Raw genomic sequence first — 57,671 nt, forward strand, 5'->3', positions numbered from 1 at the left:
CTTGCATACAAATTCATTTGCCGGTTGTAAGAACATGGAGCACGAAGTGCGGAATGTTCGTGTGCGAAATCGAGTAGGAGTCAGCCTACTCGATTTACCAAGGAGCATGATTACTTGAAGAAACTGAACTTTTACTACATTGAGCTAGAGTGATAAACCGCCTTCCCACAGAGAGGGCATTGTAGCAAAAAACGGATACCTGTCAAGGACAAGCTATCGTGCGCATAGGCGCATCCTTGACAGGTATCCGTTTTTTGCATTTTGGTGGTCAAGGGGGAAGGCGGAAATAGCTAGCCTTTACTTTCATGTTTTTTTGCTGTATATTATGCATTGTATTTTCAAGAGAATTCTTTTTTCAAAGTATCTTTTGAAGTGGTTGCTCTTTCTGGAGCGGCCAGGATTTCACTTGTTGAGTATTTTTGTAGATTATACAGATAGAACCAGGAGATTTGTGTTATCTATCTGCAAGTAAATGTATTTAACAATTATTATGACGGATAGCTTGGTTGTTTTGGCACAACCTATCTGTATAAAAGAGAATTATGTTGAGAATGTTGGCGGATAGCTGAGGCAATCTGTGCGGTTATATCTGCTGGAGTTCCGAGATATAGAGCGAAATTGACGGATAGATAAGCTGGTTTTTGGAATCATATCCGTTTGAGCGAGCTGATTAAAGAATTTACGACGGATATGAGAAGGATAATTTCCGAATCTATCTGTCAATATAACTAATACTAAGGGGAAATGATAATGACAGTAAAAACGTATAATGAAATTATTGGAGCAAATAAAGAAAAAGAGCTTCTTGAAGCGCTAAAGGCGAGAAACTTATACCTAAAAAAGATAATCACTGAAAAAGAAAAGACAATAGCCAAAGCGCCGGAAGGGCTATTACGGATCTCAAGAAGTGGAAATCGTATTCAGTATTATTATAGAACTGATCCGAAAGACTTTAATGGAGAGTACATTAAAGATGATAATTGCCAGTTAGCCTGTAAACTTGCCCAGAAAGACTATGATTCAAGAGTATTAAAGATTGCAGAGGCAGAAATAAAGCTAACAAAAAAATATGAAAAACTTCTAGAAAAAAATATGATATCCGACGTCTATGAATCATTACATGACGGCAGGAGAAGGTTGATTGTTCCGACAGAACTATCTAGTGAGCAATTCGTTGAGAGGTGGACCAGCGTGAGTTATGAGCCGATGTCAGTCAGCGAGGATATAAGCTTTTATTCAACTTGTGGAGTCAGGGTAAGATCCAAGTCAGAGCTGATTATTGCTAACATGCTTGAGCAAAAGGGCATCCCTTATCGTTATGAATATCCAATCACCCTAAAGGGACAGGAAACGGTTCGTCCTGATTTTATGTGCCTAAATGTGAGTACAAGACAAGAGTTTATATGGGAACATTTTGGAATGATGGATAACATAGCTTATGCCAACAAGAATGTAGCGAAGATTAATACCTATGAACAGAATGGATATTTTCAGGGAAAAAACATGATAATGACATTTGAAACTTCTCAACATGCCTTAAGTTCTAATATAATAAAGGCTATGATTGAAAATTACCTAGTTTAGTTAAAGCTCGCTGGGGGCAGGAGGACTTAATATAGATGGAGGATATGTTGGCACAGAATAAAAGCGGATGGACGCTGCTTGAATATTTAAAGGTCAGTGAGGAAGAAATAGAGAACTACGATCCGGTTACAGGTGCGTTTGCTGTTATATCTGTAAATGGTGAATTTCTTATTGGATATAATTCCTGGAGAGGGCAGTGGGAATTTCCTGCTGGAAGAATAGAGCAGGGAGAAACAGCCCGTGAGGCAGCGATTCGTGAGTTGTTTGAAGAGACGCATCAGACACAAAGGGATTTGGAATTTGCCGGGTTGTTTAAAGTCAGAGATTCAAAGGGAAATATCAAGTACCAGGCAATTTTTACAGGTGAATTGGCGGAGCTGCAAGCTTTTAATCCTACGGATGGGGACGAGATGGAAAAAATCCGTTTATGGGATTTAAAAGAAGATATTGGATATGTAGATGAATGTGATCTTAAGATGGCCGAGATGACTGCAGGCAATAGAGATAGAGCCATTTACCTTACTTCGATGACTCCGGAAATGTATCAAAGATATTTTAAAGAATATGAAAATGATCCGGATCTATGGCTTGATAAAACAAAGTACGTTCCGTACGAGTACAGTGAGGAAAAGGTTGATCAATATATTAAACGCCAACAGGATCTTAAGAGAAAAACACTTGCAATAATGTGCGGGGAAGAGATTGTCGGCGAAGTGATCATAAAGAATATCGAAGAAAATAAATGTGCTACCTTGGGAATTTGTTTAAAGAACGCGGCATATAAAGACCATGGTATAGGGACGCAGGCTGAGAAACTGGCTATTGATTATGTTTTTCACGAGTTGAATATACCGGTGTTATATGCGGATTCAATACAGCCTAATACGAGAAGTCAGCATGTTTTGGAGAAAGTTGGCTTTAAATATGTGAATGAGGATGCTGACTTTAAGTATTATCAGATAGATCGGGGGTTATAATCACCTGATATAAAAAGCTCAGCTGGTTACAAATTGTAACCAACTGAGCTTAAGTTATTTAGTGCCTATCGTCCGGTATGTAGTGATATTTTAATTTACCAACTGTTATGTCCATAGAACCGTCCTTGTTGTAGGTTCCGCTGCCGCCAATACCTGGGAATGTGATGCTTATGGTTCCGTCAGAGTCAATGTGATATGTTCCTGGCATACCGGCCTGATCAACGGTGCCATCTTTTTGGAAATGAAGGTCGTCGCTGGGATCGGGGTGTTCAGGGCAATAGTATGTGCCTTCAAGAAATGTAACGTTCTTTTCTACGTCAGAATTATCGTAATCCTTATCGCGCTCCATGTGATAGACACTATATCCAAATGTAAAATCGATAGTATCAGTGAATGGGTCATAATTTCCTTTACCGGTAAGCATGCCAATATTTACAGTGAAGTTACAGTCAAAATCGATGTAATATGTACCGCTGCCATCAGACGGAGTATCTACAGTACCATCTTCAAAAAATTCAAAAGCAAGAGATTCTTCATTTTTATTTGTGCAGACATATCTGCCGGTAAGCCAGGTTGCGTATTCATCACCATCTGTGACATATGAATCTCCAACAGCACCATCCCCAATAGGTGCATCGCCAACCGGTTCTTCTGCAATCTGCTCTACAATAACAGGTTCAGATGTTGCTTCCGCAGCTGCATTTGTTTCAGGTGATGCGGGAACAGTCGGAGGAGCCTGTTCATCAACAATAGATGCCTGCTCACTGCTGGCAGAGACGGTCTCTGCTTTTTCACCGCATCCTGCTAATGACATGGTCATAAGGACGGTCAAAGCAGCTGCAGTAATTGCTTTTCTTCTCATTAAATTTTCCTCCAACTGTTACTTTTTTCAACTTAATGAGGATTTTAGGCTCCTAAGCCGGGTTTTGTCAATGGTTTCCGGGTTTTATATATATAGATACCTCCCATTTTTGACATTTCTGCTCCGATTTTGTATATTTCAGAGGATACGCATTGTCTGAAAGACAGGCTTTGCTATTATGGCAAAAAAGAACAAATTAGTTGGGAGAGTTATTAAAGTAATGATGAAAAAAGTAGTTTACAGAAGCATTGGAGTTTTGCTTTCCATGGCAATGCTTTGTGGATGCGCAGCACAGGGAAAGAGTGGGGAGATAGGAAGTGACGCCGGCGCTTCAGTCAGCAGTACTTTGACAAGTAGCACTTCAGCCAGCAGCACAGAGGTAAGTGTTTCACTTCTTTCAGAGGATGTGACTGAAGAATCCGTTAATAAAGTTAAGGATGCATGGCAGAGATTATCTGAAATTGTCCCCCTTACAGACACTGAGTTCGCGATTGGTCCTGCTACAGAACATGTAAAAAAAGATGATCGTGTCAACTTTACTGAGAAGGAGATCAGTGATGACAATTTTAATGAAGTATTCACTGATAAGTGCACAGACTTACCATACTGGAAAACGGTGGGCCTGACAGAATATGCATTTGGCTATACACCTGTTAATACAGAGGATCAGGTAAAAGAATACCTTGATAAAAGAGAAGAGAAAACACTTCCTCTTTTCGCTTTATACTTTTTTGAGGAATTTTCAGAAGAAAGTGACCTGCAAATGTCCAGAGACTGCGCATATTACCTGACTAGATACGCTCTGGATAAATACTCATTTAACGACTTTTCCGTAAATGATCACAGAGGTGAATGGCTCGCAGATCTTGGATCCACAGGCGATTTCAGATTCGATGAGATAGATGAATTAGTAGAGGCTGCCACAGCCGTTAAAAGCCAAACAGGCGCCACTGTTAAGTGCGCCGGAAACATCTGGGATATAACAGAGGTTGAGTGGCTGAAAACTGTGGATGATGTTTACTGTCTTCTGTACGAGGCGGAGGAGGGAATCCAAAATCTGTGTAAAAGAATCGCAGCAGAATCAGACATTTATACTGAAGAAAGCTTTCGCAAAAGTGTCCAGATTACTCTGACAGACGAGGGCGAATTATCAACATATAGAGATGGAGTAATAAGACTACTTCAGCCAATTGCTTTCGTTCATGAGTATATCCATCATACGTTAAACTATTCCTTTAAGGAAGGCTGGATTGCTGAAGGGCTGGCAGTATACTACAGCAGGGACTATGAGGAGGCCTATGTGCGTGGTCATAACATGTTTGGTGACTCCTTCCAGAAATGGTATGAAGAAGGCATTATAGATGATGAATCCATGGCAAAAATGGAACAGGATGGAGCCGCAGAATATGAATTGACAATAGTAGATTACTATCAGAAATTGAGAGAAAAAGATAAGGATCAGAATAATCAGTATACCTGCTATGAATATGCAAATGGTCTTACCGATCTGACTTTCTTTGGAACGGAAACCCGTGAGAATCTGAAGTATATAAAAACAATAAGAGACGTATACGACATAGCCGGTAACATGGAAAAAATGGATGACCTTGGATTTGACCTTACCTACCAAGCAGCCATGGTTATCACAGAAGACCTTATCGCAAAGTATGGCCTTGATAGCCTTGTTGAATCCTCGGGTTCCTTTGAGGAAGATTTTGGAGTGACTTCAGACGAATACATCCGGAACTATATAGACAACAAAATGTATATGCACTTTTTAGAGGAGTAAAGTTTGAAGTATTCTGTTTTTTCAGGGTCAGATAAAGGAGGATTACAAAATGGCCAGATATCGGAAGGTTCATACAGAAAAGGAAGCAAAGGACAATGAAAAGGCGGTTTGACTTTATTGAAAGAAGAGAGTTCTGAACTCTCTTTTTTTCTGCATTTAGATATAGTATCATCAAGAGGATACAGTAAACATCAGCGTTTCTGGAGGGGACGATAGTGGATAAAAAGAAACAATCAAACGAAGAGAGAGCAGAGGCTACAACCGGTTATGATCCGGAATTTGAAGGCTTGGATAATCCACTCAAGGAAGCGCTGTGGATGAGCCTTGATGAGATCAGTTATCCCGGAAACTAAAACAGAGAATAACCGATTAGGAGAAAAAATGGAATTCATAGATGCACTCAAGCAGGGCAGCCTTGCGGATATACGTAAATGTCCCAAGGCAGACCTGCACAATCATTTTGTGCTGGGCGGGAACAGAAGTTTTTTGAAAGAGCATACCGGAAGAGATATTCAGCCAATTACGCAGCCACTCCATTCCATGGATGAAATGCATGCCTGGAATGCTCAGAATATAGGAGATTATTTCAACTCGCCTGAAGGCCGTAGAATGCTTATTAAGGCAACCTTTGCTCAGGCAAAAGAGGATGGAGTTACTATTCTGGAAATTGGCGAAGATGTCTGGGGTCTTGGAGAGTTCTTCCATGGAAATATAGAAGAGCTCGTGGAGGCGTTTGAAACTGCACACAAGGAAATTGCTCCTGAGATTGAGCTGCGGCTCCAGATAGGAATGTCAAGGCATTGCGACATAGCATATCTTGAGGAATGTTTATCACATTTTTGGGGATGCAAAGCGTTTTACTCAATTGACCTTTATGGGGATGAGCTTGCTCAGCCAATAGAGAATTTCAAATCTATCTATCGACGCGCAAAAGCCGAAGGACTTAGGTTAAAGGCCCATGTAGGTGAGTGGGGAACTGCAGATGATGTAAGACGTGCAGTAGAATGTCTGGAATTGGATGAGGTTCAGCATGGCATTGCAGCTGTAGAGGATCCCTCTGTGATTCGCTTCCTCGCAGACAATCACATCAGACTGAACATTACTCCTTCCAGTAACTATCTCCTGGGAAGGGTAAAAGATCTGAAGTCACACCCTATTGCGGAACTTTATCGAAACGGTGTAGACGTCACTATAGGTTCTGATGATGTCTTGATCTTCGATTCGGATGTTTCCAGGGAATATCTGCGTTTGTATCAGTCTGGCTGCCTGATGCCGGAGGAGTTGGACAATATACGCAAGAATGGACTTAAGATGAGGAATAAGCCATGGTCATATTGATAACAGGGGCATCTCACACCGGGAAAACGGCTCTTGCCCAGAAGATGCTTGAAAAATATAAATATCCATATGTGTCTATCGACCATATCAAAATGGGGCTGATCAGAAGTGGTAATACCAAGCTGACTACTGAAGATTCAGACGCTGTTCTCACAGATTATCTGTGGCCCATTGTTCGGGAGATGGTCAAGACAGCAATAGAGAACAGGCAGAATCTTATTGTGGAAGGCTGCTACGTACCTTTTGGCTGGAGACAGGATTTTAGTAAGGAATACCTTGAGGATATCCGTTTTATTTGTCTTGCCTTGACAGATGATTACATAGACGCCCATTTTTCTGATATTAAGGCGCATGCCTCAGATATTGAATCAAGGATTGATGATTCGTACTGCACGGCTATAACTCTCAAGGCTGATAACAGGCAGGTTATCAATGGTTTTAAAGCCGCAGGAGAAGAAGTGATACTCATTGAGTCGGATTATGAGCAAGCTATAAATAACTTATTGACGCGAAGAACTTGAGGAGATGAAAGAAAAGCTTCTTTGCGAACTGGATAAGCTACTTAAAGATTAGGAATAATAAATGTCAAAAAATGTAGAATTCTACAGATTTATTGATTTAGAATCGGAGGTAATGATAAAATACTAATATAAAAAAATGTAGAATTCTACAATTTAGGAGATTACATGATAAAGAGAGATAAATACCTAAACCAACTTATAAATGCACAAAAAAATGGTTTCCCTAAGATTATTACCGGCATAAGGCGATGTGGGAAATCATTTTTGCTAAAAGAAATATATAGAGAATACCTGATAAATAATGGTGTTCAGGAAAAGAACATCCTTGTTATGGAGTTGGACGATGATAGGAATAGCAAATATCGTGATCCCATAGAACTTGGTGAATATGTTCGGAATTATTGTAAGGGTGATGGTGACTATTTTGTCTTTATTGATGAGATCCAAAAGGTATATAAGATAATGAATCCGGTGCTTACAGAAGGAAAGCATGTCCTGGCTGGTGAAGATACCGAAGAAACAATATCTTTTGTAGACGTTGTCTTGGGATTATCAAGGGAAAAGAACATAGATTTGTATGTTACAGGATCTAATTCAAAAATGCTATCTTCCGATATTGTTACGGAATTTAGAGACAAAGCAACTAATATTGCGTTGGCACCGTTATCCTTTGAAGAATACTTTGAGTATGTAGGAGGATCAGCAACAGATGCGATTTATTCATATATACAGTATGGAGGAATGCCTCTTGCTGTTTTAAAGAGCGATGAAGAAAGAAAAGAATATCTTAAGAACCTTTTTCAGACTACATATTTCAGTGATATTGTGGAGCGAAATCATCTAAAAAAGAGCGAAGCATTGGATGAACTATGCAACATAATCAGTTCATCAACGGGTTCATTGCTAAACGCTGATAAGATTGCAAATACATTCGTGAGCATACGACATGAAAAAATAAACAGAACGACTGTGGAAAACTACATAACATACTTTAAGGATGCTTTTTTGCTCCGAGAAGCGTCACGATATGATCTTAAGGGTAGGAAAGAGGTTGGAGCATTAAGAAAGTATTATTTTTGCGACACGGGACTTCGAAATGCCAGGCTTAATTTTGCTTTTCCTGATGAGGGACAGATGCTGGAAAACATCGTTTATAATGAGCTTTGTTATAATGGCTATACTGTAAACGTTGGAGCTTTTGATTCTGTTGAAAAAGATAAAAATGGAAAGTCTGTTAGAAAAACTAATGAAGTAGATTTTTACGCCACAAAGGGAGTGAGATCATACTATATCCAAGTAACCGCGGACATATCAAATGCTGATACAAAGGCAAGAGAGGTAAGGCCATATATCATGCTGAATGATCAGGTTCAGAAGGTGTTGGTGATCAATAGGCCTGTTAACGAAACCAGAGATGAGCATGGATATACGGTTATAGGGATTGCAGACTTTTTGCTAAGATTTATAAAGTAATGTATATCCAGGTACTAAGGCCCACCTCATGGTGCTTGAGGATGGGATCACGCTGGTGATAAATGTCATGGACAAAGACGCGTTCCTTAGCAAGTTCAATAGAGAAAATGTCCATGAAAACGTATGGGAAGGGGAAACCTATCAAAAGCTTCTGGATAAAGATGGTATCCTTCCGGATATAGAGCGTCTTGAGGAGACCCAGACTTTATTTGAGGAAACACCCTCGGAAGAGGTATTTGTTAATATCTGCAACGAGTTCTGGTGGGTGATGAAAACCTTTGCTGAGTATACCCTGCGAAAAGAGCTTCCTGCTGCGATGTTTTATTTTAACGTAGCTGTCAGAGATCTTCTTAACAGGATGCTCCGCTGGCATATATATCTGCAGTCGGGAAAGGTAGTAGATATGGGCATTCTCGACTGCAACATGGAAAAATTATTAGATAAAGACCTTTTTGCACTATATAAGAAGACCTATCCAAACGCTGACTATGATCAGATCTGGGAAGCCTTTAATGCAGCACAATTGCTGTGGCAAAAGTCTGGAAGCGCAGTAGCAGAGCGCTGCGGATACTCATATCCTGAAGAGACGGAAAAGAACATGTTAAGATTCATAGATAATCTCAGAGGACAGCGGTATAGGTAATGATGTTTCCGTAGAAGTTGAATGATGGCATCTTGTTTCCTGTTCTGGTGGTATTTAATGTAAAAAAAATTGAAAAAAACTGAAGACTTTTTCAAAGGTATTTCGTTTTAATAAATGAGAGGCGAGAAAAAGGAGGTGGGGAAAACGGATTCGCGAGATAAGCTTATACAACTTATGAATGAATATAAGAATCTGGTTTTCTCAGTCTGCCTTAAGATGACCGGTGACTATTTTACCGCGGAGGATATCACCCAGGACACATTTATTTCAGCCTACGAGCATCTGTCGGAATTTACAGGCGGCTCCGAGAAAGCCTGGCTCTGCAGGATAGCAAGCAACAAATGTATTGACTATCTGAAGGCCGCCGAGAGACGAACGCTCCCTGTAGCGGGGGATGAACTTCCCGAAGATGGTGATAACACAGAAGGACCAATTGGTCTTTTTGCCACAAAAGATGTTCTCCGGCAGGTTGAGCATAAATGCAATGAGTTGCCCGAAGGCTACGGGGCCATTGCCGGAATGTATTTTCTTAAGGGCCTGACGGCAAAAGAGATAGCGGAAAAAGAGAAAATTCCACTAAAAACTGTTCAGACCAGAATATATAGGGCCCGGGAAATGCTCAGAAAAACTGTGAGAAAGGAGGATCTGCTGGCATGAGTAAGGACTATGAATATTTATCGGACGACGAACTTAATAAGCTGATGGAGCTGGCGGAGAGCGACATTTCGGTGTCTGCCCCGGAAAGTGTGGAAGCCGAAGTTCTTGATTACATCACGGAAAAAGAAAAACTCCTTCAAAAGAAATCCAATATCAGAGCGGTTCCTCCAAGAAAAGCAGTTTCGCGGAATACGGTTTCCTTCGCAGTGTATTGTTTAAAGGTGTTTGGATCCATAGCTGCAGCGATCATGATACTTGCGATAACACCATTTATCAGGCAAAACAACCTAGCCGGTGTACCAACAAGAGAGGACATAATCTCCGGAACGCAGGTTAAGAGCAGAGAAGAAGTGTTGTCGAGAATACCGGTAAAAACAAGAGAAGAAGTGATAAGCGATGAGAGTAACGGCGTTTTGCCAAGGCTCGAGTCCATTTTTGAAATGATAAGGGAGGCATATTATGAGACCAATTAAGAAAAGCAGATTCTTTACATTTATTTTTTCCTTCTGCCCCGGGGCAGCTGAGATGTACATGGGCTTTATGAAAAATGGAGTAACGCTTATGGCCATATTTTTCCTGCTGTGCGGATTTATGGCTGTAACAGGATTTGATTTCCTGATGGCGGTTATTGCTATTGTATGGTTTTACGCTTTTTTCCATGCCAGAAACATCGCAAAGATGGACGATATGACCTTTTCACAGTTCGAAGATGTGTACGTTTGGGAAGAGTTTGACAGGAAAGGTGCATTTAAGATCTCAAGCTCCAAGTTAAGGACGGTTGCCTCAATTACTCTGATACTGGTTGGAGGAGGAATTCTCTGGAATTATCTGTTGGACATTGTCGCCAGGTTCATTCCCGGTGACTATTGGGATTATATCTACCCCATCATCGATCGTCTGCCCAGCGCCATCATAGCTCTGGCACTTATAGTCGCAGGATTTGTTCTTATCCGCGGCAAAAAGAAAGAACTTACAGAGCAGCAGAATGCTGCTGATGTGGTGGCCAGTGCTGAGCTTTTTACACAGAAAGATAATACAAAGGAGGCCTGAGCCATGGAAAAATCTGAAAGAATCCACAGAGTTGGTTCCATAACCACAGGCCTTACCCTGATCGTGATGGGAGTGTGTTTTATTCTTCATTTGTTCCTTGGGCTCATCAGCTATGAAATGATCTTCAGATTTTGGCCTGTGATCATCATCGGCCTTGGAATAGAACTTCTTGTCTCCAATGTTATTACGGAAAAGCTTGTATACGATAAGGCAGCGATATTTCTGCTGATAGTTATGGTGTTTTTTTCAATGGGCATGGCAGTGGCGGACCTGGCCATGGTAAATATCAATGTGTGAAAATGGCAGAATGCGCATGAATAGTGAGTACAGCGTATCATGATGCGGCGAGATACTTGAAAATAGTGACATATTTGGCGGCGTATAATCGGAAATACTGATTGTACGCTGCTTTTTTTATAGTTATAATAGGGCGTAAGTGTATGAAAAAGGATAATACAGGGAGGTGAAGGACATGGAAGACTACAGTTTGCAGCACAAGAAGGCCTGGGAGTTTGATGCATATGATTTCTGGGTAAGAACTGCGGGGACGCCCAAGGAGCGGGCAGCGAAGGACAAGGAAAATCCCAAGAAGATGCTCAAGCAGTATGCAGGCTACTTTGATTCCTTTGAAGGTATAAGGGTTGCCAATATATGCGGATCCTGCGGTAAAAAGGCAGTTCCGTTGGCGCTACTTGGGGCAGAGGTGACGGTCTTTGATATCTCCGAAGCCAATAAGAAATATGCAGTTGAAACCGCTGAGGCAGCAGGCACCAAGATAGCCTATGAAGTTTGCGACATCATGGAAATCGACATGGGCAGGTACGAAGGCTATTTTGACGTGGTATTCATGGAAGGCGGAATCCTTCACTATTTCCACGATATAGATGCGTTTATGAAGGTGATGAGGTCACTACTTAAGCCCGGAGGCAAGATGATCTGCAGCGACTTCCACCCTTTTACCAAGATATCGGATATTTTGGGACTGCAGCAGCCCACCATGAGCTATTTTTCCACAGACATATTTGAAGGTGAGATGGCCCACGCAAGATTCTACGACGAGGAGATCCGTAAGCAGATTCCCTAGTGCCACTACAGGAAGTACACCATTAGTGAAATCATCAATTCAATAATTGAAAATGGGTTTACGTTGGAGAGATTTGATGAGCATCCTTCCTGGGAAAATGAGAAGCTTCCGGGGGAATTCACAGCTATAGCAAAAAAGTAGAAATAAAGATGGAGGGGTGAACAGATGTTAAAAAGACTGACGGATCGAATCTGGTACTATCCCATGGAGGAAGAGCGGGACAGGCCTAATCTTGGATATATCCGGGGCGATAATTGGAGTCTTGCGGTGGACGCAGGGCACTCTGAGGCCCACACAAGGGAGTTTTACAGAGCGCTGGAAGAGAACGGTCTTCCGCTTCCAACGCTCACCGTGATAACCCATTGGCACTGGGATCATACCTTTGGAATGCATGCGGTGAACGGCCTTTGCCTTGCAAATGAACGCACTGATCAGTATTTGATTGATTTCAGGAACAGGCTGGCGGAGAAAGGAACGGAGTTCTTTTTGGACATGCATGAGAGTATACGCCGAGAATATGCTGATAACAGGCCAGTGATCGTAACACCTGCGGATATGGTATTTAAGGATAGCATGACGCTGGATGCAGGTAATTGCCAGGTTAAGGTCTTCTGTGCAGATGCGCCCCATACCGATGATTCTACATTTATTGAGGTGCCCGGAGAGGGCGTCTTGTTCGTTGGAGATGCTACCTGCGGTACGTTTCCGGAGGGGAAAAAGGATCCCGCTCTTAGCAGGAGCCTGGCTGAGATCATCAGGAAGTCTGAGGCTCCTACCTGCCTTGAAGGACACTGGGTTCCGGTTCCGAAGGAAGACACAATACGAGACTTGTTAGAGGAGACATAAGAATTACATGAATATTGTTGATTTACCAAAAGAGAAATGGAAAGGAGTAGCGATTCCCCTTGTTACAAGGAGCGACAGCTATTACGATTTTGATATAAAGCAGCTTGATGGCGAGGGCTGCAAGATAGAACTTGTCAAAAAGAAGGCAGAGAAGGAGATACTTCATACACCTGAAGAGTATGATTTTCCGGATTCTTTGTACCAGGATCACTGGGAAAATGCAGAGGCCTTCGGAATTGTGGGGGATAACGATGAACTTCTTGCATGTATCGAGGTATGCCCCGAAGAATGGTCAAACAGACTTCTTGTCACTGAACTGTGGGTATCAGATGCCCTCAGGGGCCAGGGCTATGGCAAAAAGCTAATGGACAAGGCAAAAGAGGTGGCCAAGGCCCAGAACAGAAGAGCTATAATCCTTGAGACCCAGTCCTGCAACACCAATGCCATAGGCTTTTATCTTCATGAGGGATTTGAGCTTGTTGGTTTTGACACCTGCTGCTATACAAATGATGACATTGGCAGGCGCGAAGTCAGGATCAATCTGGGTTACTTTTTCAACAGAGATGGGAGAAGATGGCAGGAAGCAAAGTAAAGAAAGGGGGCATACAACCCTTTTAACAACCCTTTTAGAGTATATAATAATTCAATTACAGGCCGCAGGTTAAAGAATCTGAGGCCTGCTCTTTACAAAAACTACTAGCGTGTGTATAGTATTTTCATACTATTCTAGAGATTTCTGTCAAGAATTCTTTTGAAATAGCTGATCTGGTTCGCAGATAGCTATAAAAATACCCTGAATGAATTTTGGAATTGGCTATTTTTGGTATTTGCATATGAGACAAGCTTATTTGAACTGTTAATATGCATTGAAGGACCATTGGTTCTCGTTAGTTAGTCCTGTACGAGTGCGGAATATAGCATAGTACATACGAAACTTGATATGAAGAAGTGTTTCATATGCTTCTTGTCTCAATATTGAAGACGAGTGCTGTCATAGTTCGAGTGAAATGCATATTAAATAGGTTGGTTGCGGCAAAGTAATATGCAATGCTGCTTCTGGAAGAGCAAATAATGTGGAAATCAAGGAAACAAAGGCATACGAAAGACTAGCTTCAAGCCAAGTTAATATGCATATCGATATAGGAAGTGGTGACATACATACAGCAGTACATCCCAAAGGCATATCTTGACGGAATTATCTGATAATCAAATGAGTAGAAATGTGGAGGAGCAATATAATCTATGCAGGATTGTAAAGAAGTAGAAACAAGCCGAGAGACCTTATGCGCTGTTAATGCGCGCAAGGCTGAGCTTGAGAGCATGATCAAAGAGCTGGAGCGAAAAATTGCAGAGGCTCCTGAAGGAGGACTAAGAGTTTTAAAGCGTAATAAATCTTTCCAATATTATTGGAGGAAAAAGCCCCAAGACAAAAATGGTGTTTTTATTCCTAAACGTGAAATCGCAATTGCAACTAAACTTGCGCAAAGAGATTACAATCAACTGGTATTGCAGATTGCAAAGGAAGAACTTAGCATCATAAACTCCTATGAAAGCATGTTAATAAATGAATCCGTAGAAAAAGCGATAGAGCGCTTTAATGATGGAAGAAAAAGACTTATAGAGCCAATTAGCATTTCCGACAAAGAATTTGTTGATCTATGGCAAGACGAAGAATATGAACATTTTGGCTTTGATGATACAAACGAGTATTACTCTGTAAATGGCGTAAGGGTAAGGTCCAAATCAGAAGTGATAATAGCAAACCTTCTAGAGCATTATGATATACCGTATAAATATGAGTATCCGCTTACTATGGGAAAAAGTATGACCAGACCTGATTTCATGTGCCTTAATGTAAGAGCAAGAAAAGAATATGTATGGGAACATTTTGGAATGATGGATGATCCGGAGTACGCTAATAAAAATATTAAAAAGATATCTATATATGAACAGAATGGCTATCACGCAGGAAATAACATGATTCTGACATTTGAGTCTTCACAAGTGCCGTTAAACTCAAATATAATTAAGGATAAAATAGAGCAATACTTGTTATAATCAGCACTCGGGTAAAGTTGTGGTGATTTTGTTATCATAATTTACTAGTGGGAGAATGAAAAGTGGAATACACACATTTTGTTTCTGTAGCTGGCTTGGTACGTAACGATAAGGACGAAATCCTTCTACTGAAAAGTCCGAACAGAGGCTGGGAGTATCCCGGGGGAATGGTTGAACCCGGAGAAGCTTTGCAAGACGCACTTATAAGAGAAATCAAAGAAGAAACCGGTGTAGATGTTGAGATCACAGGCTTCATAGGAGTGTGTAAAAACATTCAGAAAGATGTGGTAAACATTGACTTTTCCTGCAAGTACACAGGCGGAGAGCTTGCTACGGGGGATGAGAGCCTTGACGTAAAATGGGTCAACAATGATGAAGCGCTAGAGTTGGTAACATATCCCCTTACAAAGAAAAGACTTGAAAATATGTTGGCAGCAGGCGATACAGTTAGTTGCTTTAGCTTTAAAAAGGAACCTTTTGAGCTAGTTACTGAAGGAAGGTATACGGTTGGGAGATAATAACATGCAGGAATTAATCAGCATTTCCATGCAATAGATTAAGAGAGAGAATAAAATGGATTTAAGAAATGTATATTTTGTTATTGGCACATCCTATGCAGGGAAGTCTACAATAGTAAAGAATCTTGCCAAAAAGCATAACGGATTGGCTCTTGAAGAGAATTACCACGACGAGAAGCTTCCTGAACTTGACAGTAAGGAATTCCCAAATCTTACCTATACCCGGGACCTTCAGGACTGGCATGAATTCATCCGCAGGACTCCGGATGAGTATGTGACATGGATAAATAATGTGAAGAAAGAGTGCGAGATTGTTGAACTTCAGATTCTTGAGGAACTGCTCAGTGATCAAAAGAACTGTGATAAGAAGATATTTGTGGATACAAACATCAGCATCGAGACCCTTCATAAGATCTCTGACGCAGACCATGTTCTGGTGATGTTGTCAGATCCACAGATCAGCATCCACCGCTTTTTTGACCGCCCTGATCCGGAGAAGCAGTTTCTCTATCAGCTTATGCTGGAGGAACCGGATCCACAGGCAGCACTGGATAACTATCGAGAAATACTTACCAGGATATGCTCTAAGGAGGAATATGAGATGCTGGAAAACTCCGGCTTCAAAGTAATCTATCGAGATGAAGACAGAACTCAGGAAGAAACTGTCAGGCTTGCTGAAGAATTATTAAAGATTACAGATTGACTAGAAGATAAAGGAATAAACAATGCCGAAGATAATATTTGTATCAGGGCCCTGTGGCTGCGGGAAGTCCACATTTGTGGATGCCTATGCCAGACACCTGGTGGATAAGGATAGAAAAACAGTATACGTAATCCATGGAGATGACTTCCATGGAGGATTCGTGGAGCCCGAGGATAAGGGAGATTTCTTTGTGAACGGAGAAGCTTCTGACTCAGTGTTGTGGGAAGATATCCTTAAATTCAACTGGGACTGTATCATTGCAACTGCGGGCAGAGCCCTGCAACAGGGAATGGATGTCCTTATTGATTATGTGATTGAAACTGAACTTCCCAGAGTACAGAACCTTGCCGCTCAGAACGGTACCGAGCTTTATTACATAGTTTTAACAGCAGATGAAGCTACGATTGAGAAAAGAATCCGTGGTCGCGGCGATATAGACATGATAGAAAGAGCTAAGTTCCTGAAAAAAGAGCTGGAGGCAATGCCCGAGAACAGTGGCCATCTGTATGATAATTCTAATAAGACCACAGAAGAGACAGTTAATGAGATCGTTCTTGAGGATTACATTGTTTGAGGAGAGTACAGGCTGCTGCAGATTAAAATCGGACAATTTGGTGGTCCGAAAAAGTGTATGAGATAACAAGGGGAAATAATGTTCAAAACATTCTATGAAAGGCTGCTTCAGCAGCTATCAATTGATTTCAATTGCTCACCGGAAGATTTAAGGACAAATAAGGTTACCATCACAGAGCCTGCATGGAATGAAGGCAGAAGGAGCTACAGTCCTGATATGCCATTCCTTGAAATGGCCACACTGGGGCAGAATACTGTCATTATGGCGGATAAGTGCCTCCATGAGTTTCTTAAGGGGCTGATCACAGATGAGGATAGTCATCATCTTTTCGAATTTGATAATCTCCTGAAACTGAATGAAGAGCTGAAACAATACGGTTACAAGATGAAGCACACACATCATATGTTTCTGCCCTGCTGTGAGAAATCGATAGAAGAGCGCTTCAAGGTGAAGTGGCTCTACGACAGCGAAATCAATCAGTTTTACGGAGATGATAGGTTTCCCAATGCCATAGCCTACCCCGAGCCCTGCCCGGTCCGCCCTGACAGGATTGTGGTCATGGCTCTCGACGGCGATAACATCATGGGAATGGCGGGCTGCTCAGAGGATGCACCCCACTGGCAGCAGATAGGCATCGATGTCATTCCTGAGTATCGCTCAAGAGGGATTGGTACTTATCTCGTTACCCTTTTAAGGAACAAGATCATTGAGATGGGGGATGTTCCTTTCTATGGCACGGCAGCAGCTAATATTCAGTCACAAAATATCGCCATAAAAAGTGGGTTCAGCCCTGCCTGGGTTGAAACAGAAGCCGCGGTTTTGAATCCGAGAAGTTGATCTGGATAGACTTAATTACTGCATTTTGTGCCATTCGTCCGATTTCAAGTGCCATTCGTCCGAAAATGAGCACCTATCTTGTTAAATATGATATAAGTAGTTAGATAAAGGGACATGCCTTGGATGTATGGTCTGCCTGATTGGGGAGATATGCCCGAAGATCATGAAGCTATTGAATTAGGCATAAAATGGAGAAAGGAAGGGCTGCCCGGATGAAGAAAAAGGTTGAAATAGCTGTAGCTGTGACAGTGGCAGTAATTGTTTTATCAGTTATGAATTATTTACTCGGAATCTTCAGATTTCCGATTGATATAAGAGAGTATGTAGCTAATAACAGCGAAAAGCTTACAGCTTTTGCTGAGGAATTGTACCAAAAGCAGGAAGAAGATATTGAAATTTATTACTGGGTCTGGGAGGTTCCGATTGAGGCTAAGAAAGAGATAAATCCGTTTAATAAGTTAGCAATTATATCAATATCAGTTGCTAAGTCCTCCGGAGATGGAAGACAAGACTTAGTCAGATTTATGCTGAAGGGGCAGCCTGAAAAGCAAGGCTATTGGACTCGGGGCATATATTATTCTCCTAATGATGTTTTGCTGGATATCCACAGAGTGGCACAGGAAGGGGATTATTACGAGATTGACAGCAGTGAATCCCATGAAAAATCAAGATATAGATCAGAGAAAATCTGTGATCACTGGTACTACTACGAAGAGGCGGTGTGGTAAGAATACATGAAATGCGCCGGATATAATGCCGTTTTCGGGGGATGACGACATTTTGTAGGACACAGTCTGATAAGCTTATTCAGAAATATAAACCAAGCTATATTTTCTTATGAGACAAGGGGATAAATTATGAAAAAGAGAAATCTGATGAATGGTAACCTGGCAATCATTCCTGCAATCGGAATGGCAATTGCTTTGACTGCATGTGGTTCAGAGGTGGCAACAGAGCCTGAGAGTGCAGGGGAAGCACAGCAGGTAGAGACTACCGAATCAGAAGTTGCAGGCGAAAAGAAAGACGAAACTATTGTAGAAAATACTGCAAATGCAGAGGGGTACATTACCGACAGTGTTATCACAACAGATCTTATTCAGATCACAATTCCGGATGAATTCAAGGATATGACCTATGCCAAGGTAGAGGATGACCGCATAAGTGTATATGACAAGGCCCTGGTGGATGCAGGCTGGCCCGGACTTGTATTTGAGGTTGGATTATCTTCCGATTGCAATATTTTTGCCGGCGGAATGTTCACCAAGGTAGGAGAAGTATTTGCTACCGATGGAACCATATATAATGTTGGAAGAGGCTATGCTTCCGAGGTTCAGTGGGATTACAATGAGCCTGAGGCTCCTGAGAGCTACACTAAACTTGAGGATGCCACCGAGAGTGTCTTCGAGAATATCACAGGCACAGGGGATAACCTTTTTGTCTACAAGGCCGGAACCAAGGGAGAAGATCTGTATTTTACAGTTCTTGATAAGTATGTGACAGCTATCAGTGAGGGCTGGGATGCAAATAAGTGTGAAGAAGAGGGTATCAGCCCTGAGATCGCAGCAATAGCCGCTAATAACGAGAAGCCCTTTGAGGTTCTTGGCTATGCCTATGCAGATATGAACTGCGACGGTATCGAGGATCTCTTTATCGGAGATATGTCCGGCAGTGAGATCGACGGAATGGTTTACGACGTATATTCAACGGTTGACAGAGTTGCAACTCACATCGTAACAGGAACTGCCAGAGACAGATATTATGCATACGGAGGGTATGCGCTTCTTAATGAGTTCTCCGGCGGAGCTATGGAAAACGGATCCGTAGTGTGGATTTTTGAGCCCAACTCCACAGATATGGTATGCCAGCTTGGCTACAAATATGACGCATATACAGACGAGAAGAATCCATGGTTCTCAACCTATGATAACGAGGAGTGGACTCCTATGTCCGAGGAGGACTACAAGGCAGAAATGGAGAGAATTGAGGGCCAGAAGACAGCTCTTAAGTTCACTCCTTTCACAACAGTTTCAGGAATTGATTTCTCCAAAGAGGATATGTCCAAGTATGCTACATTTACAGAGATTGTGGACAGTCTCTATCCCAATATGGCATATGCCAATGTAACGCTTGACGAAACCGATGTACTTCTCGTTGCCAATGGAAGCTACGACAACCTTGACGGCAATGAGGCTGCCATCGATTCATCAGTCTTCATGTATGACAAGGATGGAAATGTTGTGTTCCTTGGAACAGTACAGTCCGGCGGAACAGCCAATCCTCTTGCTGTTAAGGACGGCAAGCTTTTGACAGCAGGTCATCATTTTGTGACAAAAAATACAGTTAAGGACGGCAAACTCGTAGCTGAGGAAACCGCCTATGAAGAATTTGACACCAACGGAAATGCAACCTACTATGTTGAATCCGACGGGGAAAAGAATGAAGTGGAAGATGACAAGATTTTGCAGGGAATGTTCGCTGAGTATTCAGAGGCAGAAGTAGTTAACTTCCAGAAGGTCATGGAATAAAAGGAAGGAATAGCACTTGTTCGAAGATCCTAACTTACAAACTATAGCCGCGCTGAATATGGCGCTGGTACTGCAGCTGGCCGGTGTGGCCATTGCAGTTATGGCAGATCCCTATATCCAAAAAGCCAACAGATACAGAGTATATGCAATAGCCCTGATAGTTGGCTTTTTGCTATGGGAGCCGCAGTTTTCCATGGAATACGGAGATGTCCTATATAGGAATGCCCCGATTTTTTGGTATACCTTAATTTCTGCCCTGGGCTATATACTACGAACTGTGGTGCTATATCTTTTTGTCAGGCTCGTTGGTAATGAAAAAGGAACAAAACTGTTGCATGCTCTCATTGTGGTCAACGCAGCATTTTGTATGTCCTCATTTTTTTCACACCTGGTTTTTTTCTACGATCCAAACCTCCACTGGCACAGAGGACCGCTGGGATATATACCCTTCGGTGTAAGCTTTGTGATGGTGGTATGGATTGTTGTAAGCGCTCTTATGAAGTACCGTGGAATCAGGCGAAGAGAAGCTGTGGTTCCCATCATCATATCGGTCATGGTGGTCATTGCAGTAGTGCTGGACATGGAGGCTTATTTTAACGCAAGAGTTACGTTTTTGACAGTGGCAATGACTGAGAGCATTGTGTTCTTTTACATCTGGCTGCACCTGCAGTTTGTAAGGGAGCATGAGAATGCTCTCAAGGCAGAGCAGAGGATCAGGATAATGATGTCCCAGATCCAGCCCCACTTTTTGTTTAACACACTGTCAACAATCCAGGCTCTGACGGAAATTGACCCGGAGAGGGCATCCAAGGTCATCGAGGAATTTGCCCTGTACCTGAGGCAGAATATCAACTCTCTTAATGAGGAGGATATGATTTCTGTTACTAAGGAGCTGGAGCATACCAGAATCTATTCAGATATCGAGCAGGTGCGCTTTCCATCAATCAAGATTGAATATGAGATCGAGGACGATGACTTCCTTATACCGCCGCTGACCATACAGCCCATGGTGGAGAATGCCATAAGACACGGTGTCAGGGGCAAAAAACATGGATGGGTAGCCGTAAGTACCTGGCGCGAAGAGGATGCCCACGTGATCTCAATCAGGGATAACGGCAAGGGCTTTGACGTGGACAAGATGATCGAGGACACCCTAAAGGGTGATCATATTGGATTAAAAAATGTCCGTGACCGCATAATCGACATGGCGGGCGGTACATTCAAAATTGAGAGTGTAGAGGGAGAAGGTACCAGCGTTACGATCAAGATACCTATCTGACCTGATGATCTGATAATATTTTCAGAGGGAAGAGATGAGAGCAATATGTGTTGATGATGAGGGACTGATCCTTGCAAGGACGGTTTCTCTTGTGAAAAAAACCAATAAATTCGAAGAGGTAGAATCCTTCATGAATGCCCTTGAGGCACTGGAATATCTGGATGAGGAAAAGGCCGATCTGGCGCTTCTTGACATAGATATGCCGGAAATGGGAGGCCTGGAGCTTGCCGCCAATATTAAAAACAGATGTCCGGATATCAAGATTATTTTTCTGACCGGATATTCGGAATACGCGATTGATGCCTATGCAATGCACGCCACAGGGTATCTGCTCAAGCCCGTGAGCTATGAGAAACTTTTTTCAGAGATTGAGTATGCTCTGGGAACCGGAACTCCTGCTGTCACAGCCGGAGCTGGAAGTAGTAATGAAGTGAAGGCCAAGGTTGAGACCTTCGGCTTTTTCAATATTCTTGTTAACGGCAAACCCGTGGTATTTAAGAGATCCAAGGCCAAAGAACTGTTGGCCTGTCTTGTGGACCACAGAGGCCAGTTCATCGCAAGAAAGGACCTGTTCTACATCCTCTGGGAGGACGACGATTATGACAGGGCCAAGCAGAAGTATTTTGACACCATAATAAGAAGCATGAAGGACAGCCTTGAGGAATACGGGATCTCAGATATCTTCGAGGCAGAGCAGGGACTTATGCGCATTGTTCCCGAGAAAATCGACTGCGATCTGTATCGGTTCCTTGATAAAGATCAGGCTGCCATTGACAGTTTTCGCGGAGAGTACATGAACTCCTATACCTGGTCCAGCGAGACCGAAGGGTATCTTACTGAGTTACAGGAGGAATGCTAAATCAGCGTAGATTATAGTATGACAGTGACGACATTTTGTAGGACATCGTGTTGTAGACTTATATACAGATAATGAATCAGACACTTGTTTATGCAAAAGCGGGGTAATCCGAGTATGAAAAAGAGATTGTGGAGTATGTCATCAACAATGCTCGTGGCACTGGTAATGGAAGGAGTTTTTATGCTGCAGTTTGCAATTCTGCTACTGTCGGCACTAATTATTTTCAGATGAGAAGATAAGCGGTTTACTAATGTTATGAGGGGGGTAAAAGCCTTGCAGCTGCGGCTACAGGGCTTTTACCATGTAATGGAAGTTTTTAATGTTTTAATTGTAGTTATTTATGCTTTTTTAACAAGCTTAGCCCTCGAAGTTTGATATAATGAGGATAGGTATGCGATAAATCGTTTATGTGGGCGATTATGTATTTTACTATGGTGAATCATGGCTGCAGATAGATTATCAAAAATAAAGATTGGCAGTTTTGGTCAACACATATTGTTATCACTTATCGGAATCATAGTTAACGTCGTTCTGGCTTATGCCATGTACAGTATGGGATATCCTCTGTTTCTGGATACCATAGGAAGGGAAGCAGGATAATCACGACTGCTGAGAATCTTGGGGTATACCTTGAATGCACCACAACCATCAACGATCCCGTGGAGAAGGTCTATGTCGCTCTAACCGGGAATCGATGCGCCCTGACAGACATCCGGATAAGATAGAGGAATGAAGAATCATATATTTTTTTACAGATAAATAGTGTATACTTTAGAGGAGTAAACGTTAACACGAGAAATAACAGACGAAAAGGGGGAATCGTCAGTTGAGCAAGGTTATTTTTTCAGTGGTTTTTTCGTTTTGCATCTCTATCGCCAGACAGATAGACAGGGAGGGGGCCTTACATGTTCCGGGGGCAGGTGAGATCCTTTCTTTTGTTGTCATGGCTGCATTTTGTTATGTCGCGTTTGCCATAATAGGTAGACTTGCTGACAGAATCGGCAGCAAACTCTCAGCCAATATAAGTTTAATCGAGGATGAAGGCCGCTTGGAAGCGCTGGCTCCAAGGATCATACCGGTCTTTCTGTTTCTTGTCGTCGCCTATGGCTTAGTCCTGTGGGGCGTCTATCCGGGATTTTTCACATACGATGCCGGAACAGAGATCTCTCTTTTTACCAAAAACGCCAATACAACCTGGCATCCGCTTTTCCACACCTATACAATGTGCAGCCTCATTAATTTCGTGCATGACCTGACAGGGGATTACAACCTGGGGATTTTCTCCTATATTGCACTTCAGATGGTGCTTTTTGCCGGGGCTTTCACCTATATGTACTGCGAACTTATAAGATATCGCATCCCTAAGGCGGTGCGTATGATCTGCCTTGGATTTCTTGGCCTTTTCCCGCCTGTTGTAATGTATGTACTGTGTTCCGCAACGGACTCAGCATTTATTCTGTGCGTGATGATGTACACGCTGCAGGTTCTTGCGCTTCTATGCACTCCGGAAATATTCCGCAAAGAGCCGGTGCGGTTCCTGCTAATGGGTCTGTTTGCCACGCTCTTCATGTTATATCGCAAAAACGGCATCTATGACTTCGCCGTGTTTATCCCGTTTCTTATTTGTTTTGCCCAAAAAGAATACAGAAGAAAGCTTATTATGATTTCTCTTACATCGCTGGTGTTGTTTTTTGCCATTAATTCTGCTCTCATAAACGGACTTGATGCAGAAAAGAACGGGCAGCAGGAAGCCTTCGCTGTTCCGCTCCAGCAGCTGGGAAGGGTTTACAACTATTATCCTGAGGACTTCTCAGAGGAAGATCTTGAGTACCTGACATCCCTTCAGAGCCTCGACAGATGGCAGCTGTATTCCGATAAAGTGGCAGATGACCTGAAGGAACAGGTCGATGGCAAGGTCATTCTTGAAGATCCGGGGGCCTTTATGTCCGTTTATCTCAAAATGTTTATAAAGCACCCCAAGGCATATTTTGATGCATGGCTCTTGACCGGCTATGAGATGTGGTACCCCGGTGCTATCTTTGACTGCTTTGTGGGCTCGGGGCTCTATGAGCAGGTGAGTTATTTTGCCTGGGTCACTGACATGCCCGGCTGGCGTGATCTCGGAGGAAACTACATCGATATTGCCTACAGAGCAATTTCCGTTAAGATGTGGCCCCACAAGATTCCGATCCTTCATTACATCTGGACTCCGGGATTCTGGCTCTGGTTTTCTATTGCGGCATGCATCTACGTTTCACGAAAAGGTTCCCGTGGTTTTGCCAGGAGTTTTACCCTTATATTCATCATATATCTGTCTATGCTATTGGCGCCTGCTTCCTTCGTGCGCTATGTTGCGTACATTTTCTTCACCGCGCCGCTTATGGTATGTGGGATTCTGTTTCCGCAGTGCTTTGCCGCAGCAAGTGCAGACGAAGAAGCTGTGAGGAAAGCTGCGTAGAGATTATGTAGCTGCGGCGATGTGGGGCGCTGTGGTACGAACGGTTTATCTCGACAGTGCCACGAGGTAATGATAAAATCAGTGTGTTGCGATAATCGTTTCAAGCAGACAAGGAGGTAACATGGAACCAATTAATAGTATTGACGCAGAGGACGATCAGTTTGCATACAGATATGACACACAGCTTCTGATAGACAGAAGAGACAAGGACCTGGATGAGGATGAGATCTCGGATTACATCACCACTCATTTTGAGGGCAATTCTCTTATTGCCGCAGGTGATGAGGACCTTGTGAAGATCCATTTCCATACCAACGAGCCCTGGAAGGTGCTTGAGTACTGCAATACCGTGGGCGAGATCTACGACATCGTGGTAGAGGATATGATCAGACAGTCCGCAGGACTTCAGGGCTAAGGAGATCTGCCTTCAGCCAATAACTATTTTACGAGGAGAAACAGCATGACATTACTTGAACAGTATTTAGAGAAAAAGAAAGAACTTAATTTTATAGATCACGCAACTTCCCTTATGTACTGGGATCTTGAGACCACAGCTCCCGACGGAGCCAAGGAGAAGCTCTCCGATGCCCTTACATATTTTTCAACTGAGAGCTTCAAGAAATCCACCAGCGATGAGTACTATGAGCTTGTAACCAAGCTCTCTGAGCCCGAGGAGTTCGAGAAGCTTGACGACGTAATGAAGTTCGATATCAGAAAGAACAAGAAGACCCTTGATAAAATGAGACGTCTTCCTGCTGATGTATACGAGGAGTTTGTTAAGACTACTAATAAGTCAGCAATTGTATGGCCCAAGGCTAAGCAGACTAACGACTGGAGCATTTACAAAGAGCCCCTTGCCGCTACCATCGAGATGGTTAAGAAGGTTGAGGGCTACACAGATCCCGACAAGGATCCATACGATGCTCTTATCGATGACTACGAGGAAGGTATGACTCAGGAGACCATCGACAAGGTATTCGGTGAACTGAGACAGGAGCTGGTTCCCCTTGTAAACAAGGTTGTGTCAGCACCTCAGCCCGATTCCTCCAGATTTTCATTCAAGGTTCCCGCTCATGTACAGGCGGAAGTTTGCAAGTACATTGTTGAGTATATGGGAATGGATATGAACAGATTCTGCCAGGGCGAGACAGAGCATCCCTTCACCACCAACATGAACATTGATGATGTCAGAATCACCAATCACTACAAAGAGAACGCTTTTATAGAGGCTCTTTTCTCGGCCATTCACGAAGGCGGACATGCCCTTTTTGAGCAGAACGTTGACCACAAGTATGAGGGCACGGCAGGCAGCACCATTAACTACATGGGACTTCACGAGAGTCAGTCCAGATTCTATGAGAACATTCTCGGAAGAAACATCAACTTCTGGAAGCCGATCTGGCCCAAGATGTGTGAGATGATCCCTGAGCTTAAGGAAATCGGTATCGAGGAGTTCTACAGAGAGATCAACCACGTACAGAACAGCTTCATCCGTACCGAGGCAGACGAGCTTACTTATTGCCTCCACGTAATTCTCAGATATGAGATTGAAAGAGAGATATTCAAAGGAAACGTGACAGTAGAGGAGCTTCCCAAGGTATGGAACGACAAGATGCAGGAGCTTCTTCACATCACTCCGGGCACAGATGCAGAGGGTGTCCTTCAGGATATGCACTGGTCGGACGGAAGCTTCGGATACTTCCCTTCCTACCTTCTTGGCAGCATCTACGACGGAATGTTCCTTGAAGCTATAGAGAAGGACCTTGGCAGCATTGATGACATCCTGGCAGCAGGCGATATCAAGAAGATCACAGCATGGCTCAAGGAGAACATCCATCAGTACGGCGCCACAAGAATTTCTTCTGAAGTCCTTGAGAAGGTATGCGGTCAGGAGCTGTCAGCCAAGCCTCTTATCAAGTACTTCACAGACAAATACACAAGAATATACAATCTTTGATCAGGATATTTTGATAGGGCTACAAACTAATGCCGGGGCCAAATACTTTTTGACCCCGGTAAAAATATGAAGAGGGGTATGAAAAAATGGACGGATACAAGGGGTTAACTCCCGACAGATTAAATGACGACAGGAGATATGATTCTTTTTCAAACGGACAGGTTCTTCTGGGAAAAAAGAAAAATCATCTCCCTGCCATGGGCTGGAATTCCTGGAATGCCTTCGGAAGCGGCAACACAGAGGCCCTCACCAAGGCAATGGCGGACAAAATGGTAGAGCTTGGTCTTGATAAACTGGGCTATAAATACGTGGTCCTCGACGATGGCTGCTATAAGAACGAGAGAGTAGACGGGCTTCTTTCCAACGAAGAAGTTAAGTTCCCAAGCGGCTTCAAGGCGCTGTCCGATTACATTCACGATAGGGGCCTTAAGTTTGGAATGTACAATGATATCGGAAGTAATCTCTGCGCCGGGGCAGCAGTTGGAACCTGCGGCCATGAGAAGCAGGACGCAGCCAGCTATGTATCCTGGGGTGTTGACTTTCTGAAGGTGGATAACTGCTATTATCTTTTTGACAACGCTACTTTTTCCAACCCCTGCAATGCACGATACACCTATGCCCCGGCTATTCATGCCGTTACCCTTAAGGGACAGGGCAAGGAGGAGACCTTCACCTGCGGCGTCAACCTACAGGTCAGCGGAAACGGCGTAAGGACGGAGCTTATTGAGGATAGAAATTTCTTTAGCAATATCGGAACCTTCGACGGAACGGGACCTGAGACTTCTCCTGTCGGTGATGAGAGCGGCGAGATCTTTTTTGACACAGAGATCCCAAGTGACGGAGAGTATACGATTCTTGTGGACCATATAAACGGCGCGGAATCCGGCATCGGAAGCTGGCTTCAGATCGCAGCGCAGTACGAAGGGAAGACATTATATCTCTATGATGATTTCTTCGGACCTCACCCCGTTATTACCGATGAGAACAAGGATCCCAAGAATCCGCCGGATCATACGAAGCCCACTTCCACAGCAGTAACAGCAGTGCTCAAAAAAGGCAAGTGCAGGATCCGTCTTATGAATCACAGACGTCAGGAGAATACCCTTAACTCCTACGCAAGGCTCCTTGAGGGACTAAATGAGGCAGACCCTTCCCAGACAATCATCTACTCAGCCTGTGAGTGGGGCAAGACCCAGCCCGCAAACTGGGGCTACAAGGTCTGCGATTCCTGGAGGATACTTAACGACATCACCTTCAGAGTTGGAAGCGACGGAGATCCCGGTGTTGGCACCTGGACCGGAGACTATACCACCAGCGTAACTACCCAGTACAGCAAGGCTGTAATAATGGATGAGTTCGCCGGCCTGGATAAGGGCTGGAATGACCCGGATATGCTGATGATCGGAATGAACGGTCTTGATCTTACGCAGAACAGAACGCATATGACCATGTGGGCTATGATGAACTCACCTCTTATGCTTGGTCTTGACCTTAGAAGAGTTACGAAGGGGGATGACCTCTATGGCATAATCGCCAATAAGGATATCATTGCCCTTAATCAGGACAGTCTTGGAATTCAGGCCAAAAGAGTATATTCGACCCTTGCGGAAACTGACCCTTCCAAGGAATATATTCGTGATATTGACAGAGTGGATATTCTGGCCAAGCCCCTTTCCGAAGGCAGATTTGCCCTTAGCTTCATCAATGTCTCCGAAGAGGATAAGAATGAGGAATTCAAGGTGGATATGGCTCTTCTTAAGAAGTATCTGGGAGATAAGATATCGGAGGCTCCTTGCTATGAAGTTAAGGATCTCTGGACCGGAGAGATATCCGAAAACACTGATGGAGTATTCTCAGTTAACGGAATTAGAGCCTGTGACAATATTACAGTTGTAATTACTCCAAAAAGCGTGTAATATCAATAGACGTTCGAGTGCAGAGGAAATAGTTATGACCAGTAAGAAATTTACACAGTCTTTAATAGATGCATACTTTGAAAAGACAGGAAACGACCTCACGGATGAGGACGTTTCCCTTTTTGAGTACTACCTTCATGACGGCGCGATTCCAAGAAGACTTGCTGCCAGGGTAGTACATCTTTTTATGACAAGGATCCTTAATATTCCTGATGTTGACTGGGATAAGGCGCTGACTCTAAGAGACATATATGAGTGCAGATCCTGTGCCAATGCCATTGCGCAGGTATACCAGAGAGGATTAATGCTGCCCCTTGATGAGGACAGGTTCGGATTGTCCGAAGATGTGACCGAGGAGGTTCTGGACAGAATCATTGAGAGACTGTACAGCACCTGATAATTGTAGAAAATAAGAAGTAGGATATAAGCAGTAATGAATTCAGTAAAAGCAATTTTTAACAAGGTAAAATCAGATCCGGTGCTGATCGCAGCATGGGTATTGGCCGTAATATCGGCTTTTTTTGTGCATCCATCCAGGGAATACCTGGGATATATTGACTTCAGGTCTCTGGGAATTCTCTGGGGACTTATGGTGATCGTTCAGGGACTTAAGGAAAACGGCGTATTTGAGCAGGTTGCGGGAAGTCTCCTTAGGAAAGTGAAAAGTCCATGGCAGCTATCGCTGGTGCTGGTGGCATTATGCTTTATCAGCAGTATGTTCATCACCAATGATGTGGCGCTCATAACCTTCGTTCCCTTTGCAATCATGATCCTCAAGGGCTGTCGCAAAGAAAAGCTCATGATTCCTGTGGTGGTGCTTCAGACCATCGCCGCCAACCTTGGCAGCATGCTGACACCCATAGGTAATCCTCAGAATCTGTACCTCTTCGGACTTACGGGAATGCCCATAGGGGCTTTCCTTGGAACCATGCTTCCATATACGCTGGCAGCAGCGGTGCTTCTTTTTGTTTCCACACTGTTTTTACCTGAGAAAAAGGGGACGCTGGCTACAAACAGCGATATTATGGAGCCTGAAAAAGAAGGCAGCAAAAAGCAGATCGCGGTATACTGCGCTTTGTTTGTGATCGCGCTTCTTACAGTACTTCGTGTTATCCCCTGGTATATTACCGCACTGATAATACTTTTTACCGTGATGATCATATCTCCAAAGATAATCGGAAGAGCAGATTATATCCTGCTTCTTACTTTTATTGGTTTTTTCATATTTACGGGAAATATGGCCAAAATTCATTCTGTCAGTGATTTCCTTAAGTCTGTGGTTGAGAATCATGAATTTGCAGTGGCAGTCATCGCCAGCCAGTTCATCAGTAATGTGCCTGCGACACTGATGCTGTCAGGATTTACCGGTAGCTACACGGAGCTTTTAATAGGAGTTAATGTGGGCGGCCTTGGAACCCTTATTGCATCGATGGCAAGTCTTATTTCCTACAAGTCATATACTCAGGAATACAGAGAAAATCAGGGCAAATACCTGCTGGTATTCACCCTGATGAATGTTTTGTATCTGGCAATTCTTGTAGTACTTCATCTGATCATAGGCTGATAATATCCCTACAGCCTCATATGCATTCCCAGCTCCTCGTGCATCTTGCGCTTAAGTTCATACATGCGCTGATCTGCGAGGAGGTATACTTCATGGGAGCTCTGGCCCGGGCATTCATGTCTGAAGGCATAGCCTGTGGACACGCTCCTTCGATATTCGGGATAGAGGGCGTTGAGAACGTTCAGCGCCGAGTTCATGCGCCCGATCAGGGCACTTACATCCACGACTGAAGAATCCTTGATGATAACAAGGAATTCATCTCCGCCTATTCTGGCTTTGAAGGTATCATCACCGAAGGTATTTCCCAGCACTTTGGCAAAATCTTTAATATACTTATCCCCGGCCAGATGACCGAATTTGTCATTTACGGGTTTCAGACCGTTGAGGTCGATGCTGATAATGCAGTAATCATCCTCTGTGTCGTTGAGGCTTTGGAGGCAGCTGTCGGACTTTGCCCTGTTCGCAAGGTTGGTAAGACCGTCTGCATAGGCCAGATGAGAAAGAGAGATATTCTCTTTTTTGGTAGCATAGGTCTCAGCGATGTTGACGAGATAGTTGGCCAGCTGACACATTGCAAAATAGATACAGCCGATGGAGATTATTCCCTTTTCCAGAGGCTGATAAATACTTATGTGGAGCAGGGTACTTGCAAAGTAGAACAGAAGGTGAACCACCTCCGCCGAGGTGAAGCCGCACAGGCCGGCCATCTGTATCATTGAAGAGGAGGAAATATCTCTTTTCCTCAGGTTCTTCTGGGCAAAGTATATGATAAGACCAAAACCCACAAGTCCGTCCACATGGTACAACAGAAGTGTTGAACGCAGATGTATACCAAACACGAAGTGAAGAATATATTGCATAATGGGAATCGTACATCCCACAATGGCGGTTATCAGATACAGCTTTTTATTCTCGATATTCTGGATCAGATACAGCATTACGTAGCAGAACGGAACCATTGAATACATTGTGATGTACTCGATAATAGTTTCGTCGGGGGCGTTCATATACATCGAGAGGATGTTGTAGCAGCTAAGAAGCCACAGTCCCATGGACATGCTAAACACTGAGCCTATCAGAAGCGTTATTACTTCCGGTACCGAGGTTATGAAAAACAGTGTTATGCATAGGAAGGCAAGACCAAAGGCCAGCAAGAAGAAGCCTGTGATAATGATCTGATTATTATCATGGGTCAGCATTCTCTCTACGTCAGGCTGTGAACCCAGGGTAACAGGCTCCAGGCTGGAGAAGGGATTTTTCTCTCCTACATACATGGTGAATCTGACTGTTTTGCCGGCGTAGTCCTCCGGAAGAGTTATAAAGTGGTTGACTTTACCGATATGCTTGCCATCCGCATAGTCCATCAGGCCGTATTCATAAATGAGATTGTCATCAATATAGCAGCTAAGGGTCGTATAGCGGCTCTTGAAATGCAGTACGGGGAAGTCCAGCTTACCTGCATCCGGCAGGGTGATCCACATGGAGACCCTGTCATTTTTTTGCAGTTTCCCATCAAAGATCTGATATATCTTGGTAATATCGACGTTTTCATAGGTATTGGAATTGATGCTGACGTTCCATCCGGTATCAAGCTTAATAATTTCGCCCTTGGGGGTAAAGCCAAGTATATAGCGCAGAATGGTGACAGCTACGAGAGCAATGAAGATGGCGGCAACAATTCTCAGAAGGCGGGTTTTATTCATCGCTGTCACCTCCTTCCGATTTTTTGCCCATGGCTTTTAAGAGGTCATCATAGAGTCTTCCGAGAGACTGGTTATGATGCTTCTTTTTCATGGAATACATGCGGGCATCTGCAAGAAGGTAGACGTTTTGGGCAGTGGGTCCGGGCTGAACCTTCTCATCCTTACTGGTGGCATAGCCATAGGATGCGGAGTAGCGCATAGGGCTCTCCTTGGCTGATTTCTCGCTCATAAGGTCCTGCATGTTCTTAAGATCCTTAAGACATTTCTCCTCGTTGATATAAGGGAGAATGGCAATAAACTCATCACCGCCCATTCTTCCAACTATATGAGCATCCGCAAAGCTCTCCTTCAGAATGTCTGAAAAGCCGCTAAGAAGCTTATCTCCTGCAAAATGGCCGTAATTGTCGTTGGTATATTTGAGATAATCAAGATCAATACTGATTATTGTGTAATCGTCCTTAAGATTAGCCAGAGCCTGTTCGCACCTGGCTCTGTTGGAGAGACCGGTGAGGGCATCGGTGTAGGCCAGGCCCTCCAGGCGCTGCTGAACCGAAATCTCGTGAATATATTCAATACTGTGGAAGAAGTAATTGAGGATCAGACAGATGATGAAAATGAAGGCTCCTACAGTCATGAAATTGATCCTTGCGGTGGCTTCTCCTATGCTCCCGAATTTCAGAATGTTGAATTTGATGATATCAACTACGGAGCAGCCCATAAATAGGATGAGGCCCAGAAGGAGCATGTAGGTGGAGTAGTTCTTTTGAATGAAGATATCGTCGGACTTGGTGTTTTTGACAAAGCGAACTATCAGTGTCGGTATGATAACAACACCCTCCACTATGGCCAAAGCGTGGAGATACTGCACGAAATGACAGATGTGGATGATATTGAAGATATGCATAAGGGTGGTAAAAATGGCAAAAGCGGTATTCAGGATAAAGAAACCAATAAGGAATTTCCTTGCGATTACCTGCCTTGCGGACACGATGAAGCCCAGAATTGCCATGGGAAGTGAAAACAGTGAGAAGTATTCGATAAAGGTGTAAAACTCAGCTTTGTCTGACAGGTACCAGAGGATGTCGTTGTAGCTAAGGATGTAAGCACCCATGAAGATGGATAAAAGTCCTTCAAAACCGATACTGAAATCCTTTCTTTTGGACAAAACAAAAAAGGGCGCCAGGATAAGAAGGATAAAGCCCAGGGTTGTCAGGAAAATACCGATGACAAGGGCTATTCTGTCCTTCTCAACAAGATTTCTTACAATGTCGTTGTAGTTACCAAACAGTATAGGTGAGATTCCGGAGAAAGCGTTGTTTTCCTGGGCTGTCATGGTGATTTCTATCGTTTTACCCCGGTAATCATCAGGAAGTTTGACGAAATGCATTATCTTGGGCATCATTTTGCCTTTTTCCGCAAGCTCCTGACCATAGCTGTAGTATGGCTGACCGTCAATTTTAATATCAACGGTGGACAGGATGGAGCGAAATTCGATAGTAGCCGGGGTAATGCCGTCGGAAGGAAGAGTAGAAGTGATGGTGACAAAGTCGCCTTTGTTCATAACGCCGACGGAAGTCTTAGAGAGGGAATCGGTCTTGAACGAATCATCCCCACGACTAACAGTCCAGCCCTGCTCGAGCTGGACAAGGTCGTAGCGACTTTCGGTACTGATCCCTGCCGATCCCAAAAGATAAAGTGCATATGACATAATCAGGATGGCCAAAGATGTACATAGAAATGTACTGACTTTGCTTCCTATTTTCACTGATTAACCTCGCAATCAAACAGTTGTAGGATTAGAAATGTCCGTGGCCGCCGCCGTGGCTGTGGCCGGAGCTTGATGTATGAAGCGTGGTGCCTCCGCCTGAGCCTCTAGAGTCGCTGTCCCTGGGAATGGGAGTCTTGGTAACTCTCATTGTTCTGTAGGAGTCGTTATGCAGTGTCAGATTAATGCCCTTGTGGGACTGATAGCCCTGAGCGGATGCATTCATGTGTACGGTGTTTAGCTGGGCCTTCATGATAAGAATCGGAATAATGGCAACTACCAGGCCTATGAGGATACATACAAGGCCGCCAAAGGCCAGATCTGAGGCACTTCTTGGGGCTCTTGCACCGATATCGTAAGGAGTGCCCTCTTCGTACATCTGTAAATATTTATCGGCATAATCGCCGTAGATCTTTAGTGCATTATAATAATATCCCGAAGAAAGATCATCCATCATTTCGTCAATGATCTTATCTTTTCCATAGTCGGTAAAGGCTATGTTACCTATTCCGTCAGTGCACCAGCAAAAGGATCTGTCCCCCATGGCGATCATGAAGAGGACGCCGCTGTCACCATACTCAGCTCCCATTCCGTTATAGTCGAAATAATCATCTGTAAAATCCTGTATGTCGCCTGAATAATCATCTACGGTAAGTACGCAGACGTTACAGTTGTGAGCCTTGCTGATTGACTGAAAGTATTCAAGGAGCTGTGCTTCTTCGCTGTCACTTAAAAGGTCCGCGGTATCGTAGACCAGAGGCTTCTGTCTGGTGTCCGGAACTTCGTAGGAGTCCCAGAGATCATCAAATGCCGAGGCTGTGAGCGAAGGAACAAGCATAAAAGCAAGGATGAGAGTAAGGCTCACCAAATATTTAATTATAGGGTTACTAATTTTTATTTTCATTTAAATTCAAAATTCCAGTCTCTGTCTTAGAATTACGCAAAATCACATAAAGAAATAAAAGATGAAATAGGCTATGGCCGCTGCAACTCCTGCGATGGGGAAGTAGTATTTCAGGGCTTCCTTCATGCTAAAGGGCAGGTCACCCACGAATTTGCCGCTCTGTCCGTTCATGGCAAAGATGTAGTTCTTGCCTTCCCAGGTGGTACTCAGGATATAGCAGGGATAAAGGGCATACTTATTGGAGGTACGCAGGGTCCCTGCATTCTCGGTAATGGGTCTTACGGAGCCGTAGCCTGATACGGTGGCTCTAAAGTCTGAGGCCACAGAGGTCTTAATTCTGTCAAGGGCTCTGGGCTGTGACTCTGAGGCACTGACATTGTATTTGTTTGCCAGAAATCCGGCCAGATATGCCATGTTAAAGGGAGCAAGCTCGCTCTGGTCAAAGGGCTCCAGGGACTCCATAAGGTCATCGGGCATCTCTTTGGATCCGTCTACCGGAACCTTTTCGAAGTCTTCGGTACCTTCTCTGCGGATGTCATAGAACTTGGTCTCTGTGTAGTTGTAGTTTCTGTCGCTCCAGGTTCTGACTCTGGTTCCCTCATAGTAACCCTGGAAACTCTCGGTTGCATCAAAGAGCCAGAAGGGCACATAGACACCTTTTATCTCATCGATATGATTTTTTTCAAAAAAGACCTTGGGCAGGAGCTTCTTGGATTTGACATATCCGGTGTAAGCTGCGATGGCATCTTCCTTAGTCTTCTTGAAGGGGATGATGTAGTCGGGCTTAAATTCTCCTGTGAACTTCTCACTTACCGCAACGTTGTTGCTGCAGAAGGGGCATTTCATTGAACCAAGGGATTCTGTGGCAAGAATCTCACCGCCGCAGGAACCGCAGTGGTAGATATACATCTGTGTCTCGGGACCTGTCTGCCCCTGGGAACTACTTTCCACGGCTTCACCGCTGCTGGTTGAGTTGTGATTGGCCACATAATCTTTTACATCAAACTCGGAATCACAGTAGGGACACTTGATCTTCTGAGTTTTGGGGTTAAATTCCATTGCCCCGCCACAGGCGGGGCATTCATATTCTTGTAAAGCCATTATTATCCTCTGTAGAACAATTATTGGTTAGCCGGTCTGGGGCTTCCGCACTGGCTGCAGAAATTGCCGGTGTTTACTGCGCCGCAGGAGCAGGTCCAGCCTGCTGCAGGCCTCTTGGAGCCGCACTGTGTGCAGAAGTTGCCGCTGTTAACAGCGCCGCAGGAGCAGGTCCAGGAAGCGCCGGAAGGAGCCATCGAAGGAGCAGGAGCGGGAGCTGCCTGCTGAGCGCCCATGTTAAAGAGCTGACCTGCGTTCATACCGCCTGCCTGCTGAGCCATGTTCATTCCTGCAAAGGCCATCATAGGGCCTGCATTAGTATTCTTGGCAGCATCCTGCATTGCCTGTGCCTGAGCACTTGCGATTGTTGCAGCTGCCATATTGGGATTACGAAGAGCGCCTGCTCTCTGGAGCTCTTTGATTGTCTTCTCATCTTCCTCGTTTGCTGTAACTGAGCTTACGCCGAAGGAAGAGATCTCGATACCGTAGAATTCACGCCACTTCTTGGACAGAACGTCGTTGAGTGCATCTGCGATCTCGGTTGTGTGTCCCGGAAGAGCGCTGTATCTGATGCCCATCTCGGAGATTTTCGCAAATGCGGGCTGAAGTGCTGTAAGAAGCTCGCTCTTAAGCTGTGATTCAATCTTGTCTTTTCTGAATTCGCCGTCAACGTTGCCGCAGATGTTCTTGTAGAAAAGAACAGGGTCGATAACATGATAGCTGTATTCGCCGTGACACTTGATGCTTACGTCCATATCAAGGCCGATATTTGTATCAACAACACGGAAAGGAACAGGGTTAACTGTGCCATATTTGTTGCCAAGGATCTCCTTGGTGTTGATGAAATATACTCTCTGATCGGTTCCTGCGCTGCCGCCAAAGCCGATTCTCTTGCCCCACTGCTTGAAGCTGGCAACGATGTTCTCACCCAGGTCTCCGTAGAATACTGAAGGCTCGGAAGATGCGTCATATACAAATTCGCCTGCCTCAGCACAGATCTCAGTGATCTGTCCCTGATCAACGAGAATCATACACTGACCTTCGTTAACGGCGATGATTGAGCCGTTGGATATTACGTTGGTTGTTCCTTTTTTGTTCTGACCTCTTCCGGGCTTGTTCTCACCCTTTGTAAGAAGCACATCGTTCGGAAGTGAAGGGCAGTAGAAGTACTCTCTCCACTGATCCGCCAAAACGCTGCCGCCAGCCTGAAGTGCTGCAGAAATAATTCCCATAACAATCTCCTTTCATATGTACAAATTTATGTCTTAATAATTTTTTGACTATATAATTGTCGAATTGTCTGACATTACCTATTTTCGCACATTTGCTGGGAAAATTCCAACTTTTTTGTGCTAAACTAGTGATGTATGAAGGCGGATGAGATTAAAGTAACGATAATTACATATGACCGGACCTACGATCTGACCTCTGTGCAGGGCACTAAGCTTAAGGATCTCCTGGATTCCACCGGTATCTCCTACAGTCTTCCCTGCACAGGCGCAGGAAGATGCGGCAGATGCAGAGTCAGGTTTACTAAAGGCGCGCCGGAAGCCCGTGACGATGAAAAGGCTAAGCTGACAGAGGAGGAAATATTTCAGGGCTACAGGCTCTTATGCAGGTGCATCCTTGAAGATAACTGTGCCATAAGTCTTACGGATGCAGTGGACGAAGAGAACATAAGCATAGAGACGGTGAAAAAAGGTACAGACCGGGCGATAGGTAAATCAGACAACCTCGGCATCGCCATCGACCTTGGCACAACCACCATTGCCGCAGCCTTGATAAGGCCCGCTACAGACAGCAACAGATCAGATGATTCGCCGTCCTACGAGGTCCTTGGAACCGCCAGCTGTGTCAATCACCAGCGCAAATACGGAAACGACGTGATATCAAGGATTGCAGCCGCTGAGGACAGCGAGACAGCCAAAGAGCTGCAAAGCCTTGTCATAACTGATATTGAAGAACTCATACAAGAACTTATAAAAGAATTCGGCGGAGGTTCCACAGGCGATATTTCTAATAATCCTTCCATCGGAGCCATCACCATTGCCGGCAACACCACGATGCTGCATCTCCTTGAAGGCATGGATGCATCGGGACTTGGGAAATATCCCTACACACCAGTGTCCACAGCAATGGTAAAAATGGATTCGGACAGGCTTTTTGGCAGTATCCGGGGCGCTAAGCTCACGATCCTGCCCGGAATCTCATCCTTTGCCGGCGCAGATATCGTAGGGGGGCTGTTTAGCCTTACATTACGCGGCGAAGAGAGATACTTTTTCATTGACCTTGGAACCAACGGAGAGATGGCCTTTTTTGACGGCGAGAACCTTAAGGTTACCTCTGCTGCAGCAGGCCCTGTCTTTGAGGCTGGCGGTATCAGCTGCGGAGTGGCAAGTATTCCCGGGGCCATCAGCCACGTGGAAATAGATGAAACAACAAGCAGAGCGAAGTATGAAACAATACAGAGGCAGGGTACATCTTCCGCGCAGCCACCAATCGGCCTCTGCGGAACCGCAGTATGTGAGATAACTTCCGAGCTTGCAAGGAGCGGTATCATGGACGAGACAGGCCTTTTATCCGACGAATATTTTGATGAAGGCTTTCCTGTCACAGAGGACGGACAGATCCGTTTCACTCAGCAGGATATCAGAAATGTCCAGCTTGCCAAGGCCGCAATACTAACCGGGGCCGGAACCCTTGTGGGAGAGATGATTCCTGACAAGGTCTATATTGCAGGAGGCTTCGGAAGCCATATTATTCCGGAGAAAATTGCAAGACTTAGGATGTTTCCCGAAGGATTTGATGGTAAGATAATTGCAGCCGGTAACACATCACTTAAGGGGGCAGCTATGTACACTGCAGCAGTCCTTTTAGGAAGTGAGAGTGAGGCGGCTGCCGATGCAAAGCTTGGGCACATCACTGATACGGCCCAAACAGTGGAACTGGCGGCAATTGACAGCTTTGACGAAGCATATCTTGAAGCAATGAACTTTTAACGGAGGAAATAGAATATGAAGGATGAGAGATGGGTATTTCACAAGGACGCAGAGCCTCAGGATCAGGGAAATGGAGTGGTAAGAAGAGTTCTTGCCTACACAGACGACCTTATGTGCGTTGAGAATACCTTTGAAAAAGGCGCAGTGGGAGCCCTTCATCACCACCCACACACCCAGATAACCTATGTTGTCAGCGGCGAATTCGAATTTGAGATAGACGGGGTTAAAAAGGTAGTTAAGGCCGGAGATACCATGCTTAAGATGAACGATGTGATCCACGGCTGCACCTGCCTTGAAGCGGGAATTCTCCTTGACATCTTTAACCCCATGAGAGAGGATTTTGTATGATCTGTGACAGCTGTGCCAATTATGTATATGACGAGGACTGGGAGTGCTACACCTGTATGGTCAACATGGACGAAGATGACTATTACAGACTCATGTCCGGCAATAACAAGGAATGCCCATACTACCAGGATGGGGACGAATACAAGGTAGTGAGACATCAGATCTAAAACAGACGAGGAGCAGTTATGAAAATAGTATTAGAGCACCTGACCAAACGCTTCCCCAACAGGAACAAGAAGATCAGGGACGAAGTTGTGGCGGTAAATGATTTTGATTTTACAATCCCGGACGGTAAATTAATTGGCCTTCTGGGACCTTCGGGCTGCGGCAAAAGTACCGCTCTCAATCTGATCTGCGGACTTGAGAAGCCCACCGAGGGCAAAATATATTTTGGGGACCTGGACGTCACAGCGCTTGCGCCTGAGAAAAGAGGCGTGGGACTTGTGTTTCAGAACTATGCCCTGTATCCCCACTTAAGCGTCAGAGAGAATATCAGATTCCCGCTTGAGAATCTTAGAGGTGACAAGAAGCTCACCAAACAGCAGATGGAGGAAAAAGTCCTGGAGGCCGCCAAGCTCGTACAGATTGAAGAGCTTCTGGACAGAAAGCCCAATGAGATGTCCGGCGGACAGCAGCAGAGAGTTGCCATCGCAAGAGCACTGGTTAAGAGACCCCAGGTGCTTCTTCTTGACGAGCCCTTATCCAATCTTGATGCAAGGCTCAGGCTCCAGACCAGAGAGGAACTTAAGAGAATACAGCTGGAGACCGGTATCACCACTGTATTTGTAACCCATGACCAGGAAGAAGCCATGAGCATTTCCGACACCATCGTCGTAATGAAGGACGGAGTTCTGCAGCAGATGGGCAAGCCTCAGGACATCTATGACGATCCCATCAACCTTTTTGTTGCCAAGTTCCTGGGGACTCCCCAGATCAACGTTTTTACCGGTGAAGTAATAGGTGAAAAAGTATATATAGATAAGGCGCAGGTCTGCGACGCACCCGGAGTCAGAGACGGAGATGTATATGTCGCTGTAAGACCCGAGGGTTTTGTTGTGGATCCAAGCGGTCCCCTTATCTGCGAATTCATAGGCCGTGAAGTCATGGGCCGCGATACCAGCGTCATCGCAAGACACGGCAATTTCCTTGGGGAAAACATAAGAGCCATCATTCCCTCCGAGGAGCTTATAGACTCCAAGGACGGAAGTGTTCGTTTTGCTCTTAAACCTTCCAAAGTTAGACTCTTTGACAAGGGCAGTGAGGAAAGGATCAGGGTGGAAGCATGAAGAAGAATCTGACAGCGTGGCTGTGTCTTCTTCCGGCCATCTTATTCTTAGGGATATTCATGGTCTATCCTCTCGTGGACGTTCTGGTATATTCCTTTGAGGAAGGTTATAACTTTGCATCCCAGAGCTACTTTGGAACGGGAACCTACAATTATTCCTATGTCCTTAGGGATCCCTATTTCATCCAGGCTCTTAAGAATACCTTCATTATTGTTATCATAACGGTTCCTCTTTCCACCGGAATCGCTCTTTTGATTTCCCTTGGCCTTAGTTCCATCAAGGTTCTCAGAGACTTTTACCAGACCGTATATTTTCTGCCCTACGTCACCAATACGCTGGCTGTAGGTCTTGTTTTCATGGTTTTGTTCAAAAAAACTCCCTACTCCGACGGCCTTGTCTCCATACTGATACAGACCTTCGGCGGCAAGGGTGTTGATTTTATCGACGGTCCCTACTGGGCCAAGATGTTCGTTATGTGCTTCTATACCATATGGACTGTAATGCCCTTCAAGATCCTGATCCTTACAAGTGCGCTGTCCTCCGTCAATCCCATGTACTACAAGGCGGCAAGGGTGGACGACACAAGACCCTTCAGGATTTTTTACAAGATAACGCTGCCCATGATATCACCAATGGTCTTTTACCTCGTGATCACAGGCTTCATCGGGGCTTTCAAGGCCTACAGCGACGAGGTTGCCCTCTTCGGAACGGACCTCAATGCTGCGGGAATGAACACAATTGTTGGTTATGTATACGACATGCTCTACGGTAACAGCGGAGGATATCCTTCCTATGCATCAGCGGCGGCACTTATCCTTTTTGCCATCGTATTTACCATAACCACCATTAACCTTATGGTCAGCAGAAAGACCGTTTATTATCACTAACTTCGTCGGAGAAAAAAGATGAACAATCAGGATATAAAAACTGTCGAAGCAAATACGAGAATCCAGAATACGCTGCGGGGAGTTATCAGGTACGCTTTACTGACTGTGTGGGCGGTGCTGGTGCTGTTCCCTTTTTACTGGATGATACTTACTTCGGTCAAAAGCTATGGCTCCTACAACTCGGAGTACATACCCAAATTCTTCACACTAAACCCCACTCTTGAGAATTACGTCCAGGCCTTCACTGCGGTGCCTCTGGCCAGGTATTATCTCAACACCTTTATTTTCACGGTGATAACAACGGGCCTTATGATGATCGTGGTGATCCTGTCGGCCTTTGCCTTTGCAAGGCTTGATTTCAAGGGAAAAGACATAGTGTTCACACTGTTTCTGTCACTGATGATGATTCCCAATGAGCTTGTCATCATCACCAACTACGTCACCATAACCAATCTTAACCTGAGAAATACCTTCACAGGTCTGATCCTTCCTTCGGTGACCTCGGTGTTTTACATCTATCTATTGAAGGAGAACTTTGAACAGATCCCGGAGGAACTCTACAAGGCTGCCAAGGTGGACGGAACCTCTGATTTCAGGTATCTGCTTAAGGTAATGCTGCCAATATCAAGGCCCACACTGGTGACCGTTACTATACTGAAGGTCATCGAGTGCTGGAACAGCTACGTGTGGCCAAGACTTATCACCGATGATAAGAATTATTTCCTTTTATCAAACGGAATACAGGAGATCAGGGAAAACGGCTTCGGAAGAGAGAACGTGCCTGCAATGATGGCGGCGGTCGTAGTTGTTTCTGTGCCGCTGGTTCTTATCTTTCTGATCTTCAGACACAAGATAATGGAAGGCGTCGCAAGAGGCGGAACAAAGGGCTGACAAAAATGATTCATAATATGAAACGAATGCTTATCACAACTTTATCTGCTTTTATCGGCGTATTTGCGCTGACAGCCTGTCACGGCGCTGTGGCATCAAGGTCTTTTTCCGTGCCGGATGGCTTTGATGAGAGCAGGAATATAGAGATCACCTTCTGGGCCAAAAATGATACCAACGTAACCCAGACCAAGATCTACAGCAAGGCTATAGAGGATTTTGAAGAGCTCTATCCCAATATTACAGTGAACATGAGGCTCTACACGGATTACGGCAAGATCTATAACGATGTTATCACCAACATCTCCACCGATACGACGCCCAATGTCTGCATAACCTATCCCGACCACATCGCAACTTACCTGACAGGAAGCAACACAGTGGTGCCGCTGGATGAGCTGATGACTGATGAGAACTACGGGCTTGGAGGGAAGAACCTCAAGTTTGAATCTCCCACAGTGGATGAGATAATCCCTGAGTTTTTGCAGGAATGCAGGATTGACGGTACCTGTTACTGTCTTCCTTACATGAGATCCACAGAGGCCTGCTATGTCAACAAAACTTATGTTGAGAAGCTTGGATATACACTGCCCCGGACTCTGACCTGGGACTTTATCTGGGAAGTGTCGGAGAAGGCCATGGAGACTGATACTGACGGAACCTACAAGGTTAACGGCCAGAACGTCATGATTCCCTTCATCTACAAGTCCACTGACAACATGATGATAACGATGCTGAAGCAAAAGGGTGCGCCTTACACCGATTATGACGGCAGCATTCAGCTTTTTAACGACGATACCAAGGAGATACTTAAGACTGTCGCAGAGCACACAGGGACAGGCGCTTTCTCCACCTTCAAGATCTCGGGCTATCCCGCCAATTTCCTGAATGCGGGCCAGTGCATCTTCGCAATTGACTCAACTGCGGGAGCAACCTGGATGGGAAGTGATGCTCCGCTGGTGGATATCGCCAAGGACAAGATTGTGGACTTTGAGACAGAGGTTATGATGCTGCCTCAGTTCGATACTTCGAAGCCCTATATGATGTCCCAGGGGCCTTCGGTATGTATTTTTAACAAAGCTGATTCACAGGAGGTGCTGGCTTCCTGGCTCTTTACCCAGTATCTTCTCACCAACGAGGTGCAGATAGCGTATTCGGAGACGGAAGGTTACGTTCCTGTCACCAGCAAGGCTCAGCTAAGTCCTGAGTATCAGGAATACCTTGAACTTGCCGGCACCGATAACACCACCCACTACGATGTTAAGATAAAAGCGGCGAGACTCCTTATGGAGAATGCCGACAAGACCTTCATCACCCCGGTTTTCAACGGCTCTGCCTCAGTAAGAGATGCCGCGGGGCAGCTGATTGAGAACGTGACCAAATCTGTCCGCAGAAAAAAGACCGTGGACGATGCCTATTTTGAATCTCTCTACAAGGAGACCGAGGCTTTGTATCACCTGGATCAGAGCAAGGTCCAGGCAGGAGGCAAGGCCGAGCTGGGAGAGCTTCCCACGGCGTCAAGGCTACTTATAACGGGACTTGTAGTGGTCTGGATACTTATAGGACTTTACTGGGCTAAAGAATTGATATTGCATCGTAACCGCTAGGCTTGTATAATTCAATTGTTTGTAGTTGATAATGAGGCTTTGACCCGGGACTAACCGTGCGAAGACCTCGGAAAACACATAATAGGAGGAATATTATGAAAAAGACACTGGCAGTAGCACTTACAGCAGTTCTTGCACTTTCTGCAGCAGGTTGCGGCAAAAAGACAGCCACCAACACAGCAGGAGAGGCAGCAAGCGCAGTACCAGAGGCAGCACAGGAGGCAGCTAGCGTAGTAGCAGAGGCTGCAGAGGAAGCTGCAAGCACAGCAGAAGAGGTAGTAGAGGAAGCTGTAACAGAAACAGCAGCCAAGGGCGAAGGCGTTATGACATACGAGGAGTATGCAGCAGCTGAGCTTGATTCAGAGGTAGTTGTTGAGACCTACGTACAGGCTAAGCAGTCCTGGTGGGAGGATAAGGCAACCATCTACACACAGGATGCTGACGGAGCTTATTTCATTTACGAGATGCCCTGCTCAGAAGAGGATTACAACAAGCTTGTTCCCGGAACCAAGATCAAGGTTACAGGTTACAAGTCAGAGTGGTCAGGAGAAGTTGAGATCGTAGATTCTACTTTCGAGATCGAAGAGGGTGACACCTTCGTAGCAACACCTGAGGATGTAACAGAGCTTCTCGGAACCGATGATCTTGTTAAGAAACAGAACATTTTCGCAGCATTCAAGGGAATGACAGTTGAGCCTTCAACAGATGCTGACGGCAACGAAGTAGCTTTCCTTTACAAGTGGGACGGCTCAGGCTCTGAGGGCGATGACCTTTATTTCAACGTTTCCGTTAACGGACAGACCTACAACTTCACAGTAGAGTCTTACCTCTGCGACAAGGACAGCGATGTATACAAGGCTGTTCAGGCACTTGAGGTTGGTCAGACTGTAGATATGGAAGGTTTCCTGTACTGGTATGAGGGCGCTAACCCACACATCACATCTGTAACTGTTAAGTAATTTGATTTTATATATTTTATGATCACAAGCCCCCATGGTTCAATTGAACTATGGGGGTTTTCGTGTTAATATCTCTAGGGAAAAAATAGGATACTATTGTTTGAAATACAGTGGAGGGCACTATGAGCAAAGAGCCGAATATCACCAAGGAATGCGTTCAGACAGTTATAGATAAGAAGTTCATCAGAATGTTCGATCTGCAGTACGCAGAGGGTAAGCACTACTTCGATGCCACCAGAAGAGATAAGGAGCACCTTGTGGCTCCAATGCCTGAGTCTGAGTTTAAGGCCATGCTTCCGGATGCGGTGAGCTGCGCCGTTATTATAGAAAACAAGGGCCAGGAGCCGAGGCTTCTTTTATCCTATGAGTTCAGATATCCAGTGGGAAGATTTCTTCTGGGAGTTCCCGCAGGACTCCTTGACCCGGAGGATTCAGACTGCGAGAATCCGGTACACACCGCTGCTATCAGAGAATTGCAGGAGGAGACCGGAATTGTTTTTAACCCTGAGACGGACAGCATCTATACCATCAACCCGCTGCTCTTTAGTACTCCCGGTATGACGGATGAGAGTAACGGCCTTGTGTGCATAGTGCTGAGGCAGGATACCACGGATAAGCTGGATCAGTCCGGAGCTCTTGGGCAGGAGTGTTTTGACGGCTTTGCCCTTCTTACAAGGGAGGATGCCAAGAGAATATTAAAGAGTGGACTGGATGACAGGGGACATTTCTATTCGGTTTACACCTGGGCTGCGCTTATGTATTTTGCCACTGATATGTGGAAAGAGTTGTGATTTTGGGATATAGCGTTACAAGATTGGAGTAATTAGGAAGTGAAGTACGATGCATTTATAAGCTACAGACATCTGGAAAAGGATATGTTTGTGGCAAAGGGAATCCACAAGGCACTTGAGACAACCAAAATTCCCTTAAGGATCCGCAAGGAGATAGGAAGAAAGGGTATAGAAAGAGTTTTCAGAGATCAGGAAGAGCTCCCTATCGGAGCCAGCCTTAGCGACAACATTGAGTCTGCTCTTGAGCAGTCAGAGTTCCTTGTTGTTATCTGTTCACCACAGACCAAGGAGTCTGAGTGGGTAATGAAGGAGATTGATACCTTCATTGCCATGCATGGCAAGCAGAATATCCTTGCAGTTCTTGTGGACGGAGAGCCGGAGGATTCTTTTCCCCAGCAGCTTCTTACGGATGACTACGGCAATCCCAGAGAGCCTCTGGCTGCCGATGTGAGAGGCGATAGTAAGAAGGAGATCAAAAAGAAGATCAAGAGTGAGTCCCTAAGACTTGCCGCTTCCATCTTGTACTGTGATTATGACAACTTAAGGCAGCGCCACAGAGAGCGCATTATGAGAAGATATCTTGCGGTCACTGCGGGCGTGGCTGCTCTCGGAGTCCTTTTTGGCGTATATAATGCCTACAACCTGGCAAGAATTAATGAGAACTATCAGCAGAAGCTCACCAACGAATCCAAGATTCTTGCAGCTACTTCCAAGCAGGTATTGGAGACCGGCGACCGCAAGGCAGCAACGCTGATAGCCCTTGAGGCCCTTCCCGGAGAGGGAGGCGACAGACCATTTGTGCCTGATGCCATGGATGCTCTGGCGGATGCCCTTGGATCCTACAGCGTAGGCAGCACTATGAAGAAAGACAAGATTCTGTCCCATGATATCTCGGTTAGTGATTTTGCCGTTAATTCGGATAATACCAGAGTCGTTTCTTCCGATCAGCTTGATGAAGTTTATTACTGGAATGTGGACACCGGAGATCTTTTGTTCAAGAAGAACTCCATTTACTATGAGGGCCAGCGCGATAAGGTATCAGGCCTTGCAATTAACAGCGATGCGGTTTGCGCCGTTACAGAGCATTTCATGACAGGATACGACGAAGCAGGAAATGTTCTCTATGAGAATCGTTTTACCGATGACTATGTGCTTTTTGCCAAATACAGCAAGGGCGGCAATTATGTTGCACTTAACTTCAGAGAAAGTGCTGCTGTGTATGATGCAAGAACCGGTGAACTTGTAAAAACCTTTGCTGACGAGGATCTTCTGTATTGTTCAGATATGATCTTCAGCCCTGATGACAGGTATGTTGGAATTCAGGCTGATTACGCCCTTCCTGACACTTCATTCAAAATGGCGGATGAAGACACCACCAATGTTATTGTGTACGAGATAGCCACAGGCAAACGTGTGGACCTTAACCTGCCCATGGACACTGTGCTTGATATGTTTTTTGCTCCGGATGATACTCTGCTGGTATGCTCCACTGAGCTGAATTCGCTTCTTGCTTCAGGAGACCATACAAATGTTGTACAGAAGTTTGACTACAAGACCGGCAAGGAGCTGTGGAGTACTGACGTTACCAGATCTCATATCGGGCCTGATAACAGCTATACATATGTTAAGTCCAGGATTATTGATACAACTGAAGGCAAGAAGGGCGAAGTTCTGGTTTCATCCGGTAGAAATATGTATAACCTTGATCTGTACACAGGAGAGATCAATATTACTATTCCTATGGAGAATGATATTATCGGATTTTACTTAAACCCTGACGGTGAGGTCTTTAATGTAGGAACTAGTGATGGCCATATTTCCGTTATGGATGGCAGCAGTGGTTACAATTATGCGGACTATGGCATTGAGGTGGGAGAGAACCTTACAGAGTACAAGACAGGACCGTATTTGATTACGTCCATGCATCAGTCTCCGGATATCGTTGTTATGAGCTATATGGAAGACGATACCAAGGAGGTAGTGATCGACAGCCCTACAACCATATATGCAATGGCCACAAGCCCTGAGGAGACCAACTTTTTCTATACAACCAAAAAGTCCGGCTCTGATTCTCCCTATGAGATACATGTGGTCGATGCAGCTACCGACAAGGAGATCGCTGACTTTTCTTTCAGTGGTATTACTTCAGATGATATCAAATATCATGATGAAAACACACTGGTAGTGATGAGCTATGATACTGACCTTACCTTATGCCATATCGATACCGGCGATATAGAGACGATTCCTGATACAGCAGAGATTATGGATTGGGTTCTTTCCGGCGATCGTAATGTTGCTCTTTCTGTAGATGGCAAGGAGTACAAGGCATATGATATTTCGGAAAAGAAGCTTTTGTATGAAGGCAGGTTTTCGGATGATTTTGAACGCGGATACTGGAATGACGGCGTTTTGAACGAAAAGGGTGACACTGTATATTATTGGGATTTCTATGGACGGTTGTATAAATGCGATTTTGTTAAGAAGGAGTTTACGCAGCTGTTCGAGGACTATACAGTGCTGAGTGCCTCTTTTACCGAGGATTTCTCCAAGGTTGTACTGGAGTGCGGCGATGGATTTGCCAGGGTTGCGGACACAGCTACACTGGAAATCTCCGATGAGATAAGCTTCTTTGGCGGAACCAAGAAGAATCTTGAGTTCTCCGAGGACGGAAGCAAGTTATACCTGCAGGGGTCTGATTATTATTTCAGAATCTATGATCTTGAGACAGATGAATATGTATATATATCCGATGATCAGTTGGATATGGCTTTTTACACAAAAGAGATTCCCGAGAAGAATCAGTTCATCTTCTGCAATGAGAAGGAGCTGATTATCATTGATACCGACACCTATGGTATCCTCAGCAGAATAGAGTACGGTGGACTATATTTTACCAAGGAAGATATCGTCATTGGCATGAATGGTAAGACCATATACAAATTCCATGTCAAGAGTCTCGAGGATCTGATCAAAGATGCCAAAGAGAAGTACGGCGATGCGAAGCTTACTCCCGAGCAGAGACTTAAATACAAATTGTCTTAAAAGATTATAAAGTGATTGAGAAAATTACTAAAGTTTCCGATATAATAGTAAGAAAGAACGTTATGTCTTTCCATACATGCAAGGATGCGTATACGGGAAACACCCGGGAAATGGAGGGAACCATGAGTAATATTTCCGAGATCACTGCTGCCGCCGGCGCATACGAGACCGGTAAGAGTACAGGCACAAAGGATACGCAGAAGACCACCCAGACCGGCAATTACGGCAAGACACTGGGCAAGGTACAGCTATCCGAGGAAGGCGCCAAGTACTACGAAGAGCTTAAGAAAAAATATTCCGGAATGGATTTTGTTCTTGTCAGCAAGGACATGAAGGAATATGCCAAGCAGAATGCCAGCTCCTTTGGAAACGCCAACAGAATGGTGGTTCTTATCGACGAAGAGAAGATAGAGCGCATGGCTACTGATGCGGATTACAGGGCCAAGTACGAGGGGCTTATTTCCAGAGCCCAGTCCCAGATGCCGCAGCTTCAGAATGTCATGGCAACCAAATCCGGCGTCAAGACCATCGGAATGCAGGTTAATGACAACGGAACCGCTTCCTTCTTTGCCGTAATGCAGAAATCTTCCAAGGATATGGCGGATAAGCTAAAGGAGAAGAGAGCTGAGAAAAAGAAGGCAGAGAAAGCCGAGCTTAAGAAGGAGCAGAAAGAAAAAATCAAAGAGAACCTTCAGAAGAAGATCGCCGATAAGGGGGACATCCCCGAGGACGAGGAGGATTATGTCATCCTCATGGCGGATTCGGTGGAGGAACTTATCAAAAAGATAGATGATTACAACTTTAGTCTGCGGGCTGACAGCGTTCAGACCCCTGCAGAGAAGATGGTGGGGCAGTCCATTGACTATAAAGGCTGATATACATAAGTTGGGGCGAAGGCCGGGGGAAACATGTATAGAGTAGCGATTTGCGATGACGAAGAAAACTGTATCAGAGAGGCAACACAGTTGCTTAACAATTATAGAAGAACACATCCACTGCTGATATTTGACGTGGATGTGTTCACGTCGTCTATAGAGCTTTTGGGAGCAATGGAGAAGGACAGCTACGACATATATCTGCTTGATATTTATATAGACAGGATGAATGGCATAGAGATAGCACAGGCCATAAGAGATAAGGATGAGGATGCCAATATTATTTTTATGACTTCCTCCAATGCTTTTTACAAAGAGGCCTTCAGGATCCAGGCCGTTCATTATCTGGAAAAGCCCATTTTACAGGATGATTTCTATGAAGCCATGGACAGAGTCTGCCACAGCGAGGAGACCAGGTTTCTTACGGTTAAGGACGGCGGCGCTGTCAGCAGGGTTGCTGTAGGGGATATCCTGTACGTGGAATCCGAGGACCATTACAAGAGGATTGTTGCCGAGAACGAGAGCTATCTTGTAAGGAGCACTCTTAAGGAAATATCAGAGGAGCTCTATGAACCCTATTTCTACAGCCTTGGAATAAAGAGCATTATCAACCTCAAGAAGGTTTTGAGAATATCCAAAGACACGCTTGTTATGGAGGATGGAAAAGAGTTTTCAGTGCCCAGGGGAACCTACAGAACGCTTAGTGAGATGATCCTTAACTATTCGTTCTGATGAAAGGATGGCTTATGGACAATACTGTTAACTTGAAACAAGGTTTGAAAAGGTTTATATGGTGCATTGGTATCGGAATGTGGATACTTCTTACTGCTATTGCGATATATGCGGCTCTAAATGCCAAGACCTTGAATATTTCTTCCGGTGGTACCGTGATAGTGTCGTTCGTTATAGGGCCGTTCCTTCTTCTTGGGGCATTATACGGTTATCTGTTTACCATGGTCAGTTTTTCACTTTCATTTATTCTGACCATTATCTTTGATATGCACGCTTCCTATAATATGGCTATTAATCTTGTGGCTGCTGTCAGCTTCTCTTTATTTTCCCAGTATTACTTCTTTACAACCAAGAAAAAGACCTTTCTTGCTGCGCTGGTGACACTTGTTGTGACCGGTATTGCAGAGCTGGCATGTCTTACGATTATCCCTTCAAGTGAATACAATCTGGAATCCCTGATTAAACTGTTAAACTATCTGGGCAGGGACGTTATCACGGTTTTTGGTATTGCCTTTGCCATATATCTGTTTTTTAACAAGGCCCCGGATATCTGTAAGCTGCCCTTCCCCATTGGGATCGGATATACGGCGGGATTCAGGAAAAATACCGAGGTTCAAAGGCGCCTTAGAAAGACCAGAGTAAGCGCCAAGATAACAGCTATCATTTTTGCACTGGAGTTGGCGCTGGGCATATCAGTAAGCGTTTTTACCATGGTTTTGTTCCCTGATCTTCGCCAGATGATGGTGGGGCGAATGGATGAAGCCATGAATGGGGCACCGGCTCAGGAACAGCAGATTGAGCCTGTGAACGATTCACAGAATGCAGAGGAGACCAATGGTGAAGCCGCCGGTCAGCAGTTCCTGGAGAGACTAAATGATATCGATTACAAATTTAACGAGTCCGCAGTGCGATTTGACATCAAAATGATTCTTTTGATGCTGTGTGTCGGTGTACCCATGGCTGCCTTTGCCAACTACTACACCAAGGTCACCATTGGAGGACCCTTGGGGGTAATGAGCGACTTCATGTACGAGTATGCCAATGCCGATGACGAGAGAAAGCTTGATGTTGGGCGTAAGGTAGACTCAATCAATGTTAAGACCAGAGATGAGATCCAGATTCTCAATGATTCGATGAAGGCCACAGTACATGCCGTGGAGGACTATATCGGAAGAATCCACGAGAAGCAGGAGGTGGAAAAAGAGCTGGAAATAGCCCAGAGGTCCAGCGAAGCCAAATCCTCATTTTTGTCCAACATGTCCCATGAGATCAGAACGCCTATTAATGCAGTTCTTGGCATGAATGAAATGATCCTCAGGGAGTGCGAGGATGAGCAGATCCTTGAGTATGCGGCTAATGTCAAGAGCGCCGGTAATTCCCTGCTTGGCATAGTCAACGACATTCTGGATTTCTCCAAGATTGAAGCCGGTAAGATGGATATACTGCCGGTTCAGTACCACATTGGTTCTACCATAAACGATCTTGTTAACCTCGTTGCCGCCAAGATATCCGACAAGGGACTTGAGCTGGAGATAAATGTTGATGAGACGCTGCCGGTACAGCTCATAGGCGATGAGATAAGGATTAAGCAGTGCGTCACCAATATCCTCACCAATGCTGTGAAATATACGGAAAAAGGCACTGTGACCCTGAACATCGGCTACAGAAAAGCTGATAACAAGAACATAATGCTAAGATTCCAAGTGGTGGATACCGGAATCGGAATTAAGGAAGAGGACCTGGACAAGCTCTTTTCACCCTTTGAGAGAATCGAAGAGATCAGGAACCGCACCATTGAAGGAACCGGCCTTGGCATGAGCATCGTCAAGAAGCTCCTGGCCCTTATGGATACAAAGCTTGAGGTGAAGAGCGTATACGGAGAGGGCTCCGACTTCTCCTTCGAGATCAGGCAGCAGGTGGTTTCCTGGGAACCCATCGGAGATTTCAAGAAGCGTTACAAGGAATATCTCCAGAGCACAGAGAAGTACCACGAGAGCTTCACTGCTCCGGATGCGGAGATCCTTGTGGTTGATGATACAGTCATGAATCTGACGGTCATTAAGGGACTTCTTAAGAGGACGAGGGTAATTGTAGACACTGCCGAGAGCGGAAAAGAGGCTCTTGAGAAGGTGGTAAAAAAACGCTACGACGCTATTTTTATCGATCACAGAATGCCTGAGATGGATGGACTCGAGACCCTGGCTGCAATGAAGGAACTTAAGGACAATATGAGCGAAGGCGTGCCATGTATAGCGCTGACCGCCAATGCACTCTCCGGCGCAAGGCAGGAGTACATCGCTGCGGGATTTGATGATTATCTGGCCAAGCCCGTTAACGGCAAGGATCTGGAGAAGATGCTTATGCATTTTTTGCCGGATGATAAGCTGCAGGCAGGCGAAAGTGCAGATGAAGAGAGAGCTGAGAACTCATTACTAACACAGCTTCAGGGGATAGATCTTCAGGAGGCACTTAAAAATTCCGGAAACTCTGCAATTCTTGAAAATGTAGTTCAGCAATTCCTTATCTCTATTGACTCCAAGGCAGATGCCATAGAAGGCTATGCCAGAGAGAAGGACTTCAGGAATTACACTGTTTTTGTACACGCTCTTAAGAGCTCTGCAAGGCTCATCGGAGCGCTGGAGCTGTCTGAGATGGCGGCAAGCCTTGAAGAATGCGGAAACAATGAGGATGATGTGGCAATACAGGAGAGAACACCGCAGCTACTTGACCTCTACAGGAGTTATAAGGATAAGCTGGCGGCAGCAGGTGGCGGGCAGGATGAGGATCTTCCCGAGATACCGGTGGAGGAGCTTATTAGCGCCTTTGGTGATATGAAGGAGCTTATCGATGCCTATGACTTTGATACTGCGGATTCTATCATGGAGATGTTGTCGCAGTATAGCATCCCTCAGGAATATAAGGAGAAATACGGAAGAGTAAAAGAATTAATATCAGCGGTAGACCGTGACGCGCTACTCGAAATATTGTAATATTATTATAGAGATAGAAAGGAAACGGCCTATGGAGACCAGAATTTTACTGATCGGAAGTGCAAAGAGCTTTATGGTTACCTCAATTGCCAAAGAACTTCGGGGCAGCGGCTTTGAGGTGGTTCAGACTGAGCCTGATGTAACTGCTATAGACAGAATCGAGAACAGGCCGCCGGTCTTTCTTTTCTATGTGGATGATCCGGAGGAAATGAAGGACATCTTCGTTTATATCAAGGATAAGGTAATGGAGGAGGATGTATCCGTCAGCATTATCGGATCCCATGATGACATCACCAAGGTTTTTAACAACATCCCCAAAGAGCGTGTGGCTGCGGTGTTTGAAAGACCCGTCAACGTCAAGGAACTTGGAAGGAAGATGATGGAGGTTGTGGCCAGGGAGGACGAAAGGCTCCAGAAAAAGCGCATTCTGGTGGTGGATGATGACGGAACTATGCTAAGAACCATCAAGTCCTGGCTTTCTGAGAGCTATCAGGTGTTCATGGTCAACTCCGGCATGGCAGCTATTACTTTTCTTGCCAAGAACAAGGTGGACCTCATACTTCTTGACTATGAGATGCCCATAACCACCGGACCCAAGGTTCTGGAGATGCTTAGAAGTGAATCATCGACTGCAAGCATTCCTGTCATGTTCCTTACGGTCAAGAGCGATAAGGACAGTGTTATGCAGGTTCTCAAGCTCAAACCGGAGAAATATCTGCTCAAGACAATGCCTCCGGCAGAGCTCCTTGCTAATATAGATGAATTTTTTGAAAAACAGAAAATCGATAACTGTTCTCAGTTCTAAAAATGAGAAGTGGAAGTCGGCCTTTTGTGTTGATGTTTAACGGGTTTTGTAGTATTCTGAATTCAATGGAGCATTTTGAAAAAACTAAAATACTCTACTTTTTATTAAAATAACGAATACTACAATACCGAAAAGGAGACGCCATGTTTAAGCTTTGCATCAATCCTTCAAACAAAAAAGGTCATATTAATCCCGAACTTCAGGGACATTTCTCCGAGCACCTCGGAAGAGGTATCTATGAGGGACTCTTTGTCGGAGAAAATTCAGATATCAAAAATGAAAACGGAATGAGAAGCGACGTTCTGGAAGCCCTTAAGGAGATTAAGGTTCCCGTTCTTCGCTGGCCCGGCGGATGCTTTGCCGACGAGTATCACTGGAAGGACGGCATCGGTCCCAAGGAAGGCCGTAAGAAGATGATCAATACCCATTGGGGCGGAGTAGTTGAGGACAACAGCTTCGGAACCCATGAGTTCTTCGAGCTCTGCAAACAGCTGGGCTGCAAGACCTACGTTAACGGCAATGTGGGAAGCGGTACTGTTCAGGAGATGCAGGAGTGGGTTGAGTATATGACCTTCGAGGGAGTATCACCCATGGCAGATCTTCGTAAGAGCCACGGAAGAGAAGAAGCCTGGGATGTTGACTTCTTCGGCGTAGGCAATGAGAACTGGGGTTGCGGCGGAAATATGCCTCCGGAGTACTATGCAGGCCTGTACAGAAGATACCAGACCTATGTAAGAGATTATCGTCCCGGCAAGCACATCAATAAGGTTGCCTGCGGCGCCAACGCCGATGACTACAGCTGGACAGAGGGCGTTATGAGCACCTGCTTCAAGGCTCCTGCCAACGTACATGGCTTCATGGACGGAATCTCTCTTCATTACTATACAGTTCCTCAGAACTGGGAGCACAAGGGTAGTGCCACAGACTTCGATGAGAAGGAATGGTATCAGACCCTCAGCAAGACTCTTTTCATGGAGACCCTTATCAAGAACCATCAGGCTGTTATGGACAGATATGACAAGGAGAAGAAGGTGGGCATCATCGTTGATGAGTGGGGAACCTGGTACGATGTAGAGCCCGGAACCAACCCCGGCTTCCTCTATCAGCAGAACACTGTAAGGGATGCGCTGGTTGCAGGTATCAACCTCAACGTATTCAACAAGCACTGCGACAGAGTCATCATGGCCAACATCGCACAGATGATCAACGTTCTTCAGTCCGTTATCCTTACAGACAAGGACAAAATGGTTAAGACACCTACCTACCACGTATTCAATATGTACAAGCACCACCAGGATGCAGAGCTTCTTGAGAGCTTCATCGAGACCAAGGAGATCGGTCTTGTGGACGAATACAAGGTTCCCAACCTTACAGAGTCAGTATCCCTTGGCAAGGACGGCAAGGTTCACGCAACAGTGACCAACCTCTCAGCCTCGGAGAGCTATGAGATCGGACTTAGCCTTACAGATACAGAGATTAAGAGCATCAAGGGAGAGATCGTTGGCGGAGAGATTCACCTTCACAACACCTTTGAGGATCCTGAGAAGGTTACAGTTAAGGCCTTCGATGACATCAAGGCTACAGGTAAGTCAGAGGCAGTTCTTACAATTCCTGCCAGCAGCGTGCTTCATCTTGAGATTGAGATCTGATCAGTTTATTGGTAAAACATAATCGAAAACAGAAACAAAAAAGCTTCGCCGATGATTTCATCAGCGAAGCTTTTTTAGCGGAGACGGCGGGATTCGAACCCGCGTGCCCCGGAGGACAAACGCATTTCGAGTGCGCCTCATTACGACCACTTTGATACGTCTCCAAACAGCTTATTTATTATACTTTTTTAATGGTTCCGAGTCAACCGGATTGCTTGGCATTTGGTGGTTTATTTTGTATAATTTATAGTAGTGTGCGTTTAACGATAGCAATTCAAAGGAGGCCTTTTTACGATGATGAGAATTGGTATGTTGACTAGTGGTGGCGACTGTCAGGCTTTGAATGCGGCAATGCGCGGCGTTGTTAAGTGTATTGCGCACAGTGGCGAGCAGGTTGAGTTCTATGGCTTTTTGAACGGCTACAGAGGACTTATCTACAGCGATTTCCGTATGCTCACCTCCAAGGATTTCTCCGGAATCCTGACCAAGGGCGGAACTATTCTGGGCAGCTCCAGAACCCCCTTCAAGACCATCAGGGAACCCGATGAGAACGGTCTCGACAAGGTTGAGGCCATGAAGCAGAACTATTACAAGCTGCAGCTGGACTGCCTTGTGGTTCTGGGAGGCAACGGATCTCAGAAGACTGCGAACCTTTTGAGCGAGGAGGGACTCAATGTAGTTTCTCTTCCCAAGACTATTGATAATGACCTGTGGGGCACCGATATGACCTTTGGTTTCCAGAGTGCTGTTGACGTAGCGACTCAGGTTATAGATAATATCCACACAACAGCTGACTCTCACGGACGTGTATTCATAATCGAGGTTATGGGACACAAGGTAGGATGGCTTACTCTCAATGCCGGAATGGCAGGCGGAGCCGACGTTATCCTTATTCCCGAGATCCCTTATGACATCGACAGGATCTGTGAGGCCATTGAGGCCAGGGATAAGAGAGGCAGCAGATTCACCATCATAGCTGTGGCTGAGGGCGCCATTTCCAAGAAGGATGCCAAGCTTTCCAAGAAGGAATACAAGGAGAAGATGGCCAACTACAAGTATCCATCCGTATCCTACGAGATAGCTGAGGCTATTCAGAATAAGACCGGACATGAAGTACGTGTTACCGTTCCCGGACACATGCAGAGGGGCGGCGCTCCCGATCCCTACGACAGAGTATTTGCTTCAAGACTGGGAGCTGAGGCCGGCAAGCTTATTCTCAAAAAAGAGTATGGCTTTATGGTTGCCTACAAGAACAGAGAGATCGTCAAGGTTCCTCTGGGAGAGATCGCAGGCAAGTTGAAATATGTATCTCCCGATGCAAGCATTATTAAAGAAGCCAAGATGCTTGGCGTTTGCTTCGGAGATTAAGTGACATCAAAAGAAGTTTTGTTTAGGCGGTAGTTTAATGGGGTATGTAGCACTTTACAGAAAATTCAGACCACCGGTCTTTGAGGACGTCAAGGGCCAGGATCACATAGTTACCACACTTAAGAATCAGATAAAATCCGACAGAGTCGGACATGCTTACCTGTTCTGCGGAACCCGCGGAACAGGTAAGACTTCTGTTGCAAAGATTTTGGCTAGAGCCGTTAACTGCGAGCATCCCGTGGACGGAAGTCCCTGCGGAGAATGCGATATGTGCAAGGAGATCGCGGCCGGCACCAGCATGAACGTCATCGAGATCGATGCAGCGTCCAACAACGGTGTGGAAAATGTCAGAGAGATCATCGACGAGGTCTCCTATTCCCCCACAAGAGGAAAAAAGAAAGTATATATCATCGACGAGGTTCACATGCTGTCAACGGGAGCTTTTAACGCTCTTTTGAAGACGCTGGAGGAGCCTCCGTCCTATGCCATGTTCATCCTGGCTACAACAGACGTTCAGAAGCTTCCTATAACCATTCTGTCTCGCTGTCAGAGATATGATTTTCACAGGATCACCATCGACACCATCGAGGGGAGACTTAGACAGGTTGTGGATGCAGAAGGTATTACGGTTGATGACAGAGCCCTTAGATACATTGCCAAGACTGCTGACGGGTCCATGAGAGATTCCCTGAGTCTTTTGGATCAGTGTATTGCCTTCAACTACGGCGAGGAGCTCACCTATGACAAGGTGCTGAACGTATTGGGAGCCGTGGACACAGAGGTGTTCGGAAGACTCTTTTCCGCGCTGTACACACAGGATATCAATGCAGCCTTGACGCTGCTGTCGGATATTGTCATTCAGGGACGAGAGCTGGCACAGTTCGTCAACGATTTTGTCTG

General features: G+C 45.0%; 52 protein-coding genes, 1 tRNA gene and 1 pseudogene (1 of these 54 running past the window's edge). 47 read left to right on the plus strand and 7 right to left on the minus strand.

From position 1 onward, the window contains the following. Positions 1-750: 750 nt before the first annotated feature. Both G588_RS0112075 and G588_RS22780 read left to right on the plus strand, forming a co-directional pair. Positions 751-1,584 carry a hypothetical protein gene (locus tag G588_RS0112075; RefSeq protein ID WP_022778998.1) on the plus strand — a complete coding sequence of 278 codons (834 nt, stop codon included), beginning with the start codon at positions 751-753 and terminating at the stop codon, positions 1,582-1,584. A 35-nt stretch (positions 1,585-1,619) separates the two neighbouring features. Beyond that, positions 1,620-2,561 (plus strand): GNAT family N-acetyltransferase, encoded by a 942-nt coding sequence (locus G588_RS22780; protein WP_022778999.1) that lies wholly within the window; start codon positions 1,620-1,622, stop codon positions 2,559-2,561. A 58-nt stretch (positions 2,562-2,619) separates the two neighbouring features. On the opposite strand, the gene G588_RS0112085 is transcribed toward G588_RS22780, so the two are convergent. After that, a complete protein-coding gene (locus tag G588_RS0112085; RefSeq protein WP_022779000.1) occupies positions 2,620-3,423 on the minus strand; it encodes a hypothetical protein in 804 nt (267 codons plus the stop codon). Between the two features lie 220 nt (positions 3,424-3,643). On the opposite strand from G588_RS0112085, the gene G588_RS0112090 reads away from it, so the two are divergent. The 28 genes and pseudogenes from G588_RS0112090 (at position 3,644) to G588_RS0112230 (ending at position 30,072) form a co-directional block, all read left to right on the plus strand. Further along, complete coding sequence (locus G588_RS0112090; protein WP_022779001.1) at positions 3,644-5,212, plus strand: hypothetical protein; 1,569 nt, start codon at positions 3,644-3,646, stop codon at positions 5,210-5,212. Between the two features lie 215 nt (positions 5,213-5,427). Next, positions 5,428-5,565, plus strand: coding sequence for a hypothetical protein (locus tag G588_RS22525; protein ID WP_022779002.1), 138 nt, complete (start codon positions 5,428-5,430; stop codon positions 5,563-5,565). A 28-nt stretch (positions 5,566-5,593) separates the two neighbouring features. Further along, on the plus strand, positions 5,594-6,550 hold the full coding sequence (locus G588_RS0112100; RefSeq protein ID WP_022779003.1) for an adenosine deaminase: 957 nt from the start codon (positions 5,594-5,596) through the stop codon (positions 6,548-6,550). Then, on the plus strand, positions 6,538-7,071 hold the full coding sequence (locus tag G588_RS0112105; RefSeq protein WP_022779004.1) for an adenylate kinase: 534 nt from the start codon (positions 6,538-6,540) through the stop codon (positions 7,069-7,071). Before G588_RS0112100 ends, G588_RS0112105 begins: the two co-directional genes overlap by 13 nt. A 165-nt stretch (positions 7,072-7,236) precedes the next feature. After that, positions 7,237-8,544: an ATP-binding protein gene (locus G588_RS0112110; RefSeq protein WP_022779005.1), complete on the plus strand. Its 1,308-nt coding sequence runs from the start codon at positions 7,237-7,239 to the stop codon at positions 8,542-8,544. A 25-nt stretch (positions 8,545-8,569) separates the two neighbouring features. Then, positions 8,570-9,187: pseudogene (locus G588_RS0112115) on the plus strand (aminoglycoside 6-adenylyltransferase); the annotation flags it as partial. 114 nt (positions 9,188-9,301) lie between these two features. Continuing rightward, positions 9,302-9,844 (plus strand): RNA polymerase sigma factor, encoded by a 543-nt coding sequence (locus G588_RS0112120; RefSeq protein WP_026668755.1) that lies wholly within the window; start codon positions 9,302-9,304, stop codon positions 9,842-9,844. Further along, positions 9,841-10,317: a hypothetical protein gene (locus G588_RS0112125; RefSeq protein ID WP_022779008.1), complete on the plus strand. Its 477-nt coding sequence runs from the start codon at positions 9,841-9,843 to the stop codon at positions 10,315-10,317. The genes G588_RS0112120 and G588_RS0112125 overlap by 4 nt, the downstream gene beginning before the upstream one ends. Next, on the plus strand, positions 10,304-10,894 hold the full coding sequence (locus G588_RS0112130; protein WP_022779009.1) for a hypothetical protein: 591 nt from the start codon (positions 10,304-10,306) through the stop codon (positions 10,892-10,894). Before G588_RS0112125 ends, G588_RS0112130 begins: the two co-directional genes overlap by 14 nt. A gap of 3 nt (positions 10,895-10,897) precedes the next feature. Then, positions 10,898-11,191 (plus strand): LiaF transmembrane domain-containing protein, encoded by a 294-nt coding sequence (locus tag G588_RS0112135; RefSeq protein ID WP_022779010.1) that lies wholly within the window; start codon positions 10,898-10,900, stop codon positions 11,189-11,191. Positions 11,192-11,366: 175 nt separating this feature from the next. Further along, entirely contained in the window at positions 11,367-11,978 is a 612-nt protein-coding gene (locus G588_RS20110) for a class I SAM-dependent methyltransferase (RefSeq protein ID WP_242830366.1), read from the plus strand. Positions 11,979-12,143: 165 nt separating this feature from the next. Further along, positions 12,144-12,824, plus strand: a complete 681-nt coding sequence (locus G588_RS0112145) for an MBL fold metallo-hydrolase (RefSeq protein WP_022779011.1) — start codon at positions 12,144-12,146, stop codon at positions 12,822-12,824. Between the two features lie 7 nt (positions 12,825-12,831). Beyond that, entirely contained in the window at positions 12,832-13,416 is a 585-nt protein-coding gene (locus G588_RS20115) for a GNAT family N-acetyltransferase (RefSeq protein ID WP_022779012.1), read from the plus strand. A 650-nt stretch (positions 13,417-14,066) separates the two neighbouring features. Next, entirely contained in the window at positions 14,067-14,882 is an 816-nt protein-coding gene (locus G588_RS21610; protein ID WP_022779013.1) for a hypothetical protein, read from the plus strand. Positions 14,883-14,944: 62 nt separating this feature from the next. Beyond that, a complete protein-coding gene (locus G588_RS0112160; RefSeq protein WP_022779014.1) occupies positions 14,945-15,400 on the plus strand; it encodes an NUDIX hydrolase in 456 nt (151 codons plus the stop codon). Positions 15,401-15,455: 55 nt separating this feature from the next. Next, the gene (locus tag G588_RS20125; protein ID WP_022779015.1) at positions 15,456-16,103 is read left to right on the plus strand and encodes a hypothetical protein; all 648 of its coding nucleotides are present in this window, start codon (positions 15,456-15,458) and stop codon (positions 16,101-16,103) included. Between the two features lie 22 nt (positions 16,104-16,125). Next, a complete protein-coding gene (locus G588_RS21615; RefSeq protein WP_022779016.1) occupies positions 16,126-16,677 on the plus strand; it encodes an AAA family ATPase in 552 nt (183 codons plus the stop codon). Positions 16,678-16,755: 78 nt separating this feature from the next. Beyond that, positions 16,756-17,514, plus strand: a complete 759-nt coding sequence (locus tag G588_RS0112175; protein WP_026668756.1) for a GNAT family N-acetyltransferase — start codon at positions 16,756-16,758, stop codon at positions 17,512-17,514. A 212-nt stretch (positions 17,515-17,726) separates the two neighbouring features. Then, positions 17,727-18,242 (plus strand): hypothetical protein, encoded by a 516-nt coding sequence (locus G588_RS0112185; RefSeq protein WP_022779018.1) that lies wholly within the window; start codon positions 17,727-17,729, stop codon positions 18,240-18,242. A gap of 129 nt (positions 18,243-18,371) precedes the next feature. After that, entirely contained in the window at positions 18,372-20,039 is a 1,668-nt protein-coding gene (locus tag G588_RS0112190; protein ID WP_022779019.1) for a hypothetical protein, read from the plus strand. Positions 20,040-20,055: 16 nt separating this feature from the next. Beyond that, the gene (locus G588_RS21620; protein WP_022779020.1) at positions 20,056-21,318 is read left to right on the plus strand and encodes a sensor histidine kinase; all 1,263 of its coding nucleotides are present in this window, start codon (positions 20,056-20,058) and stop codon (positions 21,316-21,318) included. A 34-nt stretch (positions 21,319-21,352) separates the two neighbouring features. Next, the gene (locus tag G588_RS0112200) at positions 21,353-22,177 is read left to right on the plus strand and encodes a response regulator (protein ID WP_022779021.1); all 825 of its coding nucleotides are present in this window, start codon (positions 21,353-21,355) and stop codon (positions 22,175-22,177) included. Positions 22,178-23,003: 826 nt separating this feature from the next. Then, a complete protein-coding gene (locus G588_RS0112205; protein WP_022779022.1) occupies positions 23,004-24,635 on the plus strand; it encodes a DUF6020 family protein in 1,632 nt (543 codons plus the stop codon). 121 nt (positions 24,636-24,756) lie between these two features. Beyond that, positions 24,757-25,050, plus strand: a complete 294-nt coding sequence (locus G588_RS0112210) for a hypothetical protein (RefSeq protein WP_022779023.1) — start codon at positions 24,757-24,759, stop codon at positions 25,048-25,050. A gap of 45 nt (positions 25,051-25,095) precedes the next feature. Further along, on the plus strand, positions 25,096-26,592 hold the full coding sequence (locus G588_RS0112215; protein WP_022779024.1) for a carboxypeptidase M32: 1,497 nt from the start codon (positions 25,096-25,098) through the stop codon (positions 26,590-26,592). A gap of 86 nt (positions 26,593-26,678) precedes the next feature. After that, positions 26,679-28,508, plus strand: coding sequence for a glycoside hydrolase family 27 protein (locus G588_RS0112220; protein WP_022779025.1), 1,830 nt, complete (start codon positions 26,679-26,681; stop codon positions 28,506-28,508). 34 nt (positions 28,509-28,542) lie between these two features. Beyond that, positions 28,543-28,905 (plus strand): hypothetical protein, encoded by a 363-nt coding sequence (locus G588_RS0112225; protein WP_022779026.1) that lies wholly within the window; start codon positions 28,543-28,545, stop codon positions 28,903-28,905. 36 nt (positions 28,906-28,941) lie between these two features. Next, positions 28,942-30,072 (plus strand): SLC13 family permease, encoded by a 1,131-nt coding sequence (locus G588_RS0112230; RefSeq protein WP_022779027.1) that lies wholly within the window; start codon positions 28,942-28,944, stop codon positions 30,070-30,072. An 8-nt stretch (positions 30,073-30,080) separates the two neighbouring features. Here the strand turns inward: G588_RS0112230 and G588_RS0112235 are convergent, their stop codons facing one another. The 5 genes from G588_RS0112235 to G588_RS0112255 all read right to left on the minus strand — a co-directional run bounded on the left by G588_RS0112235 (position 30,081) and on the right by G588_RS0112255 (position 36,774). Continuing rightward, on the minus strand, positions 30,081-31,775 hold the full coding sequence (locus G588_RS0112235) for a GGDEF domain-containing protein (protein ID WP_022779028.1): 1,695 nt from the start codon (positions 31,773-31,775) through the stop codon (positions 30,081-30,083). Next, positions 31,768-33,483: a sensor domain-containing diguanylate cyclase gene (locus G588_RS0112240; protein ID WP_155830791.1), complete on the minus strand. Its 1,716-nt coding sequence runs from the start codon at positions 33,481-33,483 to the stop codon at positions 31,768-31,770. Before G588_RS0112240 ends, G588_RS0112235 begins: the two co-directional genes overlap by 8 nt. 88 nt (positions 33,484-33,571) lie before the next feature. After that, positions 33,572-34,444: a TPM domain-containing protein gene (locus tag G588_RS0112245; protein ID WP_026668757.1), complete on the minus strand. Its 873-nt coding sequence runs from the start codon at positions 34,442-34,444 to the stop codon at positions 33,572-33,574. A gap of 42 nt (positions 34,445-34,486) precedes the next feature. Beyond that, on the minus strand, positions 34,487-35,545 hold the full coding sequence (locus tag G588_RS0112250) for a hypothetical protein (protein WP_022779031.1): 1,059 nt from the start codon (positions 35,543-35,545) through the stop codon (positions 34,487-34,489). 20 nt (positions 35,546-35,565) lie between these two features. Continuing rightward, the gene (locus tag G588_RS0112255; protein ID WP_022779032.1) at positions 35,566-36,774 is read right to left on the minus strand and encodes an SPFH domain-containing protein; all 1,209 of its coding nucleotides are present in this window, start codon (positions 36,772-36,774) and stop codon (positions 35,566-35,568) included. 135 nt (positions 36,775-36,909) lie between these two features. Here G588_RS0112255 and G588_RS0112260 point away from each other — a divergent pair, with 135 nt between their 5' ends. The 15 genes from G588_RS0112260 to G588_RS0112330 all read left to right on the plus strand — a co-directional run bounded on the left by G588_RS0112260 (position 36,910) and on the right by G588_RS0112330 (position 55,403). After that, positions 36,910-38,541, plus strand: a complete 1,632-nt coding sequence (locus G588_RS0112260) for an ASKHA domain-containing protein (RefSeq protein ID WP_022779033.1) — start codon at positions 36,910-36,912, stop codon at positions 38,539-38,541. 15 nt (positions 38,542-38,556) lie between these two features. After that, positions 38,557-38,889 carry a cupin domain-containing protein gene (locus G588_RS0112265; RefSeq protein WP_022779034.1) on the plus strand — a complete coding sequence of 111 codons (333 nt, stop codon included), beginning with the start codon at positions 38,557-38,559 and terminating at the stop codon, positions 38,887-38,889. Then, positions 38,886-39,056, plus strand: a complete 171-nt coding sequence (locus G588_RS22785) for a DUF6472 family protein (RefSeq protein ID WP_022767772.1) — start codon at positions 38,886-38,888, stop codon at positions 39,054-39,056. The genes G588_RS0112265 and G588_RS22785 overlap by 4 nt, the downstream gene beginning before the upstream one ends. Positions 39,057-39,074: 18 nt before the next feature. Continuing rightward, on the plus strand, positions 39,075-40,175 hold the full coding sequence (locus G588_RS0112275) for an ABC transporter ATP-binding protein (protein WP_022779035.1): 1,101 nt from the start codon (positions 39,075-39,077) through the stop codon (positions 40,173-40,175). Beyond that, positions 40,172-41,062: a carbohydrate ABC transporter permease gene (locus G588_RS0112280; RefSeq protein ID WP_022779036.1), complete on the plus strand. Its 891-nt coding sequence runs from the start codon at positions 40,172-40,174 to the stop codon at positions 41,060-41,062. The genes G588_RS0112275 and G588_RS0112280 overlap by 4 nt, the downstream gene beginning before the upstream one ends. 18 nt (positions 41,063-41,080) lie before the next feature. Next, positions 41,081-41,953: a carbohydrate ABC transporter permease gene (locus G588_RS0112285; RefSeq protein ID WP_022779037.1), complete on the plus strand. Its 873-nt coding sequence runs from the start codon at positions 41,081-41,083 to the stop codon at positions 41,951-41,953. A gap of 17 nt (positions 41,954-41,970) precedes the next feature. Then, positions 41,971-43,557, plus strand: coding sequence for an ABC transporter substrate-binding protein (locus tag G588_RS0112290; RefSeq protein WP_022779038.1), 1,587 nt, complete (start codon positions 41,971-41,973; stop codon positions 43,555-43,557). 95 nt (positions 43,558-43,652) lie between these two features. Next, positions 43,653-44,516, plus strand: coding sequence for a hypothetical protein (locus tag G588_RS0112295; RefSeq protein ID WP_022779039.1), 864 nt, complete (start codon positions 43,653-43,655; stop codon positions 44,514-44,516). A gap of 122 nt (positions 44,517-44,638) precedes the next feature. Further along, a complete protein-coding gene (locus tag G588_RS0112300) occupies positions 44,639-45,307 on the plus strand; it encodes an NUDIX hydrolase (RefSeq protein ID WP_022779040.1) in 669 nt (222 codons plus the stop codon). Positions 45,308-45,346: 39 nt separating this feature from the next. Next, entirely contained in the window at positions 45,347-48,352 is a 3,006-nt protein-coding gene (locus tag G588_RS0112305) for a toll/interleukin-1 receptor domain-containing protein (RefSeq protein ID WP_022779041.1), read from the plus strand. 122 nt (positions 48,353-48,474) lie between these two features. Beyond that, positions 48,475-49,227, plus strand: coding sequence for a DUF6033 family protein (locus G588_RS0112310; RefSeq protein ID WP_022779042.1), 753 nt, complete (start codon positions 48,475-48,477; stop codon positions 49,225-49,227). 33 nt (positions 49,228-49,260) lie between these two features. Further along, positions 49,261-49,959 (plus strand): LytR/AlgR family response regulator transcription factor, encoded by a 699-nt coding sequence (locus G588_RS0112315; RefSeq protein ID WP_022779043.1) that lies wholly within the window; start codon positions 49,261-49,263, stop codon positions 49,957-49,959. 44 nt (positions 49,960-50,003) lie between these two features. Further along, a complete protein-coding gene (locus G588_RS21625; RefSeq protein WP_242830367.1) occupies positions 50,004-52,949 on the plus strand; it encodes an ATP-binding protein in 2,946 nt (981 codons plus the stop codon). A gap of 31 nt (positions 52,950-52,980) precedes the next feature. Then, positions 52,981-53,754: a response regulator gene (locus G588_RS0112325; RefSeq protein ID WP_022779045.1), complete on the plus strand. Its 774-nt coding sequence runs from the start codon at positions 52,981-52,983 to the stop codon at positions 53,752-53,754. Between the two features lie 143 nt (positions 53,755-53,897). Continuing rightward, the gene (locus G588_RS0112330; protein WP_022779046.1) at positions 53,898-55,403 is read left to right on the plus strand and encodes an alpha-N-arabinofuranosidase; all 1,506 of its coding nucleotides are present in this window, start codon (positions 53,898-53,900) and stop codon (positions 55,401-55,403) included. Between the two features lie 78 nt (positions 55,404-55,481). On the opposite strand, the gene G588_RS0112335 is transcribed toward G588_RS0112330, so the two are convergent. After that, a tRNA-Ser gene (locus G588_RS0112335) sits at positions 55,482-55,567 on the minus strand. A 130-nt stretch (positions 55,568-55,697) separates the two neighbouring features. On the opposite strand from G588_RS0112335, the gene G588_RS0112340 reads away from it, so the two are divergent. Beyond that, positions 55,698-56,771: a 6-phosphofructokinase gene (locus G588_RS0112340; protein ID WP_022779047.1), complete on the plus strand. Its 1,074-nt coding sequence runs from the start codon at positions 55,698-55,700 to the stop codon at positions 56,769-56,771. A 37-nt stretch (positions 56,772-56,808) separates the two neighbouring features. Next, positions 56,809-57,671: the 5' portion of a DNA polymerase III subunit gamma/tau gene (dnaX, locus tag G588_RS0112345; RefSeq protein WP_022779048.1), read on the plus strand. It continues 721 nt past the right edge of the window; the window shows 863 of its 1,584 coding nt (coding positions 1-863); it begins with the start codon at positions 56,809-56,811; the stop codon falls past the right edge of the window.

Source organism: Butyrivibrio sp. AE3009 (assembly GCF_000420845.1).
Taxonomy (GTDB): Bacteria; Bacillota; Clostridia; order Lachnospirales; family Lachnospiraceae; genus Butyrivibrio.

Coding starts and splice junctions, on each gene's coding strand:
- G588_RS0112210 (WP_022779023.1), top strand. CDS start 24,757: ATGGAACCAATTAATAGTATTGACGCAGAGGACGATCAGTTTGCATAC.
- G588_RS0112245 (WP_026668757.1), bottom strand. CDS start 34,444: ATGAAAATAAAAATTAGTAACCCTATAATTAAATATTTGGTGAGCCTT.
- G588_RS0112240 (WP_155830791.1), bottom strand. CDS start 33,483: ATGTCATATGCACTTTATCTTTTGGGATCGGCAGGGATCAGTACCGAA.
- G588_RS0112085 (WP_022779000.1), bottom strand. CDS start 3,423: ATGAGAAGAAAAGCAATTACTGCAGCTGCTTTGACCGTCCTTATGACC.
- G588_RS0112175 (WP_026668756.1), top strand. CDS start 16,756: ATGTTCAAAACATTCTATGAAAGGCTGCTTCAGCAGCTATCAATTGAT.
- G588_RS0112275 (WP_022779035.1), top strand. CDS start 39,075: ATGAAAATAGTATTAGAGCACCTGACCAAACGCTTCCCCAACAGGAAC.
- G588_RS20125 (WP_022779015.1), top strand. CDS start 15,456: ATGGATTTAAGAAATGTATATTTTGTTATTGGCACATCCTATGCAGGG.
- G588_RS0112125 (WP_022779008.1), top strand. CDS start 9,841: ATGAGTAAGGACTATGAATATTTATCGGACGACGAACTTAATAAGCTG.
- G588_RS0112110 (WP_022779005.1), top strand. CDS start 7,237: ATGATAAAGAGAGATAAATACCTAAACCAACTTATAAATGCACAAAAA.
- G588_RS0112340 (WP_022779047.1), top strand. CDS start 55,698: ATGATGAGAATTGGTATGTTGACTAGTGGTGGCGACTGTCAGGCTTTG.
- G588_RS0112120 (WP_026668755.1), top strand. CDS start 9,302: ATGAGAGGCGAGAAAAAGGAGGTGGGGAAAACGGATTCGCGAGATAAG.
- G588_RS0112280 (WP_022779036.1), top strand. CDS start 40,172: ATGAAGAAGAATCTGACAGCGTGGCTGTGTCTTCTTCCGGCCATCTTA.
- G588_RS22780 (WP_022778999.1), top strand. CDS start 1,620: ATGGAGGATATGTTGGCACAGAATAAAAGCGGATGGACGCTGCTTGAA.
- G588_RS0112100 (WP_022779003.1), top strand. CDS start 5,594: ATGGAATTCATAGATGCACTCAAGCAGGGCAGCCTTGCGGATATACGT.
- G588_RS0112190 (WP_022779019.1), top strand. CDS start 18,372: ATGAAAAAGAGAAATCTGATGAATGGTAACCTGGCAATCATTCCTGCA.
- G588_RS0112295 (WP_022779039.1), top strand. CDS start 43,653: ATGAAAAAGACACTGGCAGTAGCACTTACAGCAGTTCTTGCACTTTCT.
- G588_RS0112255 (WP_022779032.1), bottom strand. CDS start 36,774: ATGGGAATTATTTCTGCAGCACTTCAGGCTGGCGGCAGCGTTTTGGCG.
- G588_RS0112225 (WP_022779026.1), top strand. CDS start 28,543: ATGACCAGTAAGAAATTTACACAGTCTTTAATAGATGCATACTTTGAA.
- G588_RS0112330 (WP_022779046.1), top strand. CDS start 53,898: ATGTTTAAGCTTTGCATCAATCCTTCAAACAAAAAAGGTCATATTAAT.
- G588_RS0112220 (WP_022779025.1), top strand. CDS start 26,679: ATGGACGGATACAAGGGGTTAACTCCCGACAGATTAAATGACGACAGG.
- G588_RS0112265 (WP_022779034.1), top strand. CDS start 38,557: ATGAAGGATGAGAGATGGGTATTTCACAAGGACGCAGAGCCTCAGGAT.
- G588_RS0112310 (WP_022779042.1), top strand. CDS start 48,475: ATGAGTAATATTTCCGAGATCACTGCTGCCGCCGGCGCATACGAGACC.
- G588_RS22785 (WP_022767772.1), top strand. CDS start 38,886: ATGATCTGTGACAGCTGTGCCAATTATGTATATGACGAGGACTGGGAG.
- G588_RS0112145 (WP_022779011.1), top strand. CDS start 12,144: ATGTTAAAAAGACTGACGGATCGAATCTGGTACTATCCCATGGAGGAA.
- G588_RS0112315 (WP_022779043.1), top strand. CDS start 49,261: ATGTATAGAGTAGCGATTTGCGATGACGAAGAAAACTGTATCAGAGAG.
- G588_RS0112215 (WP_022779024.1), top strand. CDS start 25,096: ATGACATTACTTGAACAGTATTTAGAGAAAAAGAAAGAACTTAATTTT.
- G588_RS0112285 (WP_022779037.1), top strand. CDS start 41,081: ATGAACAATCAGGATATAAAAACTGTCGAAGCAAATACGAGAATCCAG.
- G588_RS0112135 (WP_022779010.1), top strand. CDS start 10,898: ATGGAAAAATCTGAAAGAATCCACAGAGTTGGTTCCATAACCACAGGC.
- G588_RS0112230 (WP_022779027.1), top strand. CDS start 28,942: ATGAATTCAGTAAAAGCAATTTTTAACAAGGTAAAATCAGATCCGGTG.
- G588_RS0112130 (WP_022779009.1), top strand. CDS start 10,304: ATGAGACCAATTAAGAAAAGCAGATTCTTTACATTTATTTTTTCCTTC.
- G588_RS0112325 (WP_022779045.1), top strand. CDS start 52,981: ATGGAGACCAGAATTTTACTGATCGGAAGTGCAAAGAGCTTTATGGTT.
- G588_RS0112090 (WP_022779001.1), top strand. CDS start 3,644: ATGATGAAAAAAGTAGTTTACAGAAGCATTGGAGTTTTGCTTTCCATG.
- G588_RS0112250 (WP_022779031.1), bottom strand. CDS start 35,545: ATGGCTTTACAAGAATATGAATGCCCCGCCTGTGGCGGGGCAATGGAA.
- G588_RS0112105 (WP_022779004.1), top strand. CDS start 6,538: ATGGTCATATTGATAACAGGGGCATCTCACACCGGGAAAACGGCTCTT.
- G588_RS0112185 (WP_022779018.1), top strand. CDS start 17,727: ATGAAGAAAAAGGTTGAAATAGCTGTAGCTGTGACAGTGGCAGTAATT.
- G588_RS0112200 (WP_022779021.1), top strand. CDS start 21,353: ATGAGAGCAATATGTGTTGATGATGAGGGACTGATCCTTGCAAGGACG.
- G588_RS0112235 (WP_022779028.1), bottom strand. CDS start 31,775: ATGAATAAAACCCGCCTTCTGAGAATTGTTGCCGCCATCTTCATTGCT.
- G588_RS20110 (WP_242830366.1), top strand. CDS start 11,367: ATGGAAGACTACAGTTTGCAGCACAAGAAGGCCTGGGAGTTTGATGCA.
- G588_RS0112290 (WP_022779038.1), top strand. CDS start 41,971: ATGAAACGAATGCTTATCACAACTTTATCTGCTTTTATCGGCGTATTT.
- G588_RS0112260 (WP_022779033.1), top strand. CDS start 36,910: ATGAAGGCGGATGAGATTAAAGTAACGATAATTACATATGACCGGACC.
- G588_RS21615 (WP_022779016.1), top strand. CDS start 16,126: ATGCCGAAGATAATATTTGTATCAGGGCCCTGTGGCTGCGGGAAGTCC.
- G588_RS21610 (WP_022779013.1), top strand. CDS start 14,067: ATGCAGGATTGTAAAGAAGTAGAAACAAGCCGAGAGACCTTATGCGCT.
- G588_RS0112075 (WP_022778998.1), top strand. CDS start 751: ATGACAGTAAAAACGTATAATGAAATTATTGGAGCAAATAAAGAAAAA.
- G588_RS0112300 (WP_022779040.1), top strand. CDS start 44,639: ATGAGCAAAGAGCCGAATATCACCAAGGAATGCGTTCAGACAGTTATA.
- G588_RS20115 (WP_022779012.1), top strand. CDS start 12,832: ATGAATATTGTTGATTTACCAAAAGAGAAATGGAAAGGAGTAGCGATT.